Source organism: Nocardia goodfellowii, from assembly GCF_017875645.1.
Lineage (GTDB): Bacteria > Actinomycetota > Actinomycetes > Mycobacteriales > Mycobacteriaceae > Nocardia > Nocardia goodfellowii.
Genome location: NZ_JAGGMR010000001.1, coordinates 685799 through 742930 on the forward strand (window position 1 = coordinate 685799; position 57132 = coordinate 742930).

Sequence of the window (57132 nt, forward strand, 5' to 3'; positions counted from 1 at the left end):
CGACATCAAGGCGATCTTCAGCGCGATCCGCGACGACCGGCCGCTGCCCGGCGAGAAGCCCGTCGCCGCCGCCCCCGCACCGACCACCTCGGCTCCCCCGACACCGCCGAGCTACACCGCCGTCGACCCGAATACCGTCTCGCTGCTGGTCTCCAACGGCTCCGACGTGCAGGGCCGGGCGCTGCAGGTGTCGAACAAACTCGGAAACCAGGGCTTCAACATCTACAACATCGGCACCTTCCAGGGCGGATCGCTGACCACCAAGGTGCGGTTCGCACCCGGCAGCGAAGCCGAAGCCGCCACCGTGGCCACCGCGATACCCGGCGCCAGCCTGGAAGCCGACAGCACCCTGGACGGCATCATCGAGGTGGTGCTCGGCAAGGACTTCACCGGCACCGTCCGCACCCCGATCCCGGTCGGTGACCCGATCACCAACGTGCCGACGATCTCCACCACGAATGCCACCACCGTGGCGCTGCCCTCGGACTTGGAACACATCAACGCCGCCGACGAAACCTGCCAGTGAACACCAGCCATTTACCCACTGTTGGTGACGTGGTCAGCACTGGGAACTAGTGTTCTGTTCCATGCGTGTCATCTACAACGAGCAAATGGCCGATCTTGCCCACCTGCTGGGCGAGATGGCCGGACTGGCCGGCTCGGCGATGGAGCGGGCCACCCAGTCGCTGCTCCAGGCCGATCTCTCCCTGGCCGAACAGGTGATCAGCGAGGGCGACCGGATCGCCGACATGATCATCGACGCGGAGGAGCGCGCCTTCGCGCTGCTGGCGCTACAGGCGCCGGTGGCGGGTGATCTGCGGCAGGTGGTGAGCGCCATCCAGATCGTCAACGACGTCAACCGGATGGGCGCCCTGGCGCTGCACGTCGCCAAGACCACCCGCCGGCGGCATCCCAACCCCGCCTTGCCCGAATCCGTGCACGGTTACTTCGCCGAAATGGGCCGCATCGCGGTGAGCATGGGCGCCGGCGCCAAAGAGGTCCTGGAAACCCGGGACCCCAAGCGCGCCGCCCAGCTCAACCAGGACGACGAAGCGATGGACGACCTGCACAAGCACCTGTTCACGCTGCTCATGGACCGGGACTGGAAGGACGGCGTCGCCGCCGCCGTCGACGTCACCCTGCTGGGCCGCTACTACGAGCGCTTCGCCGACCACGCCGTCGAGATCGGCCGCCGCGTCATCTTCCTGGTCACCGGCGTACTCCCGCCGGACGCCGACCCGGAACCCGCTGTCTGACAACCGAACCCAATGACACGACGAAGGCCCGCGCGGTGCGCGGGCCTTTCCTATCGTGCTTTCGTGTGGTTGCGCAGGCTTAGCCGAAGCGACCGGAGATGTAATCTTCCGTGGCCTTCTTGCCCGGGTTGGAGAAGATCTTCTCGGTGTCGTCGATCTCGACCAGCTTGCCCGGCTTGCCCTGGGCTTCCAGGTTGAAGAAGCCGGTCTGGTCACTCACGCGCGCGGCCTGCTGCATGTTGTGCGTGACGATGACGATGGTGAATTCCTTCTTCAGTTCGGTGATCAGGTCCTCGATCGCCAAGGTGGAGATCGGGTCCAGAGCCGAACAGGGCTCGTCCATGAGCAGCACGTCGGGCGAGACCGCGATGGCGCGGGCGATGCACAGACGCTGCTGCTGACCGCCGGAGAGGCCGCCGCCCGGCTTGTCCAGACGGTCCTTCACCTCGTTCCACAGGTTCGCACCGCGCAGTGAGCGCTCGGCAACCTCGTCGAGCTCCTTCTTGCCGCGCACGCCCTGCAACTTCAGCCCGGCCACCACGTTGTCGCGAATCGACATGGTGGGGAAAGGGTTCGGGCGCTGGAACACCATGCCGATGGTGCGGCGGACGCCGACCGGGTCGATGGCGGAACCGTAGATGTCTTCGCCGTCGAGTGCCACCACGCCCTCGACACGGGCGCTCGGGGTCACCTCGTGCATGCGGTTCAGCGACCGCAGCACGGTGGACTTACCGCAACCCGAGGGACCGATGAAGGCGGTCACGCTACGCGGCAGCACGGTCAGCGAGACATCGGCCACGGCGTGGAACTTGCCGTAGTAGATGTTGAGGTCTTTGACGTCGATCCGCTTGGCCATCAGGGTTTCCTATCGGTTCCGCGTGAGCAGCTTGTTGACGACCGCGGCCGCCGCGTACAGCAGGGCAATCAGCAGGATCAGCGTGAGGGCGGCGCCCCAGACGCGTTCCCGGCCGGCGGCCTCGGGGTTGGCCAGCTCCTGATAGATCAGCAGCGGCAGCGAGGCCATATTGCCGTCGAAGAGATTGGAGTTGATCGACTTCGCGTAGCCGACGAGCACCAGCACCGGCGCGGTCTCACCCATGACCCGGGCCAGGGAGAGCAGGATGCCGGAGATCATGCCGGGCAGCGCGGTCGGCACCACGATCTTGACGATGGTCTTCCACTTCGGGATGCCCAGCGCGTAGGACGCCTCACGCAGTTCGTCGGGAACCAGCTTCAGCATTTCCTCGGTGCTGCGCACCACCACCGGCAGCATCAGCAGCACCATGGCCAGCGACACCGCGAACGCGCTCTGCGGGAAACCCAGCGTGGCGATCCACAGCGCGAAGATGAACAGCGCGGCCACGATGGACGGCACGCCCGCGAGGATGTCGACCATGAAGGTGGTGACCTTGGCCAGCCGCCCCCGGCCGTACTCGACCAGGTAGATCGCGGCCATCACACCGAGCGGCACCGCGATCACGGCGGCCACCGCGGACTGCACGATGGTGCCGTAGATGGCGTGGTAGACGCCGCCGCCGGTCTGATCCGGCAGGATGCCCTTCTGCGAATTGGTCCACCAGGTGCTCGAGACGATCGCCCCGATGCCCTTGCTGACCACCATCCACAGCACCCACACCAGCGGGATCATCGCGACCGCGAAGCAGGCGGCGAACGCGCCGGTGGCGATGTTGTTCTTGATCCGGCGGCCCGTGCTCACATGCCGGAACGGCGGCGCCTTGATCGGCTTCTCGAGCGTGGTCGTCGTCGCCATCACTGGTTGACCTTTCCGCCAGCCGCGAGCCGCGCCAGCGCGTTGACCACGAAGGTCAGCGCGAACAGCACGAAGCCCGCCGCGATGTAGGCGCCCGTGGGCAGCGGGGAGCTGAATTCCGAAGCCGCCGAAGCGATCTTGGAGGCGAAGGTGTAGCCGCCGTCGAACAGCGACCAGGACCCGGCCTGCGCGGCGGTCCGCAGCACGACGAGCACCGCGATGGTCTCACCGAGCGCGCGGCCCAGGCCGAGCATCGAACCGGCGATGACACCGCTGCGGCCGTAGGGCAGCACCGTCATCCGGACGACCTCCCACTTGGTCGCGCCCAGGGCCTGCGCGGCCTCGATGTGGGTGACCGGGGTCAGGTTGAACACCTCGCGCGAGACCGAGGTGATGATCGGCAGGATCATCACCGCGAGCACCACGCCCGCGACGAAGATGGTGCCGCCGCCGCTGATCGAGACGTTGCCGTCGGCGAAGAGCGGGAACCAACCGAGGTTGTCGTTGAGGAAGGTCTGCACCGGGCCGAGTTCCGGCGCCAGCACCAGGAAGCCCCACAGACCGAAGACGATGGACGGCACCGCGGCGAGCAGATCGACCAGCATGGCGGCCGGTTTCGCCACCGCCTTCGGCGCGTAGTGGGTCAGGAACAGTGCGATGCCCACACCGATGGGCACCGCGATCACCAGTGCGAACACCGAGCTGAGCACCGTGACCATGAACAGGTCCTTGATGCCGAAGCGCAGGTTGTTCGCGTCGGTGGTGCTGAATTCGGTGCTGGTGAAGAAGTTTGCCTCGTCCGCCCGAAGCGAGGGGACCGCGCGAATCAGCAGGAACAGCGCGATCAGCGCGATGGAAGCGACGATGATCGCACCGGCGGCCGTGGCGAGAGACCGGAATATGGTCTCGGCGCGCTGGCTGTGGGGCCGACGCTTCTGCACGTCGTCTTTCGGTTCGCTCGGCATATGCGCAGTATCTCCGGCCGCGGCCGGGCTCGTCGAGTTCGACGAGCCCGGTGCGGTCACCTCAGGGTGCACGGTCATGGCTTTCGGATCAGATCAGGAGATGGCGTTGATCGCGGTGGTCAAACGGGTCTTGAACTGGTCGGGGATCGGGATGTACCCGTTCTCCTCCAGGCCGTTCTGACCGTTGGTGGTCGCCGAGGTCAGGAACGCCTTGACCGCCTTGGCGGTTTCGGGGTCGCTGTACTTCGAGCACACGATCTCGTAGGTCGGCATCATGATCGGGTAGGAACCCGCCACGGTCGGCTTGTAGAACGAGGTGGTGTCCAGGATCAGGTCGTTGCCCTCACCCTTGATCTTCACGCCGTCGATGGCCTTGCCCGCGGTCTCGACGGTCAGCTTCACCGGGTCCTTGGACGCCGAGGTGACAATCTGCGCGATCGACAGGTTCTGCGCCTTGGCGAAGGACCACTCGTTGTAGGTGATCGAGTTCTTGGTGCTCTTGATGGCGGCCGAGGTGCCCTCGTTGCCCTTCGCGCCTTCGCCGACGCCACCGTTGAAGATCTTGCCGGAGCCCTTGCCCCACGCGCCGTCGGAGGCGGCGTCGAGGTAGAGCTGGAAGTTGTCGGTGGTGCCCGACTCGTCGGAGCGGGAGATCACGGCGATCTTGTCCGACGGGAGCTTGGCGTTGGGGTTGAGCGCCTTGATCTCGGGCGCGTCCCAGGTGGCGACGGTGCCGTTGAAGATCTTGGCGGCCGTCGGGCCGTCCAGCACGAGGTCGGTGACGCCGTCGACGTTGTAGGTGATGGCGACCGGGCCGAACACGACCGGCAGGTTCCACGCCGGCGCGCCGCAGCGCTGCTCGGCCTTGGCGGGCTCTTCCTTCTTCGCGCTCAGCGCGGAGTCGGAGCCGCCGAAGTCGGTCTGGTTGCCGATGAACTCGTTGACGCCGGCGCCGGAGCCGCTGGAGGTGTAGTTCAGGGTGTAGCCGTCGCAGTTGGCTTCGTAGGCCGCCACGAAACGCTCCATGGCGTTCTTCTGCGAGGAGGCGCCGCTGGCCTTGAGGGCCTTCTTGCCGCCGCACTGCACATTGGAGTTGGTGCCGTTGCCGTTGCCGGCACTGGTGTTGTCGTCGCTGCCGCAGGCGGCGAGCGGCATGGCAACGGCGGCCAGCACACCGACGAGGGCGCTGCTGCGCTTGAAGTTCACTAGTCCTCCGAGGGAGTCTCGCCCGGTCCCTCACCGGCCCGGGCGGGTGTTGCTTACAGGCGGCCGTTGCCACCCACAGCTAACGTAAGGTCGCCCGGTTGACAGTCAGCCCGAGCTGGGTGAACGGAAAGTGAACAGCCCGGCGCGATTGCGCCCGCGCGATGTGACGTTTGCCGCAGTGTTACTGGAAGCCCGCATATTCGCGGGTCAGGAGGCCGCGTAGGCGACGTCGGTGTGCGCGGTGGCGAAACCGAGTTTCGTGTAGGTGCGCACCGCCGCGGCGTTGTCCGCCTCGGTGTAGAGCAAGACCTCGCCGAGGCCGCGCGCCCGCAGGTAGTGCAGACCCGCGAGGGTGAGCAGGCGGCCGAGGCCGCGGCCCTGGGCGGCGGGATCGATGCCGACGACGTAGACCTCGCCGACGGCCGGATCCTCGTCGAGGTGCACCTTGGTCCAGTGGAAGCCGAGGATGCGCGCCGGGTCCGCGGGATCGGCGGCGATGAACAGACCCGCGGGGTCGAACCAGGCGGCGTCGCGGCGGATTTCGATGTCGTGTTCGGTCCAGGCACCCTGTTCGGGATGCCAGTCGAAGGCGGCAGCGTTCACTCGCAGCAACTCCGCGTCGTCGGCGGGGCCGGCGTAGGTGCGCAGCACGACCCCGTCCGGCACGGCCAGTTCCGGTAACTCTGGGGTAGCCAGTGGTCGGCGCATTTGCCAGAGTTCGCGGGCGGTCAGCAAGCCGAGACGGGCCGCGACGGCTTTGGCGGCGGGCAAACCGCCGTGCGCCCAAACCCTGGTGCCCGGACCGCCCTCGGCGAGCGCCGCGGACACGAGCTCGGTGCCGATGCCCTGGCCCCGGAACCGCGGATCGACCGCCACCTCGGCCATCGCGGGATGTTCGCCGTGCGCGGGAACGAGATTCGCGTATCCGGCAAGCGTGTTGTCCCGCACCGCGAAGGTGTGCCGCGCCGGGGAGTCGGTGGTCAAGGACAGCACCGCCTGCTCGGAGACGGGTGCGACGCCGTCGGCCGCGGTCGCGCGCGCCAGGACCTCCGCTATCCGCGGCGCGATCTGCTCGGGCACTCGCTCGGTCCATTTCAGCGCCGTCACGGCCGCTCCCCTTTCGCGTTCGCGCGCCACCCGCGGGCACGCCCGATGTCGTACAGCACCGCGCCCGCCCGCGGCATTCCGGCGGCGAGCTACTGGAAGGAATTGTTGACCGGAGTCAGCGGCACGTCGTCGCCGTCGATGTCCTCGTCGGGCACCACCGGCTCACCCTTGCTGGCCGTGCGCGACGGCCGGACCGCCTTGTAGCCGACGTTGCGCACCGTGCCGATCAACGATTCGTATTCGCTGCCCAGCTTGGCGCGCAGGCGGCGCACGTGCACGTCGACGGTACGGGTGCCGCCGAAGAAGTCGTATCCCCAGACCTCTTGCAGCAGCTGGGCGCGGGTGAAGACCCGGCCCGCGTGCTGCGCGAGGTACTTGAGGAGTTCGAATTCCTTGTAGGTCAGATCGAGCGGGCGACCACGCAGTCGCGCGGTGTAGGTGCCCTCGTCGATGACGAGCTCACCCAGGGTGATCTTGCCGGTGTTCTCCGGGCTCGCCACACCGCCGTTGCGCCCGACCAGCAACCGCAGCCGGGCGTCGAGTTCGGCCGGGCCGGTGCCCGGCAGCAGAATGTCGTCCAGACCCCAGTCGGCGTTCACGGCAACCAGCCCACCTTCGGTGAGCACGGCGACCACCGGCACCGAGGAACCGGTGCTTCCCAGCAAACGGCACAGGCCGCGGGCGGCGGCGAGATCCGTGCGCGCATCGACGAGCGCGACATCGGCCGTGCCCGCCTCCAGTAGTGACGCCACCTCGGTCGGTGCCGGCCGCACATTGTGCGCAAGCAGCGCCAAGGAGGGCAGAACCGACTCGGGGTTGGGGTCGGAGGTCAGCAGGAGCAGCTCCACAAGCCCTCCTCCCATCTCATAGCCAGGGCTACGCAAGTCATCAGCAACACTGCTGTTGGTCACGTCGCTGATCGCGGGGTAATCGGATGCAAGATTAGCGCGTGCACCCCCGATACCGAGTGACGCGGTGACCGTTATGCCAGGAACGACACAGTTCATGCCGCGATTCGCGCGCCGGATAGGGTTTCTGCCATGCGCAAGCTGATCATCGGGTTACTGGTCCTCGCGGGGCTGGTCGTGGTCGTCGACTTCACGGCCGCCGCCTACTCCGAGTACCGCGTGTCCCGCGCGCTGCGCGCCGGCGCCGATCTCACCGCCGACCCGGAGGTGACGATCCACGGCTTCCCGTTCCTCGCCCGAGCGGTCGACGGCGCCTACGAGAACATCGATATCCGGGCGCGTTATATGCGGCCCGACATTCCCGGTGAGATCTCGGTGGAGACCAACCTGCGCGGCGTCCGGCTGCCGTTCCGCGAACTGGCCGACGGGAACGTGCGCAACGTCCCGGTGGACCGGGTCACCGCCCTGATGCGGGTGGAGCCGGTCGAACTCGGCCGCCTCTTCAAAATTCCTGACCTGCAAGTTCATTCGCGGCCCGCGGACAAATCCGACGGCACCGGCGGTTCCGGCGGAACGGGGATGACCACCGCGGGCGCGCTGGTGCTCACCGGCACGCTGCCGACCGGTTTCCATCTCACCGATGTCTACGGGAAGCCGCTGGGCGGACAGAACGTGAAGGTCAAGGCGGACCTGGTGCTCGACGGTGAGCAGGTGAAGATCGTCGCCACCGGTTTCTATGTCGAGAAGAGCTCGGACCCGAACCCGGCCGCGCGCATCCCGGAGGCCGACCAGGCGGTGGTGCTGGAACGCTTCACCCACACCATCGACACCAGGGAACTTCCCTTCGGCATGACGCCGAAGCGGGTATACGCGCTGGGTGGGCAGATCGTCGCCGAAGGCGAAAGCGAGAACGTCATCATCGACCTGGATCGGTTGCAGCGGCCATGATCGAAATCACAATCCTGATCGTCGTGCTCGCGGCCGCGATAGCGGTCGGGGTGGTCTGGCGACGGCGCGAGGGCAAGGTGCGGGAGACCGCCGTTCCCGCCGCCGACGCGCCGACGCGGGCGCAGCTGCTCACCGCGGTGGGCTTCACCGGCTCGGGTCCGCTGGTGCTGCACTTCTCGGCCGACTGGTGTGGACCGTGCGCCGCGGTGCGCCGGGTAGTCGCCACCGTGGCACAGGAATTGAGCGAGACGCCGCGGCCGCCCCAGGACATCGAGGTCGATATCGACGCCGAATCCGCACTGGCGCGGGAGCTGAACGTGTTGTCGCTGCCGACCACATTCCTCTTCGACGCCGAGGGCAAGGAGCGGTTCCGTATCTCCGGCGTACCCAAGGCGACGGACCTGCGCACCGCACTGTCACCGCTGACCGTCTGAAAATTTTTGCGCCACTTCGGCTTTCCCACCGGAAAATCGCGCTTCCCAGCCTGGTCGGACCGGCCGAGGTCCGGCTCTTGCCCCAGTGTGACGAACCCCGGGTCCAATTCTCCGAAAGAACCGGGTAAACTCGCTCTCGTGCAAACCAACCATGAGCTGATGCTCACCCGACGCCGCACGGTAGACCTGTGCCGCCTCGGTGGTTGTTGCTGCCTGTGTGCCTGATCGGTCGGCCGCTCCCCTTTTCCTGACGCCGACCTGTTGTCTCCGCCGCGCGAGTGATCTTTCGATCCCCGGCCAGTTGGCAACGTCCCCGCTAATCAGACATATTCAGCGCAGGAGTTTCGCCTATGTCAATCGACACCCGTAAAGCCATACCCCTCGACAGCGTCGACGTCCGTGGCCCGCGTTTCGCGGCCTGGCTCACCAGCACGGTCCTGGTGCTGGTTCTGGTCCTCGCTGTCGTCTCCCCCGCCGCCGCCGCGGTATTGATCGGCGCGCAGGCGATCTTGTTCGCGCTCGGTGCCCGCAACGGCCCGCAGCGCTCCCCCTACGGCCGGATCTACGCGGCGGTCATCGCCCCCCGCAACGGTCCGGTAACCGAAACCGAACCCGTAGCCCCGCTGCGGTTCGCGCAATTGCTCGGCCTGGTCTTCAGTGCCGTCAGCCTGCTGGGATTCCTGGCCGGCTCCACCGTGGTCGGCGGGGTGTTCGCCGGCTTCGCCCTGTTCGCCGCGTTCTTGAACGCGGCGTTCGGGATCTGCCTGGGTTGCCAGATCTACCCCTTGGTGACCCGTTTCCGCCGGACCACTGGCCATACCCACCCCGGCGGCTCCGCCTCCGACCGTCCCCGTGTGTCCCCGGCACCGAACTGACCATCTCGCAAGTCGAAATTTCTGAAAGGAACAACATGGCTCGCTCCGATGTCCTGGTCTCCGTTGACTGGGCCGAAGAGAACCTCAACACCCCCGGTGTCGTTTTCGTCGAGGTCGACGAGGACACCTCCGCTTACGACGGCGGCCACATCGAGGGCGCCGTGCGCCTCGACTGGAAGAACGACCTGCAGGACCAGGTTCGTCGCGATTTCGTGAACCAGGAGCAGTTCTCCGATCTGCTCTCCACCCGCGGTATCGCCAACGACGACACGGTCGTGCTCTACGGCGGCAACAACAACTGGTTCGCCGCCTACGCCTACTGGTACTTCAAGCTGTACGGCCACAACGACGTCAAGCTGCTCGACGGCGGCCGTAAGAAGTGGGAGCTCGACGGTCGTCCGCTCTCCCGCGACGCGGTGAACCGCCCGGCCACCTCCTACAAGGCTTCGGCTCCCGACCTCTCGATCCGCGCCTTCCGCGACGAGGTCATCGCGGCCATCGGCACCAAGAACCTGGTCGACGTGCGCAGCCCCGACGAGTTCTCCGGCAAGATCCTGGCGCCCGCGCACCTGCCGCAGGAGCAGAGCCAGCGTCCCGGCCACATCCCCAGCGCGATCAACGTGCCGTGGAGCAAGGCCGCGAACGAGGACGGCACCTTCAAGTCCGACGCCGAGCTGGCCGAGATCTACAAGGCCGCCGGCTTGGACGGCGACAAGGAAACCATCGCCTACTGCCGCATCGGCGAGCGTTCCTCGCACACCTGGTTCGTGCTGCAGGAGCTGCTGGGCCACAGCAATGTCAAGAACTACGACGGGAGCTGGACCGAGTACGGCTCCCTCGTCGGTGCACCGATCGAGTTGGGAGCGTAATCAATATGTGTGCAGCACCTACCCAGGGCCAGGCCATTCCCGCGGGCGTCGATGTGGAGAAGGAAACGGTCATCACCGGCCGTGTCCTGAGCACCGACGGCCAGCCGGTGGGCGGCGCGTTCGTGCGCCTGCTCGACGGCAACGGTGACTTCACCGCCGAGGTCGTCGCCTCGGGCACCGGTGACTTCCGGTTCTTCGCGGCTCCGGGCGCGTGGACCGTGCGGGCGCTCTCGTCGGCCGGTAACGGCTCGGCCGAGGTTCGCCCCGAGGGCACCGGCATTCATGAGGTGGAAGTCGCCGTCGCGCGCTGATCCCGCCCTGTTTCCAGCACCCGGCCCCGGAGGTTCCGAACCTCCGGGGCCGTTGCTTTGTCTGGCGCGGCGAGTCGTTAGACTCGCAGTGTGGTCCTCTTCTTCGAAGTCCTGCTGGTCCTCTGCTCGGTGCTGATCACCTGGTTCGCCGGGTACGTGGCCTACCGGTTGTTCACCGAGTCATGAGCGATCTCGCGAGCGAAGGTTCCGAATCGGCCGAGCGAGCGAGTGAACAAATGAACGGCAACGGTCAGCCCGCTGCCGCGGATGACGACGCGGTAGAAACACGCCGCAGCGGCGATCAAGCGGTCGCCCAGGCAGCCGAACGCGCCAAGTCCACGGCGGGCCGCAATATCCCGGTCCTGCCGGATCTGCCGCTGCCCGAGGACACCGCGAACCTGCGCCTCGGTCCCGACCTGAGCTCGTCCATGCTGGCGCTGCTCCCGATGGTCGGTGTGTGGCGGGGTGAGGGTGAGGGCAACTCCCCGGAGCGGGGTGATTACCGCTTCGGGCAGCAGATCGTCGTCTCGCACGACGGCGGCGACTACCTGTCCTGGGAATCCCGTTCCTGGGTGCTCGACGCCGAGGGCGCCTACACCGGCCCGGATCTGCGCGAGAGCGGTTTCTGGCGGGTCGGCATCGACGGCAACGACGAGGTCATCGAACTGTTGTTGACGCATTCGAGCGGCATTGTGGAGCTCTTCTACGGCACGGCGCTGACCCAGTCTTCCTGGGAGCTGGCCACCGATGTCGTCATCCGTTCGCAGTCCGGCATTGTGGTGGGCGGCGCCAAGCGCCTGTACGGCATCGTCGAAGGCGGCGATCTCGCCTATGTCGAGGAACGTGTCGTGGCCGACGGTCCCCTGGAACCGCGCCTGTCGGCCCGCCTCCAGCGCTACATCGGCTGACCGCTACTTCTCCTCAGAAATGGGACGACCCCCGAGCCGTACCGGTACGGATTGCTCCGTACGGGTCCCGGTCGGACAAGACCGGGGGCTCGGGGGCCGGGTGACTGCCTGGAATTCGCTCAGCGCTCGCGCACGGGAATTCCACCGGCAGCGGTGGCGCTAGCGGACAGCCACCTCACGTGTCCGTTGGAAATACATTCTTCGAACCACCTCCTTCCTTGTGTACGGACGAAGGTACTCATCCGCGGCGCGGTGAGCAACGCATTTAATTGGACTTACGTTTCCGCAGCTCAGGAGGATCAGACCCAGGCTGCGGACTGCATCGTCACCTGGCCCGCGGCGTCGATCCGGACGACGGCGTCGGCCTCGTGGCCCGCCGGGAGCTGATGTGTGACGACCACTACTGTGCGCTCCGGTTCGACCAGACCCGAGGCCGGGTCGAGCAGAGCGCGTAGGAGTTGTGCGCCCGCTTCGGCTTCCAGGTGTTCGGTGGGTTCGTCCAGCAGCAGGGTGCGGGCCGGGGAGAGCAGAGCGCGCGCGAGCAGGAGGCGGCGGCGCTGTCCGCCGGAGACCGCGGCCGCGCCGCCGACCAAGTCGGTGTGCAGGCCCTCGGGCAGCGACTCCAGCCAATCGCCCAGACCGACCGCCCGCAGCGCCCGTCCGGCTTCGGCCTCGGTGACATCACCGCGGGCGACGCGCAGATTCTCCAGCACGGTGGTGCCGAAGAGGTGCGCGTCTTCGGCGAAGAAGGTGACGTCCGGTCGAGGAGTATCGAACAGCCCTGCCCAGTGCATCAGCAAGGTGGTTTTGCCCGACCCGCTGGGCCCGACCACGGCGATCCGGCGGCCGGCGGGCAGCTCGGGCAAATCCATTCGAGCAGCGGCGGATTCGCCGCTCTCCAACCGGGTGATCCGGCGCAGCGCCGCCCGGCCGTTGGTGAGGGCCTGCGCCGCGGCCGGCAGCACCGCGACCGCCTCGAAGGCCGACAGCGGCAGCAACACCAGGACGGTCAGCGCCATGGGCGAGATCCCGCCCGGCTCGACCGTCTGGAATCCGAGCGTGCGGACGCCGGTTCCGGAGCCGTACAACATGATTCCGATGAGCAGCGACGCGAGCACGCTGACGCCGATCGACAGCGGAGTAGCGGCGGCGGCCCACGCGCTGCGCGACGCCGCCCTGTCCTCGGCCGCTACCGCTCGCCGTCCCGCGTCGGCGGTGGTGGCCACCGCCGTCTCCAGCCGTCCCGCGACCCGCAGTTCCGGGGCGTGATCGAGCACGGTCAGGGCGGCGGCGGTGAATTCGGTCCGATCGGTGCGCACCGCCACCTCGGCCGCGCGCGCCGCGCGAGCCGAAAGCCACGGCGCGACAACGCCCGCCAGCATCAGCGCCGCCGCCAGGATCAGCGCGGCAGGCACCGAGATCGGCAGCAGCAGACCGATCGCGAAGAGCGCCAGGATCACCGCGACGGCGATGGGCACGAACGCCCGCACCACCACGGCCCCGAGATCGTCGATGTCGCCCATCACCCGGCCGAGCAGTTCGCCACGCCGCAGTTGGGTCGGATCTCCCTGCCGCACAGTGCCTTCCGCATCAGCCGACACCATCTCCGCACCGGCTGTCCGTCGCGGCCGCCAGATATCAGCCGCTGCCAGCACCCGATACGTGGTCGTGCGTGCGGTGCTCATGGCCCGCAACGCCACGTCATGGGTGGCGAGCCGCTCCAGATAACGGCACAGCCCACGCGAGATGCCCAGGGCGCGAACGGTTACCACGGCGATGGTGAGGTCGAGCACCGGCGGCATCTCCCAGGCCCGCGCGATCAACCACGCGGCGAGAGCCGCCAGCCCCAACCCGCTGCCCAGCGCCAGCACACCCCAGCCGATCGAGACCACCATCCGCCACCGCGACAACTCCAGCAATTCCCGAATCCGGCGAAGGTCGGTGAGTAGCGCGTTCATCGAAAAACCCCCTCAGCAGTCGAGCTCCGGTGCTCCGACGACGCGTCGGCGCGTACCTGGACGACGTGATCGGCCACCGCGAGCACGCTGGGCCGGTGGCCGACGATGACCACGGTCGCACCGGCGCGGGCCCGCGCGGTGAGGGCGGCGAGGACGGTTGCCTCGCTGGCGTCGTCGAGGTGGGCGGTGGGCTCGTCGAGCAGCAGTACCGGTCGCGGGGCGGCCAGAGTTCTGGTGAGAGCGAGGCGTTGGCGCTGACCGAGGGAGAGGCCGACGCCGCCGATGCCGACGACGGTGTCCCATCGGTCGGGCAGGGTGTCCAGCACAGTATCGAATCCAGTTGCGTGGCAGGCTTTCTCCACCTGATCGTGGCTGGTGGTCGGGCCGAGCAGTTCGAGGTTGTCACGCAGAGTGCCCGGTACCAGCACCGGCCGCTGCGGCAGCCAGGCCACCTGCGACCACCACCACTCCGAGTCGATGTCGCTGACGTCGATACCGTCAACAGTCACCGACCCGCGATCGGGAGCGATCAAGCCCAGGATCGATTGCACCGCAGTCGATTTACCACTGCCGTTCGGGCCCGCGAGCACAGTGATCGCCCCCGGGCGGAATATGGCCGACAGCCCGGCGGGAGCCAGACCGTCACGAGCCCGCACGCTGACGTCACGCAGTTCGACGAACCGGCCACCTTCGCCTCGGCGCGCTGATGGCAGGAGACCCGCGACGCCTGGAGATTGCGATTCCGCACCGGACAAGCCGACAAGTTTGCGCGAGGACGAGCAGACAGCCTGCCGGGACTCGGAGCTATCCGGCTCGAGAATGGCGAAAGCCTTGTCAGCAGCGGCCATTCCGTCCTGGGCGGCGTGGAAGCGCTCGCCCACCATGCGCAGAGGCAGGTACACCTCGGGGGCCAGGATCAGGGCTACGAGGCCCGCGTACAGGCCCATGTTGCCGAAAACCAGTCGCATGCCGATGGAGACGGCGACGAGCGCTACCGACAGGGTGGCGAGCATTTCCAGCACCATCGAGGACAGGAAGGCGATCCGCAGGGCCGACATGGTTCGTTTGTGCAGGGCGTCGCCTAGGTCCCGGACCCGACCGGCCATGCTGGTGCGAGACGAATCCTGTTGCGCGGCAACCGCACCTTCCCGGCCGAGGGCGCGCAGGGTCGGCATGCCGGCGAACAGGTCGAGGAGCTGGTCGGACAGGCGGGTGGTGGCGGCCAGGGTGTCCTGGGACTTGCCCTGGGTCAGCAGTCCGATGAGCACCATGAAGATCGGGATGAGCGGCAACGTCACCAGGACGATGCCGCCGGAAACGAGGTCGTGAAAGGCGATGACGGTCAAGACGATCGGCGGAACCAGGGCCGAGAGCAGCAGGGCGGGAAGGTATCCGGCGAGGTAGGCGCGCAGTCCGCTCAATCCGGAACCGGCCACGACGGCCAATTCGGTACGCCGCGCCGCCAATTCGCGGGGCGGGAGCTGAGCTCCGGCGGCCACCACGGCCGTTTCCAGTTCCGCCACCACCTGCGCCCCGGCCCGGTGCGCGAGCCGGGACTGCCACCAGGTGACGGTGACACGCACAACGATGGCGACCGCGAAGAGCGCCAGTTCGCCTGTCCAGGAGCCGATATCACGCCGAGCCGGGTCGGTGATCACACCGGCCAGCACCCGCGCCAGGGCCAGCGCCGCGACCACGATGCAGAGCGTGGTCGCCAGCGACAACGCCACACTCAGCACGAGGTATCTGCGTGCCGAGCGGGCGTGCCGCCACAGGCGCGGGTCGATCGGGCGCGCCATGGCTCAGTTCCGTGTCTTCGAGGGGAGCAGGCCGATCGGGTCGGGGATGTGCTCCATGGTGAGCCGGGCCCGGAAGACCCAGTAGGTCCACGCCTGGTAGATGAGCACGAGCGGCACCATGACGCCCGCCACCCAGCTCATGACCACCAGCGTGTAATGCGTGGACGACGCGCTGACCGTGCCGCCGCGCCCGTCGACGGTGAGGCTGAAGGCCGGATCGATGGTGGAGGGCAGCACATCCGGGAACAGCGAACCGAACAGCAGCACGGTGGCCGACAAGATGGTGAGCGCCGTGCCGGTGAAGGCCCAGCCGTCGCGGCCCCGGTTGTACGCCAGTCCGGCGACGACGAGCCCGAGCACGGCCAGCGCCAGCGGAATCCAGGTCCAGCCCTGCCCGTAGGACAGCTGGGTCCAGGCTCCGAACACACCTACCACCAGGGCGGTCGGGACGAAGATCTTCCGCACCACCGCCTGGGCGTCCGCGCGCACCTCGCCACCGGTCTTGAGGCAGAGGAAGATCGCGCCGTGCAGCAGGAACAGCAGCAGCGTGGTGAGGCCGCCGAGCAGTGCGTAGGGGCCGAGCAGATCGATCAGGCTGCCTTGGATCTGCCGCTTCTCGTTGAGTTCGACACCGCGCACCATATTCGCGAACGCCAAACCCCAAGCGAACGCGGGGATCCAGGAGCCGAGCCCGATACCGACGTCGCACCACCGCCGCCACTTGTCGTCGTTGATCTTGCTGCGCCATTCGATGGCGCAGGCGCGAGCGATCAATCCGACGAGGATGAGCAGCAGCGCGAGATAGAACCCGGAGAACAGGCTCGCGTACCACTCCGGGAAGGCCGCGAACATGGCGCCACCGGCGGTGAGCAACCACACTTCGTTGCCGTCCCACACCGGTCCGATGGTGTTGAGCACCACGCGCCGCTTCACTTCCGACTTGCGCCCGATGACGGGCATCAGCATGCCGACGCCGTAGTCGAAACCCTCCAGCACGAAATAGCCGATGAAGAGCACGGCGACCAGTACGAACCAGAACACTTGCAGGGTCATCCCGGGCTCCTAGTAGGCGAAGGAAAGCTTCTCGACGGCGTCCCCGGTGGGTTCCGGGGTCTCGGATGCCACGGGCGCGGGTTCCGGCCCGGCCAGCACGTAGCGCCGCTGCAGGTAGAACCACGCGACCGCGAGAATGCCGTACAGCAGCGTGAAGACGATGAGCGAGGTGAGGATGGTGCCCGCGGACACCCCGGACACGCCCTGCTGCACCGTCATCCGGATGTTCGGGTCCCCGGTCGGATTGGGTGCCACCACCCACGGCTGACGGCCCATCTCGGTGAAGATCCAGCCCGCGCTGTTTCCCAGGAACGGTGTGGCGATGGCCAGCAGCGACAACCATCCGAACCATTTCTGCCCCGGCACCCGGCCGCCGCGGGTCAGCCAGAAACCGGCCAGCGCCAACAGGATCGAGCCCGCCATCCAGGTGATCATGGCGCGGAAGGCCCAGTAGGTGACGAACAGGTTGGGCCGGTAGTCACCGGGCCCGAACTTCTCGTTGTAGGACGCCTGGAGATCTTTGACGCCGTCGAGCGTCACGCCGGAGAACTCCCCCTTGGCCAGCCACGGCAGCACGTAGGGCACTTCGATGAGGTGGTCGACGCTGTCGCAGTTGTTGTGCGTGCCGACGGTGAGGATGGAGAACTGGGGATCGGTCTGGGTGTGGCACAACGATTCCGCCGAGGCCATCTTCATCGGCTGCTGTTCGAACATCAGCTTGCCCTGTACGTCGCCGGTGTAGATGAGGGCGACGCAGGCGACCGGGACGAGCCACAAACCCATGCGCGCGGCCGGCCGCCACATGACGCGAGCCTCCTCGATACCCGCCGGATCCCCCTTGCGCACTGTGCGAACCATCCACCAGCCGGCGATGCCCGCCACGAAGGTGGCCGAGGTGAGCAACGCTCCGGCTATGACGTGCGGGAAGGCCGCGAGCGTCGTCACATTCGTGATGACTGCCCAAATGCTCTGCAGCTCAGCGCGTCCGGTTTCGGGGTTGTAGCGCGCGCCGACCGGGTGCTGCATGAACGAGTTGGCCGCGACGATGAAGTACGCCGAGGCGTTCACCCCGAGCGCCACCAGCCAGATGCACGCCAGGTGCACCTTTTTCGGCAGCCGGTCCCAGCCGAAGATCCACAGGCCGAGGAACGTCGATTCCATGAAGAAGGCGACCAGGGCCTCCATGGCCAAGGGTGCGCCGAAGACATCGCCGACGAAGCGGGAGTATTCGCTCCAGCCCATGCCGAACTGGAATTCCTGCACGATGCCGGTGGCCACGCCGAGGGCGAAGTTGATCAGGAACAGTTTCCCGAAGAACTTGGTGAGGCGCTTCCAGTGCTCCTTGCCGGTGACCACCCAGGCGGTCTGCATACCGGCGACGAGCGGCGCCAAGCCGATCGTGAGCGGCACGAAGAGGAAGTGGTACACGGTGGTGATGCCGAACTGCCAGCGCGCGACGTCGACGACGTTCATCCGATCTCCTGCCGATCTACGACATGTCGTAGTAATCGTACGCCGGAGGGTATCTGGATCAACGTGCGCTGCGACACGACGCCAGCTGTTAACTAGCCCGCGCTCAGATCACCGGCCGCAACCCGATTTCGCGGCCGGCTCGCGCCTGGACCGCCATGCCGAAGGCCCTGCCACCTACCAGTCGCGAACCGACCCCGCCCTCTCGATACCCCGGTCCACCAGCTCGATGATCTCCTCGGCATTGTCCGGCGCGGACATCCGCAGACCGTCCAGCGAGTTCACCCGAGCGGCCAGCGTGATGCTAGACAGCAACCAGACGCTGTCACAGGTGAGCAAATCCGCAGTGAACAACGATTTGTAGCCGCACTCCCAGCCGGCCCGCTCCGCCTCGGCGTACAGCGCGCGCTGAGTCACCCCGGGCAGCACACCGTTCTTCGCGGGCGGCGTCAGCAACTGCTTGTCCCGGGCGATCACCACCGTCGAACGCGGACCCTCGAGCACCCGGTTCTCGTTGCTGGTGAAGATCACATCGTCGGCGCCCATCCGCTGCGCGAACCGCAGCGCGGCCATATTCGTCGCGTAGGACAGCGTCTTCGCGCCGAGCAACTGCCACGGCGCGGCCTGCGCCAGATCGATCGAGATACCCCGGGCCAGCGAGACCACCTTGATGCCCTCGGCGCGGGCCTTGGCCACCCGCGCCCCCACCGGCAGCACCAGCACGTACGCGGTCGGCACCGGCACGGCGGCCGCGAGATCACCGGAGGTGACGCTGTCTTTCACACCGGGCATTTCACTGTCGCGACCCCGGGTCAGCACCATCCGCAGCACGCCTTCGCGCTCGCTGCCCCACTCCTTGGCGGCCGTCTCGACCGCTTCGCGCCAGCGCGCCAGTTCCGGCTCGGGTAGGTCGAGTGCCTGCGCCGAGTGACGCAGCCGACCTAGGTGGTGTTCGATCGCACACGCTTTACCGCTACGCACCAGCACCGTCTCGAAGACACCATCACCGCGCAGCACACCGATGTCGTCGGCAAACAGCAACGGCGCGTCCGCATCTCGGACCGCGCCGTCGAGTGTTACAAGAACTCGATCTACCATGCGTCGAGCGTAGGCGGTGTACCTTGACCACGCCTACGTCACAGCGAAGATCGTGTAAACGAGATCCTTCGCTGCACTCGAGCTGACGCGGGGCCTAGAGTGGTTTACGTGTCCGTGGTCGTTGTGCCCAGTCCTATTCTTTCCGTCTCGGGTGCTGTCGCGGGAGTTCCGGGTTCCCCGGATGCCGCGGTGGCCTGGCATTACGGGGATCCGTTCGGTGAACAGCGCGCCGCCGCGCAACGGGCGGCGATCGTCGATCGGTCGCACCGCTTCGTGCTGACCATCACCGGTAAAGAGCGCCTGACCTGGCTGCACACCATTACCAGCCAGCATGTCGCCGACCTCGCCGACGGTCAGTCCGCCGAGAATCTCGACCTCGACCTGAACGGCCGGGTGCTGAACCATTTCGTGCTGACCGAGCTCGACGGCACCGTGTGGATCGACACCGAGGCCGAACGCGGCGCGGACCTGCTGGCGTTCCTGCAGAAAATGGTCTTCTGGGCCGACGCCAAGCCGGAGGCCGCCGACTACGCGGTGCTGAGCCTGCTCGGTCCCGGCGTCGCGAGCCTGACTTCCGCCCTGGGGATCGATGAACTGCCCGCCGCGCTGCGGGCGGTGCCGCTGCCCGACGGCGGCTTCCTGCGCCGGATGCCGTGGCCGACCGCGGACTCCTTCGATCTGCTCGTCCCCCGCGACCGCCTCGGCGAGTGGTGGGCCCAGCTGACCGAAGCGGGCGCCGTCCCCGCCGGTATGTGGGCCTTCGAAGCACTGCGCGTCGCCGCCGTGCGTCCCCGCCTCGGCCAGGACACCGACGACCGCACCATCCCGCACGAAGCCCGTTGGATCGGCGGCATCGAGGAATACGGTGCGGTGCATCTGAACAAGGGCTGCTATCGCGGGCAGGAAACCGTCGCCCGCGTGCACAATCTCGGCAAACCCCCGCGCAATCTGGTGCTGCTGCACCTGGACGGTTCCGCCGACGAGCGTCCCGTGCCCGGCGACGACGTCACCGCCGGGGGCCGCACGGTCGGCCGAATCGGCACCGTCATCGATCACTTCGAATTCGGTCCGATCGCATTGGCTTTGGTGAAGCGGGCGATCCCCGCGGACACCCCGCTGACCGCCGGGCCGACCGCCGCCGCGATCGACCCCGACTCGGTACCCGTCAACGACGCACCGCAGGCGGGCCGGATCGCCGTCGACCGTTTGCGCGGCCGGTGATGTCGGCGGAAGTACTCGCGGTCTGTGTCGTGCACGCCGAGCTCGAAGTGCCGGGCCGGGTCGGCCGGACCGCGATCGACAAGCGGCCGGTGCCGGGCCGGGTCCGGGTGCGCGAGCACGGTCTGGCCGGTGACCACGTCGCCGACACCAAGTACCACGGCGGCGTCCATCAGGCCGTCTACGCCTACGCCGAGTCCGACGCCCAGCGCTGGGCCCAGGAACTCGGCCGCGACCTGCCCGCCGGCTGGTTCGGCGAGAATCTGCGCATCAACGGTCTAGCGGTCAGTGACGCCGTCCTGGGCGCGCGCTGGGCCATCGGCGACACCCTCCTGGAGGTCAGCGCCCCGCGGGTGCCCTGCGCCGTCTTCCAGCACTGGTCCGGTGAGTCGCACTGGGTCAAACGCTTCGCACTGCGCGGCGACACCGGCGCCTACCTGCGCGTGCTGACCGAGGGCAGCGTCGGCGCGGGCGACGAGGTCCGCGTGGTGCACGTCCCCGAGCACGGCATCACCGCCCGTGACGTGTTCGCCGGCACCGACATGGACCGCCTGAACCTGTTGCTCGAGGTGGAGCCCTCGATTTCCGACGACGTCCGCATGCAGATCGAACGACATGCGCGCCGGCACGCGAATGCCGCCCGCGCGGTAGCCCAGCGAACGGAGGCGATGTCTATGCGTGAGCGCGGCGAACGAACCAGGTCACAGCGCGCGACGGAGCCGAGCGCAAGTGAGGCCCAGGTATGAGCGTCGAATTGGTCGAGGTCGTCCGGTCCGGGTTCCGGGAGTGCGTGCATCGCGGTTCCGTGGTCATCCTGGGCAGCGACGGCGAGCCCACGCTGGAACTCGGCGAGGTGCACCTGCCGATCTTCCCGCGCTCGACCAATAAACCGATGCAGGCGATCACGCTGCTGCGCAACGGTTTCGAGCCGGTCGACGATGCCGAGCTGGCCATCGCCACCGCCTCGCATTTCGGCGAGCCCGATCACGTCGCCCTGGTGCAGCGGCTGCTGGAGCGTTTCGGTTTCGACGAGAAGCAGCTCGAATGCCCGGCCGACTATCCGTTCGAGGACCGCGCCCGCGCCGCCGCCGTCACCGCCGGCCAGCCGCGCAAAATCTATATGAACTGCTCCGGCAAGCACGCCGCGATGCTCGCCACCTGCCAGATCAACGGCTGGCCGACCGAGGGTTATCTGGCCGAGAGCCACCCGCTCCAGCAATCGGTGATCGCGACCATCACCGAGCTCACCGGCGAACCCGAAACCGATCTCGGCATCGACGGCTGTGGCTTGCCGATCATCCCGGTCTCGCTGGTGAATCTGGCGCGCGCGTTCGCGGCGATGGCCACCGCCACGCCCGGCTCGCCGGAGCGCCGTGTCGCCGAGGCGATCCGCGCGCACCCGCGAGTGATTTCCGGCACGAACGCTCCGGACTTGCTGGCGATGCGGACGACACCCGGGCTGGTCTGCAAAATCGGCGCCGACGGCGTGCACGCGGGCGCGCTGCCGGACGGCTCGGCCTTCGCCTACAAGATCGATGACGGCCATGACCGGGCACGAATGCCCTTGACGCTGGCCGTTTTGCAACGCATGGGTGTGGAGTGGAGCGACGCGCATACCGAGCTCGCGGCCCTGCCGATCATGGGTGGCGGCGCCCGGGTGGGTGTCATCCGGGCTATCCCCGGCGCGCTGTAGCCGACCCCGGCAGGCGGCGACAACCGGGCAAACAACCCCACTTCCGGAGTACTTCGCGCACTCCTGGAAGCGCGAGCGCCGGACACACGCTAAAGTGTCTGTCAGGAAGAGTATTAATTCGAACGGGGCCGCCAACACACCCCAGGCCGCCCCGCAGTGACGCGAGGGGGTCAGCCATGGGCCGTGGCCGGGCTAAGGCAAAGCAGACCAAGGTTGCACGCGAGCTGAAATACAGCACGCATAACACCGACTTCGCGAGCCTTCAGCGCGAGCTCGCGGGTAGCCCCAACTCTCAGATGAGTGGTGGAGTGCTGTCCGATGAGCACGACGCAGACGACTCCTCATCCCGATGGGATGAGGACGACGACTGGCGCCGCTGAGATTTCGGATCTTCGCTGAAGGGGGAGGCCGGCGGGCCTCCCCCTTCCAGCGTTGACCCGACCTGCGGATATCGCCGTAAGGCTTGCATAGCTAGCTCAGCGCCCTCATCGCTTCGATGCGGGGCGCTGAGTCGTACCCGGCCATCGCCGAAACCGTTCGACCCCAGCAACTCCCGGACACACGAAAGCCCCGCCGAGTCGGCGGGGCTTTCGTGTAGCTCGGAGCGATCAGAAGCGCGGGTGCTCGCCCACCAGGATGGCACGCAGGGCGTCGGCGTCCTTGGCCTTCTTCACCGTGCCGAGCGTCCAGCACTCGATGTGGCGTGCGGTGAGCACGGCCAGGGCCCGATCCACGTCCTCCGGCGCGACGACGGCGACCATGCCGACGCCCATGTTGAAGGTCTTCTCCATCTCGACACGCTCGACACGCCCGCGCTGCGCGATCATCTTGAATACCGGCGCGGGGCTCCAGGTGCCGCGGTCCAACTCGGCCACCATGCCGGCGGGCAGCACCCGGCCGAGGTTCGCGGCCAAGCCGCCGCCGGTGACGTGCGCGAAGGTACGGACGTCGGTTTCGGCGATCAGCGCCAGGCAGTCCTTGGCGTAGATCCGGGTCGGTTCGAGCAATTCCTCACCGAGGGTCCGGCCGAACTCCTCGACATGCCCGGTCAGCGACATCCGGTCGATGTCGAGCAGCACCTTGCGGGCCAGGCTGTAGCCGTTGGAGTGCAGACCCGAGGAACCCATGGCGATGACCACGTCGCCGGGACGCACCCGATCGGGGCCGAGCACCGAGTCGGCCTCGACGACGCCGACGCCCGTGGCGGACAGGTCGTAATCGTCGGGGTCCATCAGACCCGGGTGTTCGGCGGTCTCACCGCCGAGCAGCGCGCAGCCGGCCTTCACGCAGCCCTCGGCGATGCCCGAGACGAGTTCGGCGACCTTCTCCGGAACGACCTTGCCGATGGCGATGTAGTCCTGCAGGAACAGCGGCTCGGCGCCGCAGACCACCAGGTCGTCGACGACCATCGCGACCAGGTCGAGGCCGACGGTGTCGTGCTTGTCCATCGCCTGCGCGACCGCGATCTTGGTGCCGACGCCGTCGGTGGAGGCGGCGAGCAGCGGTTCGCGGTAGCCACCCTTGAGCGCGAACAAACCGGCGAATCCGCCCAAACCGCCCTGCACCTCGGGACGGCTGGCCTTCTTCGCCAATGGTCCGAACAACTCGACTGCGCGGTCACCGGCTTCGATGTCCACGCCGGCCGCGGCGTACGAAGCTCCAGCGCCGGGAGAGGTCTGTTCAGTCATTTTCGGGGAAAGCTCCAAACCGAATCGGCGGATAGATGCCTGCTCACGCTACCGGAACCGGATAACGGCCCCGCAGCGGAGTTGGCTGCACCTCTTGACAACACTCCGCTACCGGGCCCATCCGGACTCACCCGGCGCTGTCCGTGGCGAACAGCGCCCCCGCTTCGGCGCGCCGCCGGCGCTGCTCCACCGGGTCCGGCACCGGGACGGCGGCAACCAAGCGCTGGGTGTACTCCTGCTGCGGCGCGCGCAGGATGCTGTCCCGGTCGCCCTGCTCGACGACCGCGCCGTCGCGCAACACGACGATGCGGTCCGACAGCTGGTCGACCACGGCAAGGTCGTGGCTGATGAACAGGCAGGCGAAGGCACACTCGCGTTGCAGGTCGGCGAACAGATCGAGCACCGCCGCCTGGACCGAGACGTCGAGTGCGCTGGTCGGTTCGTCGGCCACGAGCAGATCCGGATTGGTCACCAGCGCCCGTGCCAGGCTGGCGCGCTGACGCTGCCCGCCGGACAACTCGTGCGGGTACCGGCGTTCGGCGCCCGCGGGCAACTGGACGTCGTCGAGCATGCGCCGCACCCGGTTCCGGATCTCCGCGGCGCTACCCATCTTGTGCACCAGCAACGGTTCGGCCACACAGTCGCCCACGGTGAGCCGCGGGTTCAGCGAGGTCGCCGGATCCTGGAAGACGAAACCGAAGCGCTTGCGGATCGGCCGCAGCTGACGCTGCGACATGCCGGAGATCTCCTCGCCACGCACCCGCACCACGCCCGAGCTGGGCCGTTGCAGGGCGGCCACGCACCGGCCGATGGTGGACTTTCCGGAACCGGATTCGCCTACCAGACCGACGGTTTCGCTGGCGGCGACGGTGAAGCTCACCTCGTCGACCGCCCGGAATCTCGGCCGGCCGAACGGGCCCGGGAATTCGACCACCAGATCGCACACCTCGAGCACGGGTGTGCTGTCCGGTTCGGCTTTCGCGGTCGCCGGGACCGCGCCGGTCGCCTTACGCGCGCCGAGGTGCGGTACGGCCGCGAGCAGTTTCCGGGTGTACTCCTCCTTCGGATGCGCGAAAAGCTCGTCCACCGGGGCGGTTTCGACGACCTTGCCGTTCCACATCACCACCACGCGATCGGCGAGGTCGGCGACCACGCCCATGTTGTGCGTGATCAGGACGATGGCGCTGCCGATGCGGTCACGCAGATCACGTAGCAGCTCCAGGATTTCGGCCTGCACGGTGACGTCGAGGGCGGTGGTGGGTTCGTCGGCGATGATCACCTTGGGTTCGCAGGCGATGGCGATGGCGATCACCACTCGCTGCTTCTGCCCGCCGGAGAGCTGGTGCGGGTAGTAGTCGACCCGATGTTCCGGGTCGGGCAGGCCGACCAGGCGCAGGAGTTCCACGGCGCGCGCCTTGGCCTGCTTCTTGTTCATATCCGTGTGCGCGCGCAGAGCTTCGGCGATCTGGAAGCCGACCGTGAACAGCGGATCCAGCGCCGATCCCGGTTCCTGGAACACCATCGAGATGGCGCCGCCGCGCAGCGCGGTGAGCTGTTTCTCGTTCATCTTGGTGATGGACTGGGTGCCGAGCGTGACCAGGCCGGTGACCTGGGCCGTGCCCGGCAGCAGCGCCATCGCGGTGCGCGAGCTCACCGATTTGCCCGACCCCGACTCCCCCACGATGGCGAGCACCTCGCCGGGGAACACCTCGTAGGACACATCGCTGACCGCGTGCACGGGTCCGGCGTCGGTGGCGAAGGTGACCGACAGGCCGTGGATCGACAGTGCGGGCCCGCCCTCGGCCGCGACAGTGGTCTGTTTACTCATCGCCATCCTTCTTCGCCGCAGCCGCTTTCGAGGTGGCCGCACCTGGACCGGTCGAGTTGTCCTTGCTGAGTTCGGCTCCGGTGTCCTCGGGCGTGACTTCCATTTCCGGCGTGCCGGATTCGTCCACGATCACGTCACTGCCGACCGCGGTCGGCCGTGCGGTACGCCGAGTCCGCAGCAGCGGGTTGAGCACCTCGTTGAGGCTCTCCCCGACCAGCGTCATCCCGAGCACCACGAGCACGATGGCGGTGCCGGGGAAGATCCCGGTCCACCAGATGCCGTTGGAGACATCGGAAATCGCCTTGTTCAGGTCGTAGCCCCATTCCGCGGCCTGGGTCGGCTCGATACCGAAACCCAGGAAGCCGAGACCGGCCAGGGTCAGGATCGCTTCCGCGCCGTTGAGTGTGACGATGACCGGCAGCGACTGGGTGACGTTGGCGAGGATGTGCCGGAACAGGATTCGCGTGGTGGAGGCGCCGGTCACCCGGGCCGCGTCCACATACGGCTCCTGTTTCACCGCCACGGTGGCGTTGCGCACCACCCGGAAGTATTGCGGCACAAAGATGGCCGTGATCGCGACCGCCGCCGACAACACACCGCCGAAGCTGGTGGAGGCGCCGCCCGCGACCACGATGGACACCACGATCGCCAGCAACAGCGTCGGGAAGGCGTACATCGCGTCCATGAACAGCACCAGCACGCGGTCCAGCCAGCGCCCGATGTAGCCGGACACCAAGCCCAACGGCACACCGATGAGCAGCGACAGCACCAGCGAGGTCAGGATCACATACAGCGCGGTCCGGGCGCCGAACAGCACGCGGGAGAACACGTCCTCGCCGCGCACCGAGGTGCCGAACCAGTGCTCGGCCGAAGGCGGGGCCTGGCGCGCGAATTCGGTGCCGTTCTCGTGGATCTGGGAGAACCCGTAGGGGGCGAGCAACGGCGCGAACACCGCCACGATGACGAACAGCGCGATCAGGGCGAGCCCGAAGATCAAGGTGGCCCGCTGCAATCCCGAGGTCATCGATAACAGCCGCAACCCCGGTATCCCGCGCTTGCCGACCACCGGCGGAACCGGCGCGGTGGCGACCGGTTCGTTGAGCAGTTCCGGTGTGGTCATCAGAACCTCACCCTCGGGTCGATCAACGCGACGATGGCGTCGACGATGAAGCTCATCACCGCGATCGCCACCGCGATGAACGCGACGATGCCTTGCACCGCGATGAAATCGCGGGCCTTCAGGTATTCGGCGAGTTGGAAGCCGAGCCCCTTCCATTCGAAGGTGGTCTCGGTGAGCACCGCACCGCCGATCATCATCGCGATGTACATGCCCATCACGGTGACGATCGGAATCATCGCGTTGCGGAAGGCATGCCGCCCGGTCACCACACGGCTGGACAAGCCGCGCGCTCGCGCCGCATCGACGTAGTCACTGCGCAGGGTCTGGATCAGATTGATCCGCACCAGCCGCAGGAACACCCCCGCGGTCAGCAGGCCGAGCGCGATCGCGGGCAGCACAGCGTGTTTCAGCACATCGATCAAATAATCGTTGTTGCCGTAGAGGATCGCGTCGATCACCATGATGTTGGTCTTCGGCGACACATGCTGCAGCCGCAGTTCGACATTGGTGCTGGCCCGGCCCGCTACGGGCAGCCAGCCCAACTGGATCGCGAACACCAGCTTCAGCAGCAGGCCCACGAAGAACACCGGCGCCGCGTAGGCCAGGATCGCGAAGATCCGCAGGACCGCGTCGGAGGTCGAATCACGGTGTGTCGCAGCCCATCTGCCCAGCGGGACACCGACCGCGAAGGCCACCAGCAGCGACCAGAACACCAACTCCAGGGTCGCGGCGCCATAGGTCGTGATGACCTCGCTGATTTCCCGATTGTCCTGGGAGTGGCCAAAATCCAAACGCAGCAAGTTCGAGAGATACTCCCAGTACTGGGACAGGATCGGCCGGTTCAGCCCGGCCGCCTCCTTGCGTATCTCGATCTGTTCCTGAGTCATGCGTCCACCCATGGCCGCGCTGATCGGGTCACCGATCACCCGCATCAGGAAGAACACCAAGGTCACCAGAATCCACGCCGTCAACGGGATCATCAGCAACCGAACACCCAAATACCGCAAAAGGGCGGCGTGACGAGAGTCGCCCCCGATCTTGGAAGAGACGCGTTGCGGCAGCCCGAACCGCCGGGGCGGGACCGTCTCCGGTCCCGCCCCGGCTTTCTCCACCGAGCTCACTTGCTCAGCGTCGTGTATCGGAACTTGAAGGAACCGTCCAGGGTGACGCCCTGCACGCCGGTGCCGGCCACCGCGATCTGCTTACCGGCGAGCAACGGCAGCGTCGGGATGTGCTTCTCGGCGATGTCCTTCTGGATCTGCTTGATGATCTCGAGCCGCTTGGTCTTGTCCGGCTCGGTGGTCTCCGCCGTCAGCAGCCGGGTGATGTCCGGATTCTCGAAGTGCGATTCGAGGAAGTTGTTCGGCGCGAAGAACGGGGTCAGGTAGTTGTCCGGATCCGGGAAGTCCGGGAACCAGCCCAGCTGGTACATGGGATACGCGTCGCGCGCCCGTTCCCGCTGGTAGGTCACCCATTCGGTGGACTGCAGGTTGACCTTGAACAGCCCGCTGGCTTCCAGCTGCGACTTGACCGCCGCGTATTCCTCCGGGCTGGAGGGCCCGTAGTGATCCGGGTTGTACTGCAGATTGAGCTCGACCGGCGTGGCGACTCCGGCGTCGGCGAGGAACTTCGCCGCCTGCTCCTTGTTCGGCTTGGCGCCGTAGAGGTCCTTGAACGGCTCGATAGCGCCCGGCTGGCCCTGCGGCACCGGCGAGTACGCGGGCACGTAGGTGTCCTTGTAGACACCCGAGGCGAGCGCGTCACGATCGACCGTGGACGACATCGCCTTGCGAATGGCCAGCTTCTGCTCGGGGCTGTTGCCCGGCATGGTGTTCATGTTGAACACGATGTAGCGCAGTTCGCCGCCGGGGCCCTCGTGCACCTTCACCTTGTCCGAGTTCTTCAGCGACTCCACGTCGGTCGGCGTGAACGAGCGGTAGGCCGCGTCCAGTGAGCCGTTCTGCAGATCCAGCTTCATGTTGTCGCTGGTCGCGTAGTACTTCGCGGAAACCTGCTTGGTCTTGGGGGTACCGAGGATGCCCTTGTAGTCCGGGTTCGCTTGATACTCGACCAGTTTGTTCTTGTCGTAGCTGGCGATGACGTACGGGCCGGAGTAGCCCTTGGCCTTCACGACATCCTCGTCCGGCATGACTTTGTCGGCGGGATAGACCTTTTCGTCGACGATCGGCCCGGCTTGGGTCGGCAGGATCGCCGCGAAGGTCTGATCGTTGGCCACCTTCAGGGTGAAGTTGACGGTGAGGTCGTCCGGAGCGTCGGTCTTCTCCAGATTCTGCAGCAGCGAGACCGGACCGTTCGGGTCGTCGATCTTCACCATGCGGTCGAAGGAGAACTTGACGCTCTTGGCGGTCAACGGGTTCCCATTGGCGAACTTCAGGCCTGGCTTGAGCTTGCAGGTGAACACCGTCGGCGCGCTGAACTCGCACTTCTCGGCCGCGTCGGGCTTGGGCGTGGTGTCGCCGGGCTCGAAATTCAGCAGATACGAATAGATCTGCGTCTCGGCGACCAGTGAGCCGTTGTCATAGGCGGCCGCCGGATCGAGCGCGAAGATCTTGTCCGTCGTGCCGACGACCAATCCGGCGCCGTCACCGTTGTCGTCCTGCTTTCCGGAACCACAGCCCGCCACCACCGACGACGCCAGCGCCGCCAGACCGACGGCAGCCACCACTCTCGTTCGGGTGCGCTGCCCAGGCGTCTTTGAAACCAACATCAGGCCCCACTTCTCGTGCGTGACCGCACCTGGTCGTCCTGGATCACAGGGCGGGTGCGGACACGGTGAACTAGCGATATATCCGGGGAACCTACCCAGGAACCATTTCCGGCGAGTTGCGTTTTCGAAGAAAAAATCACCGGGGTGTTAGCAGACGAACTGAGTCCTGCGGCGGTGGAGTCCCCTTGACAGGTCATATGTCCAGGTTGGTTCGGATTTCGCGTTCACGGTGTCTCGAGTAGGTCACGGCACCGGCGCTGACAAGACAGCCGAAACGACGAAGGCGGCCCCGCGGGGCCGCCTTCGGTCATGGGTTCGATATCAGGGGCGGCTCAGCGCGCTCGCGTTCGCGTTCTCGCTCAACAGCATTGCCTCGGACTGGCCGCTGAGCATGCCCTCCAGGACGTTCTTGCCGATGGCCGCCTCGGTCGGCAGCGGGATCGGGTAATCACCGTCGAAGCAGGCCGCGCACAGGCGGGACCGGGGCTGCTCGGTGGCGGCGATCATGCCCTCGGTGGAGATATAGCCGAGGCTGTCCGCACCGATGGAACGGCGCACGGCCTCGATCATGTCGTCGTAGCTGTCGTCGGCGCCGGCGCCATTGGCGATCAGCTCCGCCCGCGAGGCGAAGTCGATGCCGTAGAAACACGGCCACTTCACCGGCGGCGAGGCGATACGGACGTGGATCTCCAAGGCGCCCGCCTCGCGCAGCATGCGAACCAGGGCGCGCTGGGTGTTGCCGCGCACGATGGAATCGTCCACGACGATGAGCCGCTTACCGCGAATCACCTCGCGCAACGGGTTCAGTTTCAACCGGATACCGAGCTGGCGGATGGTCTGGCTGGGCTGGATGAAGGTGCGGCCGACGTAGGCGTTCTTCATCAGGCCCTGGCCGTAGGGCACACCCGAGCCCTGCGCGTAGCCGACCGCCGCGGGCGTACCGGATTCCGGCACCGGGATCACCAGATCCGCGTCGACCGGATGCTCCTTGGCCAGGCGGCGGCCGATCTCCACGCGGGTGGCGTGCACCGAACGGCCGGAGATGGTGGAATCCGGCCGAGCCAGATAGACGTATTCGAAGACGCAGCCCTTGGGCTCCGGATTGGCGAAACGCATGGAGCGCACGCCCTCGGCGTCGATCGCCAGCAGTTCGCCCGGTTCGATTTCGCGGACGAACGCGGCGCCCACGATGTCCAATGCTGCGGTTTCGCTGGCGACCACCCAGCCGCGGTCCAGCCGGCCCAGGCAGAGCGGGCGCACACCGTGCGGGTCACGCGCGGCGTAGAGCGTGTGCTCGTCCATGAAGGTCAGGCAGAACGCGCCTTTGAGCGTGGGCAGTAGTTCCATCGCGGCCTGCTCGATGGAGGAATCGGCGGCGGCGTGCGCGAGCAGCGCCGTCATCACGTCGGAGTCGGAGGTCGCGCCCACCGGTTGCGGCCGGCCACCCTGCACGCCGGCACCGACAAGGCCGAGTTCCCTTGCACGGCTGGCCAGTTCGGCGGTGTTCACGAGATTTCCGTTGTGCCCCAAGGCAAGTCCGGAACCGACCGAGGTGGTGCGGAAGATCGGCTGCGCGTTCTCCCAGGTCACACCGCCGGTGGTGGAGTAGCGGCAGTGGCCGACGGCGATATGCCCCGGCATGGCCGCGAGCGTCTGCTCGTCGAAGACCTGGCTGACCAAGCCCAGGTCCTTGAACACGAGGATCTGCGACCCATCGGAAACCGCGATACCCGCCGCCTCCTGGCCGCGATGCTGTAGCGCGTAGAGCCCGTAGTACGTGAGCTTGGCCACGTCCTCGCTCGGGGCCCAGACACCGAAAACACCACACTCTTCGCGCGGTTCGTTCTCGTCCTGATCGGGATTGACGGCCTGGCTGACGTCGGTCAACGTTTGCTCCCTATTCGGGCGGGCTGGGGGCAACATCATTCTACGGATGAAAATCGAGCACCGAGCACCGCCACCGCATACGGGCGGCAATCCACCGGCAGGAGTGACCGGAGACACCGGGCGCGGGTGCCGAATATCGGCTCCGACTGCTGTTAGCGTCCCCGACGTGACGACATCGGCGGAAGTGGAGAACACCCGGGCCCCTCGATTGCGACCACGCGCCTGGCTCGCACCGATCGTGGTGCTGACGCTGTTCATGGCGCTGCTGGGCACCATGTACCTCGCCTATGTGGTCGACCCGGAGAAGAATCTGCACGACTTCCCGATCGCGCTCGTGAACCAGGATGTGGGTGATGTCACCGGACCCCCGGAGGCCCGACAGCCGGTGAACTTCGGCAGTCAGATCGCCGCGGCGCTGAAGCAGAACATCCCCGCCGACAAGATCGATCTGCGGGAACTCGGCATCAACGAGGCCGAACTGCAAATGCAGAACGGCGAGGTCTACGGCGCCATCCTCATTCCCAGCGATTTCAGCAAGCGACTCGGCATTCTCGGCGTCGGTAGCGTGATCCCCGGCGATATCCAGCGGCCGACGATCACCCTGCAGACCAATCCGCGCACCGGCGCGTTCGTCACCAGCATCGTGCAGAAGGTGGGCAACGAGGCCCTCACACAGGTCGACAAACAGGTCGGTCAGCAACTCACCGAGCAGGTCAATACCCAGCTGACCCCGCCCGACGGGGGCAAGCCGCCCGAGCTCACCGCCGCGACCCGGCTCGCGCTGGCCGACCCGGTCGAGATCATCGTCGAACCGTTCCGGCAGTTGCCCTCGGGCACCGGCGAAGGCCTGACGGCCTTCTTCTACGCGCTGCTGTTGTTGCTGGCCGGTCTGGTCGGCTCGATGACCATCCACACCATGATCGACGCGGCGCTGGGTGTCGTGCCCACCGAATACGGACCGTGGTTCGTGCACTATCCCCGTACCCGGATCTCGCGCTGGACGACGCTGCTGATCAAGTGGGGTGTGATGGTCGTGACATCGGTGGTGGTGTCCGGGGTCTTCGTGCTGGTCGGCAAGGCCCTCGGCATGCCGATGAGCAATTCGTTCGCGCTGTATCTGTATGGGGTGCTCGCGATCGCGGGCGTCGGCATCACCGGGCTGGCCATCCTCGCGGCCATCGGCTCGGCGGGCCTGCTGGTGAACCTGATCCTGTTCATCATCCTGGGCCTGCCCTCCTCCGGCGGCACCGTCCCGATCGAGGCCACTCCCCCCTACTTCAGCTGGCTGGCCCAGTTCGAGCCGATGCATCAGGTGTTCCTCGGCGTCCGGTCGATCCTGTACTTCGACGGGAACTACCAGGCCGGTCTGGCGCGCGGCGTCTGGATGGCGGTGCTGGGCATGGCCATCGGACTGGTACTCGGGCTGCTGGTCACCCGGTTCTACGACCGCAAGGGCCTGCATCGCGGGTCGGAGATCGTGGTCGACAGCTAGCTCAACCGATTGCCGGTTTGGCGATCGGGAGCCAGTGGGCGACTTCGGCAGCGCGACTGCCCGACGCGGTGACGGCGCCCGCGTCGGCGGCCGCGGCGAAATCCAGCAGACCCGTGGCCAGCAGCAGCCAGGTGCGCGGATCGGTTTCCACGACATTGGGCGGGGTGCCGCGAGTGTGGCGGGGACCCTCGATGCACTGGACGGCGACGAAGGGCGGGACGCGGACCTCCACCGAATGGCCCGGGGCGGCGGCGGCCAGAGTGCGGGCGGTGGTGCGGACGGCCGCCGCGAGCGCCGCGCGGGGCGGCGCGGCCTGAGTCTCGTCCACCAGCCAAGGAGTTACCGCCGCCACGGCTGCGCGCAGCTCGGCGGGGTCTACGGTTGCTCGTCCTGCCACGCAGGCGAGATTACTGCGCCGGTCCGACAGGCCGGCGGGCCAGGCGCGGAGCGATGACGCCGTCCGCGTTGAGAGCCCAGTGCAGCAGGAAGGGGGCGGTGGCGCTGCCGCTGCGGCGGCGGAGCCAGCCGAAGGTCAGGCCGCCGAGAGTGGTGAGGGCGATGGTGCCCGGCACACTGTCGCCGGCGGCGCGCGCGGGGTGGATGTGCCAGAGGCCGAAGGTGAGCGCAGCCAGGACGGCGCCCCGGCGCGAGCCGAAAGCGTTGTCCAGAAACGGTTCCAAGGTGCCGCGGAAGACGAGTTCTTCGCTGTAGGCGGTGCCGATGGGGATGTGGATTGCCGCCCATTCAGCGGGTGACACCTCGGGATCGTGGTCGGCGAGTTCGACCAGTTTCGCGCGGAGGGCTGGAATTGCGAGTATCGCAGCATATCCGGCGGTGGTGGCACCGGCACAGATGAGGCCGATTCGCAGGCCGCGCGCCGAAAACCAGTGTGGTGCACCGTGGAACGCCAGGGCGTACGCGCTCGCGAAGGTGGCGTTGGCGGCGGTGCGGCCGCGTAGGTTCAGGCGGAGATTGGGTAGTAGGAGGTTGTTCCAGAGCAGTGGGATACCCACGGCCGCAATGGTTCTCGCGGGGCTGCTGGATCCCGGCGTCCGCCGGGATGACAGTCGCGTCGCGGGGTTGTTCACTTGAGCTCCCGCTCCAGATCTTCGGCGGCTTCCAGCTGCGCGCGGATCTTGTCGGAAAGATCGGCGGTCCAGCCGGGAGGTTCGGCGATGGCGACCCAGCCGTCCAGGACCAGCGAACCGTAGCGGTGGCCGTGGCCGTCGGTGACGCCCTGCGCGTTGGTCAGGTCGGCGGCGACCTGCCAGAAGGTGACGAAGGGCCACCAGCGCATCTGCGAGGAGACATCGGACCCGCGCGGTTCGGCCAGCCAATCCGGTTGGGAGAAAATGAGATCCGTGGACCACCAGACGATGGGGTCGGACGGGTGCTGCAGGTACGCGATCCGGGGCGACCGCCATTCGGTGCTGGGACGGGCGAGGTCGGCGCTGTCGGCGGCGAAACGCACCACCAGCCCGTCGGCGTACAGGGGCTCGACCTCCCGAGAGCCGGGGTCGCGACGCGAAACCAGCTGCTTCCACATCTGATTCGAGTTGGGCGGGCCCACCCAGAGCGCGCCGTCGACCTTCGCGCGGAGATCGGAGAGACCGGCGAAGGCGCCCTCCGAACCCTGGGAGCCGAGGCTTTCGCCGTAGACGAGCAGCTTGGGACGAGACTCCGGTGCGCGGGCCGACCAATGCGAATGGACCGCGTCGAACACCAGCTTGCCCGCGGTGGTGGCCTTGCCGCGGTCGGCGAGGAAGGACAGCACGCTCGGCAGATAGGAATACTGCGAGGCCAGGATCGCGGTGTCGCCGCCGTACATGTACTCGATGGCGCCGGCCGCCATGGAATTCACCCAGCCGGTGCCGGTGGTGGTGACGACCACGATGACCTTGCGATCGAAAGCACCGGTGCGCTCGAGTTCGGCGGCCGCCAGCTGCGCCTGGGCCTCGGGGCCGCCCGCGGCGGATTCGAGGCCGACATAGGCCCGAATCGGTTCGCGGGCGGGCTTTCCGGTGAGCTCGGCGATCTGACTCGCGGACGGGCCGTGCGAGACGAACCAGCGGCCCTCGAAGCCGAGGGTCTCCCATTTGGCCAGCGAGGCCGGGCTGCCGGAGCGTTCCGGCAGCTGCGGTTGGACCGCGTTCGCCGAGGTGTGGTCGTTGCGGACGCTGAAAGCGGAGTTGGCGACGGCGAAGAAGGCACGGGAGGCGACACCGTTGACGACCGTCACCGTGAAGATCGTGAGCAGCAGCAGACCGAGAGCGGGCGCGAACTCCCGGGGCACGCGGATCCAGCGGTTGAGCTGGCGTGCCAGCGCCAGCACGATTTCCCGGATGGTGCGGTAGCCCGCGACCACCGCGGCGCCGACGACCAGGCTCAGCAATCCGGTACGCAGGTAGGCCGGGGTGGTGGTGCCTTCCATACCCATCAGCGCCGTGATCTCGCGCTGCCAGCGCGCGGACTGCACCAGCATCAACCCGGCGCACAGCGCGGCGGTGAGCAGGATCGCCGACTTCACCGCATAGCGCACCCAGGTCGGCGGGACGGCCGCGCGCAGTCGCGGGCCGAGCTTCGGCGAGTGCCGCACCCAGACCCGGAACAACCACTCCAGCACACAGCCCACGCCGTAACCCAGCGCGGCGTTGATGCCACTGATCAGACCCTGGAACAACCAGTCCCGCGGCACCAGTGACGGTGTCACCGACAACGCGAAGAACAGCGTCGCGAAGATCAACCCGACATAGTTCAGATCAATGATGTCCTCGACCCGGCGCACCACTACGACGCCGCGCGTACGCAGCTTCGTCAGGGCACCGGCCTTCTCGAGCACCCGAACAGTATGCGGGGTTCGTCCACCGGGACCGCGCTCCGCTCGGCTTTCGCCGGGCGAAAAGGCGTCCGCGTGGCAGCACGGGTTCCTCGGCATGTCGCTGTTGTCCAGCCACCACGCGAACGGGGCCGGTACCCGAAATGGGTACCGGCCCCGCCTGTTTCGCCGTTTATCAGGCGGTGTGCGCCCCGAACAGCTCTGGCAGCGTGCCCTCGAAAGCCGTGCGCAGTTCCGCCAGCGGAACCGTGAACTGGCCCTGCACCTCGAGCTCGTCGGAACCCTGATCCACCACGCCGATGCGCACCCACGGCAAGCCGCGCGCGTCGCACATCTTGGTGAAGCGGGTCTCCTCGGTGCGCGGCACCGCCACCAGTACCCGGCCGGCGGACTCGGAGAACAGCTGGACGAACGGGTCGGAACCCTCGGGAAGCAGGATGCGGCAGCCGGTTTCCCCGGCCAGCGCGGCCTCCACCACGGTCTGCGCCAGACCGCCCTCGGACAGGTCGTGCGCGGCGCTGATCATGCCGTCGCGGGAGCCCGACTTCAGCACCTCGGCCAGCAGCTGCTCGCGGGCGAAGTCGACCTTCGGCGGCACGCCACCGAGGTGATCGTGGGCGACCTGCGACCAGATGGAGCCGCCGAACTCATCGCGGGTCTCACCGAGCAGGATCAGCGTCTCACCGGGCTCCAGGCCGAGGCCGGTGGGAATCCGGCGGTGCACGTCGTCGATGACACCGAGCACGGCGACCACGGGGGTCGGCAGGATGGCGTCCTGGCCGGTCTGGTTGTAGAAGCTGACGTTGCCGCCGGTGACCGGAATGCCCAGGGCCACACAGCCGTCCGCGAGACCGCGCACGGCCTGCTGGAACTGCCACATCACGCCCGGATCCTCCGGCGAACCGAAGTTCAGGCAGTTGCTGACGGCCTTCGGGGTGGCGCCGGTCGTGGCGACATTGCGGAACGCCTCCGCGAGCGCGAGCTGCGCACCGGCATAGGGGTCCAGCTTGGTGTAGCGGCCGGAGGCGTCGGTGGCCAACGCGATACCGCGGCCGGACTTCTCGTCGATCCGGATGACGCCCGCGTCCGCGTTCTCGGCGAGCACGGTGTTACCGCGCACGTAGCGGTCGTACTGCTCGGTGATCCACTTGCGGCTGCACAGCTGCGGGCTGGCCAGCATCTGCAGCAGCGTGGCGCGCAACTCGTCGCCGGTCTTGGGGCGCGACAGGTTGTCGGTGGTGTCGGCGATCAGCGCGTCCTGGTAATCGGGGCGCCGCACCGGGCGCTCGTACACCGGGCCCTGGTGCGCGACGGTGCGGGGCGGCACGTCCACCACGGTCTCGCCGTGCCAGGTGATCACCAGGCGCTCGCCGTCGGTGACCTCACCGATGACGGTGGCCAGCGTGTCCCACTTCTTGCAGACGGCCATGAACGCGTCCACGTTCTCCGGGGTGACCACCGCGCACATCCGCTCCTGCGATTCGCTGGAGAGGATCTCGGCGGGGGTCATGTTGGCGGCGCGCAGCGGGACCTTGGTCAGGTCGATGTGCATGCCACCGTCACCGGCGGCCGCGAGTTCGGAAGTGGCGCAGGACAGTCCGGCGCCACCGAGGTCCTGGATACCGACGACCAGACCGGCCGCGTACAACTCCAGACAGCACTCGATGAGCACCTTCTCGGTGAACGGGTCGCCGACCTGCACAGCGGGCAGCTTCTTGCGGCCGGTGCCTGACTCGTCGCCGGAGAAGGTGTCCGAGGCGAGCACGGAGACGCCACCGATGCCGTCGAGGCCGGTGCGCGCACCGAACAGGATGATCTTGTTACCGGTGCCGGATGCGAAAGCCAGGTGCAGGTCCTCGACCCGCATGACACCGGCACACAGCGCGTTCACCAGTGGGTTGCCCTGGTACGAGGCGTCGAAGACGGTCTCGCCGCCGACATTGGGCAGGCCGAGCGAGTTGCCGTAGCCACCCACGCCGCGCACCACGCCGTCGACCACGCGCCGGGTGTCCGGGTGGTCGGCCGCGCCGAAGCGCAACTGGTCCATCACCGCGATGGGCCGCGCGCCCATGGCCATGATGTCGCGCACGATGCCGCCGACGCCGGTGGCCGCGCCCTGATAGGGCTCCACATAGGACGGGTGGTTGTGCGATTCCACCTTGAAGGTGACCGCCCAGCCGTCGCCGATGTCGACCACGCCCGCGTTCTCGCCGATGCCCGCGAGCATCGACGCCTTCATCTCGTCGGTGGTGGTCTCACCGAAATAGCGCAGATGCACCTTCGACGACTTGTAGGAGCAGTGCTCGCTCCACATCACCGAGTACATGGCCAGCTCGGCATCGGTGGGCCGGCGGCCGAGAATCTCCTTGATGCGGGCGTACTCGTCGTCCTTGAGGCCGAGTTCTTTGTACGGTTGCGGCGCATCGGGGGTTGCTGCGGCAGCGCTGACGGTATCGACCTGCGGAGTCACGGAGTACCTGGGTCCTTTCGGCCGGGCCTGGGGAACGGCAAGCAGCGACACACATTGTCACTGGGTTGCGGCGAGGTGCCTTGGCCCAGTCTAGAGGGAGCGCCCAGGTCACCCGGTGCCTACCCGGCTAGAGAACCGGGGAGCATTTGCTCACCAATTGCGATTCGCCGAGCCCGAATCCACATCCACCGATGTAACGCCTTGTCAAAAGCCATTATCTGCCCCTGAAAGCCAGGTTGCCGAACACTCTCCCGAAGATGCCCACCCCACTACGCTGTCCGCCGTGAGCGCACGCAGCGAAAGTCACACGATGGCTCACTCAGTCATGATGGACCCAGGGGCAGCGAGGCGGAGTCATGAGCGGGCGTAGCGAGCGATCCATGCGGCAGTGCACACCGCGCATGCCGCAGTCGAGCGGCGGGGTGCGGGGATGAGAGGGCGATCAGGGCTGGAAGTAGACCGGCGGTGGCTGCTGGGGGCGGGGGTGGCGTTCGTCGTGTCTGTGCTCGTGTCGTTGCGGGCGCATTGGTGGCGGGGGTTCATCGACCTGCTGGTCTATCGCCATGGGGCGCAGGCTTGGCTGGACGGCAGCGACCTCTATGGCGAATTGCCGCAGGTGCTGGGTATTCATCTGCCGTTCACCTATCCCCCGCTGGCCGCGCTGTTCTTCACGCCGCTGGCCTTGCTGCCGCTGCCCGCGGCCACGGTGCTGATGATCACGCTGTCGGTGCTCGGTCTGGGGATCACGCTGTGGCTGGTGCTCGCCCGGATCCGGCCCGAGCTCGAGCGACCGCTGGTCCCGGCGCTGGTCGTCGGTGCCGTCGCGGCGGCGCAATTGCTGGAGCCGGTGCGGCAGACCATCGGGTTCGGGCAGATCAATGTGCTGCTGATGGCGGCGGTCACCGCGGATTGCCTGGTCCGCAAACCGTTCTGGCCGCGCGGCATGTTGATCGGAATCGCGATCTCGGTGAAGCTGGTTCCCGCCGCGTTCCTGCTGTATTTCCTGCTGCGTCGCGATTGGAAGTCGGTCAAGACCATCGTCCTGGCGGCGCTCGGCGCGGTGGGCGTCGGTTTCGTGTTGTTTCCCAGGGATTCGGTGCAGTACTGGTTCCACACCATCGTCGACACCGGACGCATCGGGTCGCCGCATTTCGCGGGGAATCAATCGATCAAGGGCCTGCTGTTCCGGCTCGGACTCGACGCTCCGGTGGCGACCGCGCTCTGGCTCACGGTGTCGGCGATCGTCGTCGCACTCGCCGTGGTGTGGATGCGCGGACTGCTCGACACGGGCGCGACGGTGACCGCCTTGCTCGTGAATGCCTTTGCCCTGCTGCTGATTTCGCCGGTGTCCTGGTCACACCACTGGGTCTGGACGGCACCGGCGCTGCTGGTCGCCGCGAACGCCATCCAACGCGGTAACCGCAACCCGTGGTTCCTGGGCTCGGTCGCCGCGTGCGCGGCGCTGCTGCTCATCGGCCCGCAGTGGCACCTGCCCTGGCGGGGCGAGCTGGCGTGGACCTGGTGGCAGCAGCTCGTCGGCGGCAGCTATGTGCTGGCCGCCCTCGCGGTCCTGGTGGCCGGGGCGGCTCAGTCCGCCGCGGTGGGCGTGAGGAAGGCGGCAAGCGCGGCCGCGTAGGCGGGCACGTCCGCGGTGCCCATCATTTCCCGCGCCGAGTGCATGGCCAGCTGCGGTGCGCCGACGTCGACGGTGCGCATACCGGTGCGCGCGGCCGTCATCGGGCCGACGGTGGACCCGCACGGCAGATCCGCGCGATGGACGTAGCGCTGCAACGGAACTCCCGCCTGGGCACAGGCCAGTGCGAAGGCGCCGGCGCCCGCGGCGTCGGTGGCGTAGCGCAGATTCTGGTTCACCTTCAGCACCGGGCCGCCGTTCACCTCGATCCGGTGCGCGGGCTCGTGCCGATCCGGGTAGTTCGGGTGCGTCGCGTGCGCCATATCGCCGGAGGCGACGACGGAACCCGCCAGCGCCGTGAGGAATTCGGATCGGCCACCGCCGCGCGCCAGCACGATCCGTTCCAGCACCGTCGGCAGCAGATCCGATTGCGCGCCCCGGTCGGACTGACTGCCGACCTCCTCGTGATCGAACATGACCAGCACCGGGACGGCAGCGCCGGGCTCGTCGATCGCCGCCAGGAAGGCGTGCAGACCGGCGTAGCAGGTGCCCTGGTTGTCCAGCCGGGGCGCGCTGAGCAGGTCGTGATCACGGCCGATCAACCGGCTCGGGGTCAGGTCGTGGGTCATCAGTTCCCAGCCGAGCACCGCCTCCGGTGCCACGTCCGCCCGTTCGGCGACGTACTCCAGGAACGGCTGGGGCCGCCCGGCCACCGCCCACACCGCGTTCACATGCCGCTGCGGGTCCAACTGGACCGCGCGCCGGTCCTCGGCGAGGTGGATGGCCAGCTGCGGCACCCGCAGGATGGGGTCGTCGATGCGAACCAGCTTGTCCCGCACGGTGTTTCCGGCGCGCACGCTCAGCCGGCCGGAAATGCCGAGCTCGCGATCGAGCCAGGAGTTCAGCCACGCCCCGCCGTAGGGTTCCAGGCCGACCAGCTGCCAGCCCGCGCTGGACAGATCCGGCTGCTGCTTCACCCGCAGGTTCGGACTGTCAGTGTGCGCGCCCAGGACCCGGAACGGCAGCGTGGTGTCCTCGGTGCTCGCCCAGGCGATCAGCGAACCGCCGCGGATCACGTAGTACCGGCCCGGCGCGGCAGGCCACGGGGCCGCCTCCGCCAATTCGGTGAACCCGTGGGCGTCCAACTCCGCCGCGACGGTCCGGCAAACATGGAACGGGCTCGGCGAGGCATCGATGAACTGGCACAACCCCGTGGCCGTGGCAGCGGTGGTAGTCGCGGGCATGATCATGATCGTATGCGCCGCCGGATAAGGGCGATCTCCTCGACCTACTCCCGCGCCTCGATGCCCGTCCGAGGGAAGGCGAGTGAACGGCGCATGACCCCGAACGCGTCCGGGTTCCGAGATGCACGCGGGTAAGGCCACCGACTTGGCTTCGCAAATGCAATTTCATTTGAAAATTCAAGAGCGGTGATCCGCAAGAGACAGAAGTTTCCGAAGTGAACTCTTGAGGCGATCGCACGAAAGCAAAAGCTCAGAGAGTATGTGGTTTATGGCAATTCGGCGCTGGATATGAGCTCGAGCACACGCAGCAATTCGCTGTAGCGGCGCGCACCCAGCCGGGCGCGCAACTCCTGCTCGGCCCGGACCTCCTCGGCCCGCACCGAAGCGACCAGTTCCGCGCCGAGCGTGCTGAGCCCGATCAGGATGCGGCGCCGGTCCTCCTCGGCCGGCAGCCGGAAGATCAGGCCGCGTTCGGCGAGGTAGTCCGCGTGCCGGGTCGCCGAGGAGGGCGCCAGCTGCGAGCGGACCGCCAGTTCGCTCATGGTGATGCCGGAATCACTGGTCAAATTGCACAGCATCGACCATTGATCAGCGGAAAGCCGCCTGGCGCACAATGCCTCGTCCAGGTGGCGCAACCAGCGGTGTTCCGCGGCTCGCAGCGCACCGTGCAGCGTGGAATGTCGGCCTACAATGGTCGTCATTGTTTCCTGCCCGCCATGAATTCTGCTCGAACGAGAAGAAGAGTACCGAATGCCTCCGTTCGGCGAGAGCCCAGACGGCATCATCGAGATCCTCGACATCGTCCCGCGCCAAGGACCGGGCGGGATCGTGGCCCCCTCCTGCGATGCGGCGATTTCCCTCGCGGTACACGAAATCAACAGTGACACCGGAATTCTCGGGCGCGAAATTCGTACCACGCACATCGACGGCGGACGCCCGCCGCACGAGGTGGCCGCGGAGGTCGGCGCGCTGCTGGCCACCGGGATGGTGCACGCGATCACCGGCTGGCACACCTCGGCGGTGCGCCGGGCGGTGGCGCGGGCCAACGACGGCCGGGTGCCCTACCTCTACGCCACGGCGAACGAGGGCCTGACCGACGAACTCCCCGGCGTGCTGCTGCTCGGCGAACATCCCTCCGGCCACACCCTGCCCGCCGTGCACTGGTTACAGCGGGAGCACGGCATCCGGCGCTGGGCGCTCATCGGCAACGACTACATCTGGCCACGGGAAACCGCCCGCGCCATCCGCAACAGCCTCGCCGACCCGAATGCCATTGTCCTGGAACGGTTCGTACCGCTCGGCAACCAGGATTTCGGTGGCTTCCTGGGCGAGCCCGCACTGGACCGGGCCGAGGGCGTCATCATCCTCATGGTCGGCAACGACGTGTCCCGGTTCAACCGGCAGTTCGCCGCGACCGGCCGCTCGGCCGCCCAATTGCGGGTGAGCCCGTCCGCCGATGAGAACGTGCTGCTGTCGGGCGGCATCGGAGCCAACCACAACCTCTATGTCCCGTCGAGCTTCTTCCTCGACGACAAGCTCGTCGACAGCGCCGACCGCAAAGCGCGCTACCGGCGCCGGCACGGGGGTTTCGCACCCGCGCTCACCAGTTTCGGCAATGCCACCTACGAGGCGATGCACACCCTGCGCGGCGTGGCCGAGGCGGTGGGCTCCCTGGATGTGCCCAGCATCCACCGCGCGCTGCTCGACGGCGTGCGGTACCAGATCCCGGGCGGCACGCGCGGTTTCCGCGGCAATCAGGTCATCCAGCCGGGCTACATCGCGCGGGCGAACGGCGTCGGCTTCGACATCATCGACCGTATCTGCTGACGCGAAAACGCCCCGCCACCAGCGGTGACGGGGCGCTCGACGAGCAGATTAAGCCGAGACCAGCGAATCCAGCACCGACAGGAAGATGCCCATGCCGTCGTCGCTCGGGCCGGTCAGCGGTTCGGTCGCGTGCTCCGGGTGCGGCATCAGGCCGACGACCCGGCCGTTGGCCGAGGCGATGCCCGCGATGCCGCGCTGCGAACCGTTCGGGTTGGCGCCCGCGTAGCGGAACACCACGCGACCCTCGCCTTCCAGTTCGTCGAGCACCTGGGCGGAGGCCTGGTAGCGACCCTCACCGGACTTCAGTGGCACCAGGATCTGCGCGCCCGGCTCGTAGCGGGAGGTCCAGGCGGTGTCGACCGACTCGACCTGCAACCACTCGTCCCGGCAGATGAAATGCAGGCCTTCGTTGCGGGTCAGCGCGCCGGGCAGCAAGCCGGCCTCGCACAGCACCTGGAAGCCGTTGCAGATGCCGAGCACCGGCAGACCGGCCTTGGCGCCCTCCACGACCTTGCCCATCACCGGCGCGAACCGGGCGATCGCCCCGCAGCGCAGGTAATCGCCGTAGGAGAAACCGCCGGGCACGACGACCGCGTCGACACCCTTCAGGTCGGCGTCGGCGTGCCACAGGTTGACCGCCTCGGCGCCGGACAGCGTCACCGCGCGGGCCGCGTCGACATCGTCGAGCGTCCCCGGGAAGGTGATCACACCGATACGAGCCGTCACAGCCGAACGACCTTCCACTCTTCGATCACGGTGTTGGCGAGCAGCGCTTCGGCGATCTGCTCGAGCTCGGCGTCGCTGACACTGTCGTCCACGTCGAGTTCGAATCGCTTGCCCTGCCGCACATCCGCGACACCGGCGAATCCCAGACGCGGGAGCGCACCGACGATGGCCTGCCCCTGCGGATCCAGGATCTCGGCTTTCGGCATCACCTCGACCACGACTCGTGCCACGCGTTGCTCCTCAGGTGTGGTGGTGGGGGTACCAGAGAAGCCTAGTTGTTCGCTTCCCCCGCCCAGGCTCCGGGGTCAATACGATGGCGGCATGCGCATAGCCCACTTCGGCCACTCGTGTCTCCTCGTCGAGCTGCACGGCAAGAAGGTGCTGTTCGATCCCGGTACCTTCGCCCACGGCTTCGAAGGCATCACCGGCCTGGACGCGATCGCCGTCACCCACCAGCACCCCGACCACATCGATCCGCTGCGCATCGACGCGCTGATCGACGCCAACCCCGGGGCGCGCCTGTTCTCCGATCCGCAGACCGCCCAGCAGCGCGGCGGCAAGTGGGAGGCGGTGCACGCCGGGAACATCGTCCAGCTCGGCGACCTGCGGATCACCGCGGGCGGCGGGCGGCACGCGGTGATCCACCCGGAGATACCGGTCGTCGACAACACCGTCTTCCAACTCGGCACCGCCGACGACCCGGCCGAACTGGTGCATCCCGGCGATTCGCTGTGGGTGCCGCCGGTGCCGGTCGGCGTGCTGGCGATTCCGGCGGCCGCACCGTGGATGCGGATCAGCGAGGCCGTCGACTATCTGCGCGCGGTCGGTCCGCGCACCGCGTTCCCCATCCACTACGGGATCATCGAGCCGCGGGCGCAGGGCATCTACTTCGGCCGGTTGGCCGAAATGGGCCCCACCGGAACCGAATTCACGGTGATCGAACCCGAAGACCAGCGCGAGTTCTAACGTTCGGCGTAGGCAGTCAGGAACAACGCCTCGGCCAGGGCCATCTTCTCGATCTCGTTCGGATCCACGCTCTCGTTGGGCGCGTGGATCAGGCACTTCGGCTCCTCCACGCCGAGCAGCATGATCTCCGCGTCCGGGTAGGTGTCGGCGAAGACATTGCACAGCGGGATCGAGCCGCCCTGCCCCTGCGTGGTCGCCGCCTTGCCGTAGGCCGCCGCGAGCGCCGCTTCCATGGCGGTGCGGGCCGGTCCGCCGCGACCGGACCGGAAGGGCGCACCGGTGGCTTCGGTCTCGATCGTCAGTTTCGCCTGCCAGGGCACGTTCGCCCGCAGATGCTCGGTGAGGGCGTACAGGGCGGCCTTCGGGGTGGTGCCCGGTGGAATGCGCAGGTTCAGGCGCGCCCGAGCGGACGGCTGGACCGCGGCCGCGGAACCGACCACCGGCGGTGCGTCGATGCCGAGCACGGTCAAAGCCGGTCGGGCCCAAAGCATATCGGCGACGGTGCCCTCACCCAGCAGGTCGACGCCGCCGAGCACGCCCGCGTCGGTGCGGAACTGCTCGGCCGGATACTGCACGCCGGACCAGCGCTGATCATTGGACAGGCCGTCGACCGTGGTGTTCCCGTGCTCGTCGCGCAAGGTGGCGAGCAGCTGGATCAGCGCGGCCAGCGCGTCCGGCGCCGCTCCGCCGAACATGCCCGAATGCATCGGCCCGGCAAGGGTTTCCACGGTGACCACGACATTCACGTTGCCGCGCAGGGTTTCGGTGAGGGTCGGCACGCCGGCCGCGAAGTTGCCGCAGTCGCCGACCACGATCGCGTCGGCGCGCAGCATGTCCGGGTTCGCTTCCACGAAGCGTTCCAGCCCGCCCGTGCCCTGTTCCTCGGAACCCTCGCAGACCAGCGTGATGCCCAGCGGCACATCGGGACCGATCGCGCGCAACGCGGTGAGATGCATGACGATATTGCCCTTGCAGTCGGCGCTGCCCCGGCCGTACCAGCGGCCGTTCTTCTCGGTCAGCTCCCACACCGGCGTGCGCCAGGCGGCATCGTCCAGCGGCGGCTGCACGTCGTAGTGGCAGTACAGCAGCACCGTCGGCGCGCCCGGCGGCGCGGGCCGCGAGGCGATGACCGCCTTACTGCCGTCCGGTGTTTCGTGCAGACCCACCTTCGACAGGCCGACCGAGGCGAAGGCGTCGGCGACCCACTGCGCGGTGCGCTCGCACTCCTCGGGCGGGAACTGGCGCGGGTCGGCCACCGACTTGAACGAAACGAGCTGGGTCAGATCCTTTTTCGCCTGCGGCATCAAAGCGGCTGTGCGCGTTCGCAATTCGGCGGCCTGCGGCCTGTCGGCGGTCATGCCGGTATCTCCTGTGGTTGTCCGGATTTCCAACTCTGCATACGGAATCGGTGGAACAGGTAGGGAATCAGCAGTCCGACAATACTCATGCCCCGACACCGTCTCGCCTACCTCCTACCGATTATCAGCAATAATGCCGCTACCTCACTGTGACACGAGACAGCCAGCACTGCGAGCGCGGACAGCCGATCAAATGGTCCGTGTCGCGAATGATCGGCAATGTGATGCGCGCTGGATATGCGATTCTGGGTTCGCCAAGTTCTGCCGACCATCGCCGCGAGCGCTCCCGGAGGAGTTGCGGATGCCCGAGAATTCCGACGACCTGTTCGACCGTTTGCGCACCCGCGGCTGGACCATCGCGGCCTATCCCCTGCCCGCCGATCGCGGGGACGAGACGGTCATGCGCGCCGTCATCCGGCACGGTTTTCCGTCGACATGGCCGACCTGGCCGACCTGCTGATCGCCGATATCGAACGCTGCCCCGGTCAACTCGGCAAGCGCTCGATGGGGGTCGACCGAAACGAGGCGGGCGGGTTCGCCCATGACGGGCGGCCCGCGGTCCCCTGACTACGCCGCCCGCGCCGCGATGAACGGCTCCCAGCGGTAGACGTCACTGCGCGCGCCGTGGAACAACGCCAGGTCCACCGCGTCCAGCATCGCCTGCCGCGGCCCCGGCCGCTGCAACTGTGCCGCCGAAATCGCGAGGCGCAGAACACCTCCGCGCCGAGCCGTGCGCGCCGCACCCAAAATCAGTGCCCGGCACCACCACGGCTCGGCGCGGAACCCCTCACCGATCCCGTAAACACGGGTCTTCTGCGCGGCATTGCGTTCCAGATCCAGGATCGATGTCAATCCCAGCGCGAGCCGGAACCCGACATCGGGCAATGCCGCGATCGCACCACTGGAGGCATCCCAGCGCGGCGCCGCGAACAACCGCGTCCGTAGCTCCACCTGCTCCATCACCCGATCCGCCGCCGTCAGCCGCAACCGCGCCTCGTGCTTGGGCAGGGTCGCGAATTCCGCGCGCCGTCGCTTCGTCGCCGCCTGGTCGTACCCGTGCAGCACGATAGCGTCACCGCGGGCCCGCCGCCCACGCAACCACGCCTGCGTCGCCGGATCCGCGGCGAGCCGATAGCCGCCCTTCAACCGCGGCGCGACCAGCAGCGACAACCGGATATTCCGCTGATCCATCTCGGCGGCGAATTCGATCGCGGCGTCCCGGGTGGTGTCCCGGATCCCCGACACGGAGACGAGCAGCTCCGCGGAATGGCAGCTGCCGGAAGCGGCGGGGTGGGTGGGCGCTGCGTTCATGAACCTACGGTGCCAGACGCACGTGTACTCGACGTGCAGGGCAAATGACCAGGTAGCGAACTCCGCGTCACGCTCGTGTCTAGGATTGCCGGGGTGAGAGCAGCATTGTTCAGTGCCCTGGTCACTCCGCTACTTCTGGTCGCACCGGGGACGGCACTGGCCGACGAGGGGGATCCGCCGCCGATCTTCACTCAGCAGGAAAAGTGCGCCGCGGCAAAGGGTTTCGCGGACAAAGTACGGGCGCAGCAGCCGGACGCGACCCCGCAGCAGATCGCGGATGTCTATATCGCGGTGCTGGATTCGAAGGGGGCCTACCGGGGGATCGAACACATTCGGGAACAGAATCGGCAGCAGATGGTCGACGACATCGTGAGCTGCGCGGTCTGATCCGCGCGCGAACCTTCGCGCGCTCGGGATGACGGCGGCGACGCGGTCGTCCCGAGCGTCGCGAAGGCGCTCCGCGACAGTGTTATTCGCTCGCCAAGCCGACGGTGTCGAGCAGCCAGGCGAACTCGAAGGCGATTTCCTTCCACTTCTCGTAACGACCGCTGACGCCGCCGTGCCCCGCGCTCATTTCGGTCTTGAGCAGCAGCTGGGAATCCCCGGTCTTGGTGGCGCGGAGTTTGGCGACCCACTTGGCCGGTTCGACGTAGAGGACACGCGTGTCGTTGAGACTGGTGATAGCGAGGATGGCCGGGTAGTCCTTGGCCTCGACGTTCTCGTACGGCGAATAGGACTTGATGTAGTCGTAGACTTCCTTGTCCCGCAACGGATTTCCCCACTCGTCCCATTCGATGACGGTGAGCGGCAGCTCCGGGTCCAGGATGGAGGTGAGCGGGTCGACGAACGGGACGCTGGTCAAGATGCCCTTGAACAGTTCGGGCGCCATATTCGCCACCGCGCCCATCAGCAGGCCGCCCGCGCTACCGCCGTCGGCGACCATGCGGTCCGCCGCCGTCACCCCGGAATCGATGAGATGCTTCGCGCAAGCGATGAAGTCGGTGAAGGTATTCATCTTGGTCAGCGTCTTGCCGTGCTCGTACCAGAGCCGCCCCATCTCACCGCCGCCGCGCACATGCGCCACCGCGAACACCATGCCGCGGTCCATCATGGACAGCCGCGCCACCGAGAAGTACGGGTCGATCGGAGTCTCGTAGGAGCCGTACCCGTAGAGCAGCAACGGCTTCGGGCCGTCGGCGACCGCGTCCTTCTTCCACACCAGTGAGATCGGAACCCGGGTGCCGTCCGCCGCGACCGCCCAATCCCGGTGCTGCACATACTCATCGGCGTTGTAGCCGCCGAGTACCGGTTGCTCCTTGCGCAGCAGCAGATCGCCGGTGGCGGGCACATAGTCGTACACCCGCATCGGTGTGAGGAACGAGGTGAGCCCGATCCGCAGCACCGGCTGCTCCCATTCCGGGTTGGCGCCCGCGCCCGCCGAGAACAACTCCAGATCGAAGTCCAGTTCGCGGCGCTCGCCGTATCCGGTTTCGGTCAGCGGCCACACCGCTACCCGCGGCAGCGCCTCGCGCCGATAACCCAGTACCAGATGGTCGCGGAAAGCGTCCACATCCTCGAGCCGGACATCGTCGCGATGCCCGATCAGCAGCGTCATGTTCGACGGATCGTGCACCGGTGCGTCGCACAGCACGAAGTTCTCCGCCTTCACCCCGTCCACGACATCGTTGTGCAGGATCAGGAAACGATCCTCGCCGCCGATCACCGCGTGCTCGACGGAGTACTCGACGCCTTCGCGGCGCGGCATGATCACCCGGAATTCGCCCTCGGGGTCATCCGATTCGAGCAGCCAGAGTTCGCTGGTGATCTTGGAGTGCAGCCCGATGATCAGGTACTTCTCCGAGCGCGTGGTACCGATGCTGACCCAGAACCGCTCATCGTCCTCATGGAAGACGCGCACGTCCTGCTCGCGGTCGGTGCCCAGACGGTGCCGCCACACGGTGTCGGGCCGCCAGGACTCGTTGACCGTCTGGTAGAAGACATGCGTCCCGTCGTGCGACCAGGTCGCGCCGCCCGCGGTGCCCGCGATCTCGTCGGCCAGCAGCTCACCGGTGCGCAGATCCTTGAAACGCAGGGTGTAGCGCTCGTCGCCGACGGTGTCCAGCGAGTAGGCGAGCAGGTTGCCGTCGCGGCTGACCGAGACCGTGCCGACCGCGATGAAGTCGTGGCCCTCGGCGAGCGCGTTGATGTCGAGCAGCACCTCTTCGCCCGGGATCTCGGTGCCCGCCTCCAGTTGCGGCGGCGTCCACGCGTCGATGCCCTCGGCGTTCGCATCGATCGGGCACCGGCAGCTGGCGCCGTACTGCTTGCCTTCGAAACTGCGGGAGTAGTACCAGTAGTCGCCGATCCTGGTCGGCACGGACAGGTCCGTCTCCAATGTGCGCGACTTGATCTCGTCGAAGATCTTCTCCCGCAACCCGCGCAGATGCGCGGTCTGCGCCTCGGTGTAAGCGTTCTCCGCCGCCAGATAGGCGAGGACTTCCGGGTCGTCCTTCTTGCGCAGCCATTCGTATTCGTCGACGAAGACATCGCCGTGATGCTTGCGCTCCGCCGGCACCTTCTTGGCGACCGGAGCCGCCACCACACTCTCGACAGACATGGGTTCCACCCTACTGTTCGAAGGCCCGCAACCTCGGGCGATGCCCGGAGAACTAGGCGCCGAGGGCCGGGCCCAGGGTGGGCCAGGAGGCGTGCAGAGTGTCCTGCCAATAGGACCAGGAGTGGGTCCCGGTGCCGCTCTGGTCGACCCGGGCCTCGATTCCGACGCTGCGCAGGCGCTGCTCGAAGGACAGCACACAGGCATTGACGCCCGCTTCGATCGGACCGCCGAGGACTACGTTCTCCGGCAACTGCGGTTTGATCTCCAATTCGTGCTCCCCGGGGATACCGGTGCCGGTGGAGAGGTAGATCGCCTTGCCGCGCAAGCGATCCGCCAGTCGCGCGGGATCGTGCGCCGCCCACACCTCGTTGCCGGGCTCACCCCACATGTTCAGCGGGTTGCCGCCGCGGTTGGCCACGGAGAACATGACCGCGGAGTTGGCCATGGCCAGGTCGGGGCAGGCGCTGTATCCGGCGACGGCCTGGTAGAGCTCCGGCTTGCGCACCGCGAGGGTGAACGCGGCCATACCGCCCATGGACAGGCCGCCGACGCCGTTGACGCCGTTGCCGTCGAAGTGCGCGTCGATCAGGGGTGGCAGTTCCGCGGTCAGGAAGGTTTCCCATTTGTAGCGGCCGAAGCGCGGATCGTCCTGCCGCCAGTCCGTGTAGTAGCTGGCCTGGCCACCCACGGGGAGCACCACATTGACCCGTTTGCCCCGGAAGAACGCCTCGGCATCGGTCGCGTTGGTCCAGGTGCTCTGTCCCACACCGGGATCCAGACCGTCGAGCAGATAGTACGAGGGCCGGGCGCCGCCGTCGGCCGGGTGCAGCACGTCCACCTGGATGGTCCGGCCCATCGCCACCGAGTCGACGAAGACCGCTGATCGGGTGGGGCTCTTCGCGTCTATCCGCACGATCTGCGCGGCCGAAGCCGTCGCGGGCCGAGCGAGGACCGGCCCGGCGACGGCGAGGGCGAACATCAGCACAACGACAGCTACTATCGCTCGACGCATATCCCACCTCTGTCAGCGCATCCCGTTGGCCTCCAAGCTAACCCACACCCACCGAGCTCTGGCGGCAAAACGGGAATATAGCATCCATTCAGCAAACTTTCCGGTACGTAAGCCGTCAGGCGGACCGGCCGAGCGCGCCCCGGATCGACCCCGCCAGGTAATCCAGATCCTCCCGCCGCGGACTCGTCGGCCGCCCCCGCAGTCCGAACCCATCCCCCGGCGTCCGCGGAATCACATGCAGATGCACATGAAACACCTCCTGCCCCGCCGTCACCCCGTCCGCGAGAAAGAAATTGACCCCGTCACACCCGACCTCGCTCTCCCGCAACGCCGCCGCCACCTTCTGCCCCACCTGAAACAGCTTCCCCCCGACCGCCGGATCCAACTCCGCCAAACTACGCGCCGCCACCCTCGGCACCACCAGCACATGCCCGGGCGTCATCGGCCGAATATCCATGAACGCGACCACATCATCGTCCTCATAGACCTTGCTCGCCGGCGCCCGCCCAGCCACGATATCGCCGAAAATCGTATACGGATTCACCCCCCGACCCTAACCCGCCGCAGCGGAAGCGCTGCGGGACTACAGGATTGGGGAGGGGGTGTAGTGGGCGGCTTCGGGGTTGTGGGCAACGAGTTTTTCTACTGCGGCGAGGACGTCGGCTACCTGGGCTTCGGCGGCGCCGACGAAGGCGGACTTGTCGGAGAGGGCGGTGTCGAGGGCCGCGCGGTCCAGGGGGAGGCGGGGGTCGGCGGCGAGGCGGTCGAGGAGGTCGGGCTCGCGGCCCTGCTCGCGCATGGCCAGGGCGACGGCTACGGCGTGCTCCTTGATGACCTCGTGCGCGGTTTCGCGGCCGACGCCGGTGCGGACGGCGGCCATCAGGATGCGGGTGGTGGCGAGGAAGGGGAGGTAGCGGTCGAGTTCGCGGGCGACGACGGCCGGATAGGCGCCGAATTCGGCCAGGACGGTGAGGAAGGTTTCCATCATGCCGTCGAGGGCGAAGAACGCGTCCGGCAGCGCGACACGGCGCACCACCGAGCAGAAGACGTCACCTTCGTTCCATTGCGCGCCCGCGAGTTCGGCGGCCATGGAGGCGTACCCGCGCAGCACGACCTGCAGGCCGTTGACGCGCTCGCAGGAACGGGTGTTCATCTTGTGCGGCATGGCGGAACTGCCGACCTGACCGGGCTGGAAGCCCTCGGTGACCAGCTCGTGGCCGGCCATCAGCCGCACGGTGTGCGCGAACGAGGACGGGCCCGCGCCCAGCTGCACCAGCGCGGAGAGCACGTCGTGATCGAGCGAACGCGGATAGACCTGACCGACACTGGTCAGCACGGTGGCGAAACCGAGATGGCGGGCGACCTGCTGCTCCAAGGCGGACAATTTGGCGGCGTCCCCGTCGAGCAGGTCGAGCATGTCCTGGGCGGTGCCCATCGGACCCTTGATGCCGCGCAACGGATAGCGGTCGATGAGCTCGCGGACGCGCCGCAGCGCGATCAGCACCTCGTCGGCGGCGGAGGCGAACCGCTTGCCGAGGGTGGTGGCCTGGGCGGCGACATTGTGCGAGCGCCCCGCCATCACCAGCGACTGGTATTCGGCGGCCCGCTCGGCCAGCCGCGCCGCCACCGCGACGCCGTGCGCGTACACATGCTCCAGCGACAGCCGGATCTGCAGCTGCTCCACGTTCTCGGTGAGATCACGGCTGGTCATGCCCTTGTGCACGTGCTCGTGCCCGGCCAGCGCGTTGAACTCCTCGATGCGCGCCTTCACATCGTGGCGGGTGACCCGCTCGCGTTCGGCGATCGACGCCAGGTCGACCTGGTCGATGACCCGCTCGTAATCCTCGATGACCCCGGCCGGCACGTCGATGCCGAGCTCGGCTTGCGCCCGCAGCACCTCCAGCCACAACCGGCGCTCGAGCACGACTTTGTTCTCGGGCGACCACAGGCGCACGAGTTCCGGGCTGGCGTACCGGGTGGCAAGGACATTGGGCACAAGGGTCACGTTCTACGAGTCTAGTGCCCGGTACCTGTCCGCTTGCTGGGGCGTCGCGGGCGCGACGATATCGATGATCTCCAGGAGCGCGCCGCGCGCCATCCGCCGGGGTTCGGGGTCGAGTTCGGTGAGCGCGGCGACCACCGCACCGTCCACCACCGCGACCAACCGGCGCACCTGTTCGTGCCGGACGAGACGATCCGAACGGCGCAGCACGTCGGCGAGCAGCTCGTCGAGCTGGGCGCGCAGGCGCAACTGCACCTCACGTAACTCCGGGTGCCGCGCCGAGGCCACCGACCGCTCGTAGCGGGCGATCAGCTGACCGAGCCGATCCGGCGATGTTCGCGGCCCGCCATGGTTACGCTGCGCTGCCTCCGGGCCGCCGCGGCCACCCTCGTCGTGGCCGTCGGCGCCCACTAATAGATCCAACAGCAGATCGACCGTCGCCTCGGCGCCACGGCGCCGATGCGAGACCTCGCCCACCCGGCGGCGCATCGCGTCCAACTCCGCGTTGCCGCTGAACTCGACCGCGCGTGCGATCAGATCTTCCAGCGACTCGAAGTAGTACGTCGTCGACGCCAACGGCAGATCGGCGCGTGTGGCCACCGATCGATGCCGCACCGCGTCGAATCCGCCTTCGAGTAACAACTCGGCGGCAGCCGCTACCAAAGCCTGGCGACGCCGTTCACCTTTGGGGGTCGTCGCGGTTATCACCGTGCCATCGTGCCAGTCGTCATCGGTTCACCCGTACGAAATCGTTAGAGGGAATCCCAGCCATCGATGTTTTACCGCATTCACCTCGCCGAGGTGCAAGTCTCGGCAAACTTGTTGCCCGGCACAGAAGTTCAGCCGCGCAGGTAATGTTTCAAGCGAATGAGCGCTTCCTCGATGTCCGCGGTGGCGCCGGCGAAGGAGAAACGAATCGTCCGGTGCCCGTTGGCGGTATCGAAGTCGATACCGGGCGCCAAGGCTACCCCCGTCGCCGCGAGCACCTCCGCGCACCACCGGCGAGAATCATCGGTCAGGTGACCGATATCGGCGTAGGCGTAGAACGCGCCGTCCGCGGGCGCGAGGTCGGTGATGCCGAGCGCGGTCAAACCGTCCAGCAACAATCGGCGATTGATCGCGTATCGCGAGACGTGCCCGTCCAGTTCGGCTTTGGCCTCCGGCCCGAACGCGTGCAGCGCGGCGTACTGCGAGATGGCGGGCGGGCACACGGTCATATTGGACGCGAGTCGTTGCAGGGCGGGCCGCAGCTCGGCCGGTGCCAGCATCCAGCCCAACCGCCAGCCGGTCATCGAGAAGTACTTCGAGACCGATCCGATGACGACGGAGTTCCGGGAGGTCTCCCACGCGGACGACGTCCCTTCGTCCCCGTAGGTGATGCCGTGGTAGATCTCGTCGGAGATCAGCAAGGTGCCGTGCTCATCGCACCACCGGGCGATGGCCGCCAGTTCGCCGGGTTCGATCATGGTGCCGGTGGGATTGGCCGGGCTGGCGATGATCAGGCCCCTGGGCGGTTCGGGCAGCGCCTCGAGCATGGCGACGGTCGGCTGGAACCGGGTGTCGGCGCGGCAATCCAGCTCGATCACCCGGCAACCCAGCGCGTTGAGCGTGTTGCGGTAGGCCGGATACCCCGGACGGGCCACCACGACGGTGTCGCCCGCGTCGAAGGCGGCCAGGAAGATCAGCGTGAACGCGCCCGAGGAGCCGGTGGTGACGACCACGTCGTCGGCGTGCGCCGGGTAGCCGTAGGTCCGGCGATGGTGTTCGGCGATCACCTCGCGTAACGGCAGGATGCCGAAAGTCTCGGTGTAGCCCAGCAATTCCGCGTCGATCGCCGATCGGGTAGCGCGCAGCACCGGCAGCGGCGCCGGGGTCGAGGGCTGCCCGGCCGCGAGAACGAGCACGTCACCGTGGGTACGGGCGCGTTCGGCGGCGGCTTTCCAGACATCCATCACATAGAACGTGGGAATGATCGACCGGCGAGATTCTCTGGGCACCCGAGAGACCGTAATCGCTTCGGCCGGACGACACCACGGGCCCGCGCAACCTTTGTCGTCCGGGCGATCGCGGCTAGGGTCGGCGTAATGCTTGACAGCGCCCACCCGCCCCGCCGGCCTCGCCGCCTGCCGTCCCCCAGCGCTCGCCGCGCGGGGTTGGACCGGGTACGCGGAGTGGGTGGCGTCGGCGTCATTCCGCCTGATTGGCGTACCCGCTCCGAGCAGCGACCCGAGCCCCTGCCGATCCGGGCCTGGATCGAGCGAGTCCGGCGGCAACTCGGCGAGCTACGTCAGAGACCACGCCCGGACCTCCGGCAACTCTGGGAACAGCACAGACAGCGCGATTACCGCGCACTCCTCCACCGCCACCGCGTACAGCTGGCCGTCTTCCTGGTCGTCGCGCTCTGCGCCGCCGGCGACTCGTCGTTCGCCCGCGGCCTCGCCGACCGGCCGCTCGGCCCGCACGAAGCACAGCGCGTCGCGTTCGCCCACGAACAACTCATCCAATCCACCGTGCCCTCGGTGAAGCGCTACCTGACCGCCATCGCCAACGGTGAGCGCCGTCGTGAGCAGGCCGTGGTGGCCGCCGCCGCGCGCGCCACGCTGGAGCGCGCCAAAGCCGAAGCCGCCGCGGCGGCCGCGGGCGAATACCAGCCCTGGATGTCGGCGGGCACTCCCCTGCCGCCCGGCGCGATCCTGCCCGGCATCGGCGGCATGGTGCTGCCCACCCGCGGCACCTTCACCTCCGGATTCGGTTCCCGCTGGGGCACTTTCCACAACGGCATCGATATCGCGGGGCCGATCGGCACCCCCATCTACGCCGTCGCCAACGGCACCGTCATCGACGCGGGCCCCGCCCAGGGCTTCGGCCTGTGGGTCCGTATCCGCCACGACGACGGCACCATCACCGTCTACGGGCACATGTACGACTTCTTCGTCTCCGTCGGTGAACGCGTGCCGGCGGGCATGCAGATCGCCCGCATGGGCAACCGCGGCGACTCCTCCGGCCCGCACCTGCACTTCGAGGTCATCGCGGGCGGACGGCACGTCGATCCGCAGGCCTGGCTGGCCGTGCACGGCCTCGGCTTCTAGACGGTGATGCGGTCTTCGACGGCGGCCAGGCCGATGTCGGTGCGGAAGTGGCTGCCGGGCAGCTTGATTCCGGTGATCCGGGCGTAGGCGTTCGCTCGGGCCTCGGCCAGGTCGGCGCCGGTGCCCACCACGTTCAGGACGCGACCGCCCGCGGAGACCAGGGCGCCGTCGGCGCGCAGTGCGGTACCGGCGTGCATGACCGACGTGGTCGCGTCGGCGGCGCTTTCGCCGGCCCCGAGAATGACATCGCCCAAACGCGGACGCCCCGGATAGTTTTCGGCGGCGATGACCACGGTGATGGCGGAGCCGTCGCGCCAGCGCGGCGGCGCGACCTCGGCGAGGGTGCCGGTCGCGGTGGCGTGCAGCAGTTCGCCGAGCGGGCTGTCCAGCAGCGCGAGCACGGCCTGGGTTTCGGGGTCACCGAAGCGGCAATTGAATTCGACCACCGCGGGACCGGCCGCGCCGATCGCGAGCCCGGCGTAGAGCAGGCCGGAGAACGGGCAGCCGCGGCGCACCATCTCGGCGGCGACCGGCTTGACCACGTCGTCGACGATCGCGGTGACGGTTTCCGGGGGCAGCCAGGGCAGCGGGGTGTAGGCGCCCATACCGCCGGTGTTCGGACCGGTATCACCGTCGCCCACGCGCTTGTGGTCCTGCGCGGGCAGCAGCGGCACCACGGTCTCGCCGTCGACCAGACAGAACAGCGAGACCTCGGGTCCGTCCAGGAAGGATTCCAGCAACACCGGGTGCCCCTGTTCGAGGAGCTCGGCGCCGTGGTCGCGCGCCGCGAGCCGATCGGCGGTCACCACCACGCCCTTGCCCGCGGCCAAACCGTCGTCCTTGACGACCCAGGTGGGGCCGAAACGATCCAGCGCGTCGTCGAGTTCGGCGGGGGTGTCCACGATTTCGCTGTGCGCGGTCCGCACACCGGCCGCGGTCATCACGTCCTTCGCGAACGCCTTCGAGCCCTCGATCCGCGCGGCCGCGGCGGACGGGCCGAAGCAGGCGATGCCCGCCGCGCGCACCGCGTCCGCGACCCCGAGCACCAGCGGCACCTCGGGGCCGACCACGACCAGGTCGGCGGACAGCTCGGCGGCGAGCGCCGCGACGCTGTCTCCCGAGGACGGATCGACCGGATGGTTCTGCGCGTGCAACGCGGTCCCCGGATTCCCCGGCGCCGCGAACAACGCGGTCACCGCTGGGTCCTTGCGCAGGGCGAGGACGAGAGCATGTTCACGGGCTCCGGAGCCGATCACGAGTACGCGCACGGCCAACAGCTTAAGTGGGCACGTCGGCGGCGCACCAAGAGGATGATGGTTGGGGACGGGTGTGGAGCGATTCACACTGAACCCCAACACATCTGAAGGATGTGGTCGACCATGGGTCTGATCGACGGAATCATGGGCAATGCCGGACGGCTCGATCCGGCGAAGGCACAACACGAATACGCG

At 67.6% G+C, this 57132-nt stretch carries 55 protein-coding genes (2 of these 55 only partly in view); 21 read left to right on the plus strand and 34 right to left on the minus strand.

What is annotated here, in order from left to right:
* Both BJ987_RS02635 and phoU read left to right on the plus strand, forming a co-directional pair.
* On the plus strand, positions 1-526 hold the final stretch of the coding sequence (locus tag BJ987_RS02635; protein WP_209884312.1) for an LCP family glycopolymer transferase. 1739 nt of this gene lie to the left of the window's left edge; only the last 526 of its 2265 coding nucleotides appear in the window; the start codon falls outside the window, past its left edge; it ends in the stop codon at positions 524-526.
* A 61-nt stretch (positions 527-587) separates the two neighbouring features.
* Positions 588-1256, plus strand: a complete 669-nt coding sequence (phoU, locus tag BJ987_RS02640) for a phosphate signaling complex protein PhoU (RefSeq protein WP_209884314.1) — start codon at positions 588-590, stop codon at positions 1254-1256.
* Between the two features lie 79 nt (positions 1257-1335).
* Here phoU and pstB read toward each other — a convergent pair whose 3' ends face one another.
* From pstB to BJ987_RS02670, 6 genes are all read right to left on the minus strand, one after another.
* Positions 1336-2112 (minus strand): phosphate ABC transporter ATP-binding protein PstB, encoded by a 777-nt coding sequence (gene pstB / locus BJ987_RS02645; RefSeq protein ID WP_209884317.1) that lies wholly within the window; start codon positions 2110-2112, stop codon positions 1336-1338.
* A gap of 9 nt (positions 2113-2121) precedes the next feature.
* The gene (pstA, locus tag BJ987_RS02650) at positions 2122-3027 is read right to left on the minus strand and encodes a phosphate ABC transporter permease PstA (RefSeq protein ID WP_209884319.1); all 906 of its coding nucleotides are present in this window, start codon (positions 3025-3027) and stop codon (positions 2122-2124) included.
* Positions 3027-3992 (minus strand): phosphate ABC transporter permease subunit PstC, encoded by a 966-nt coding sequence (gene pstC / locus BJ987_RS02655; protein ID WP_209884321.1) that lies wholly within the window; start codon positions 3990-3992, stop codon positions 3027-3029. The genes pstA and pstC overlap by 1 nt, the downstream gene beginning before the upstream one ends.
* Positions 3993-4085: 93 nt before the next feature.
* On the minus strand, positions 4086-5198 hold the full coding sequence (pstS, locus tag BJ987_RS02660; protein ID WP_209884323.1) for a phosphate ABC transporter substrate-binding protein PstS: 1113 nt from the start codon (positions 5196-5198) through the stop codon (positions 4086-4088).
* 207 nt (positions 5199-5405) lie between these two features.
* Positions 5406-6296: a mycothiol synthase gene (gene mshD, locus BJ987_RS02665; protein ID WP_209897761.1), complete on the minus strand. Its 891-nt coding sequence runs from the start codon at positions 6294-6296 to the stop codon at positions 5406-5408.
* A gap of 98 nt (positions 6297-6394) precedes the next feature.
* Positions 6395-7153, minus strand: coding sequence for a winged helix-turn-helix transcriptional regulator (locus BJ987_RS02670; protein ID WP_209884325.1), 759 nt, complete (start codon positions 7151-7153; stop codon positions 6395-6397).
* Positions 7154-7345: 192 nt separating this feature from the next.
* Here BJ987_RS02670 and BJ987_RS02675 point away from each other — a divergent pair, with 192 nt between their 5' ends.
* From BJ987_RS02675 to BJ987_RS02700, 6 genes are all read left to right on the plus strand, one after another.
* The gene (locus BJ987_RS02675; protein WP_209884327.1) at positions 7346-8161 is read left to right on the plus strand and encodes an LmeA family phospholipid-binding protein; all 816 of its coding nucleotides are present in this window, start codon (positions 7346-7348) and stop codon (positions 8159-8161) included.
* A complete protein-coding gene (locus BJ987_RS02680; RefSeq protein WP_209884329.1) occupies positions 8158-8595 on the plus strand; it encodes a thioredoxin family protein in 438 nt (145 codons plus the stop codon). Before BJ987_RS02675 ends, BJ987_RS02680 begins: the two co-directional genes overlap by 4 nt.
* A 350-nt stretch (positions 8596-8945) precedes the next feature.
* Positions 8946-9470, plus strand: a complete 525-nt coding sequence (locus BJ987_RS02685; protein WP_209884331.1) for a DUF4395 domain-containing protein — start codon at positions 8946-8948, stop codon at positions 9468-9470.
* A gap of 35 nt (positions 9471-9505) precedes the next feature.
* The gene (locus tag BJ987_RS02690; protein WP_209884333.1) at positions 9506-10339 is read left to right on the plus strand and encodes a sulfurtransferase; all 834 of its coding nucleotides are present in this window, start codon (positions 9506-9508) and stop codon (positions 10337-10339) included.
* Positions 10340-10344: 5 nt separating this feature from the next.
* Positions 10345-10650 carry a DUF1416 domain-containing protein gene (locus tag BJ987_RS02695; protein WP_194817162.1) on the plus strand — a complete coding sequence of 102 codons (306 nt, stop codon included), beginning with the start codon at positions 10345-10347 and terminating at the stop codon, positions 10648-10650.
* A gap of 182 nt (positions 10651-10832) precedes the next feature.
* Positions 10833-11558, plus strand: coding sequence for a heme-binding beta-barrel domain-containing protein (locus BJ987_RS02700; RefSeq protein ID WP_209884335.1), 726 nt, complete (start codon positions 10833-10835; stop codon positions 11556-11558).
* A 299-nt stretch (positions 11559-11857) separates the two neighbouring features.
* Here the strand turns inward: BJ987_RS02700 and BJ987_RS02705 are convergent, their stop codons facing one another.
* From BJ987_RS02705 to BJ987_RS02725, 5 genes are all read right to left on the minus strand, one after another.
* A complete protein-coding gene (locus BJ987_RS02705) occupies positions 11858-13516 on the minus strand; it encodes an ATP-binding cassette domain-containing protein (RefSeq protein ID WP_209884337.1) in 1659 nt (552 codons plus the stop codon).
* Positions 13513-15315: a thiol reductant ABC exporter subunit CydD gene (cydD, locus tag BJ987_RS02710; protein ID WP_209884339.1), complete on the minus strand. Its 1803-nt coding sequence runs from the start codon at positions 15313-15315 to the stop codon at positions 13513-13515. Before cydD ends, BJ987_RS02705 begins: the two co-directional genes overlap by 4 nt.
* A 3-nt stretch (positions 15316-15318) precedes the next feature.
* Positions 15319-16368 (minus strand): cytochrome d ubiquinol oxidase subunit II, encoded by a 1050-nt coding sequence (gene cydB / locus BJ987_RS02715; RefSeq protein WP_209884341.1) that lies wholly within the window; start codon positions 16366-16368, stop codon positions 15319-15321.
* 9 nt (positions 16369-16377) lie between these two features.
* Positions 16378-17841 (minus strand): cytochrome ubiquinol oxidase subunit I, encoded by a 1464-nt coding sequence (locus tag BJ987_RS02720; protein WP_209884343.1) that lies wholly within the window; start codon positions 17839-17841, stop codon positions 16378-16380.
* A 174-nt stretch (positions 17842-18015) separates the two neighbouring features.
* Complete coding sequence (locus BJ987_RS02725; protein ID WP_209884345.1) at positions 18016-18936, minus strand: aminodeoxychorismate lyase; 921 nt, start codon at positions 18934-18936, stop codon at positions 18016-18018.
* A 108-nt stretch (positions 18937-19044) separates the two neighbouring features.
* On the opposite strand from BJ987_RS02725, the gene ygfZ reads away from it, so the two are divergent.
* From ygfZ to BJ987_RS02745, 4 genes are all read left to right on the plus strand, one after another.
* Positions 19045-20157, plus strand: a complete 1113-nt coding sequence (ygfZ, locus tag BJ987_RS02730) for a CAF17-like 4Fe-4S cluster assembly/insertion protein YgfZ (protein ID WP_209884347.1) — start codon at positions 19045-19047, stop codon at positions 20155-20157.
* Positions 20157-20900 (plus strand): MOSC domain-containing protein, encoded by a 744-nt coding sequence (locus tag BJ987_RS02735; RefSeq protein ID WP_209884349.1) that lies wholly within the window; start codon positions 20157-20159, stop codon positions 20898-20900. Before ygfZ ends, BJ987_RS02735 begins: the two co-directional genes overlap by 1 nt.
* Complete coding sequence (locus tag BJ987_RS02740) at positions 20897-21847, plus strand: asparaginase (RefSeq protein WP_209884351.1); 951 nt, start codon at positions 20897-20899, stop codon at positions 21845-21847. The genes BJ987_RS02735 and BJ987_RS02740 overlap by 4 nt, the downstream gene beginning before the upstream one ends.
* 176 nt (positions 21848-22023) lie before the next feature.
* A complete protein-coding gene (locus tag BJ987_RS02745; protein WP_209884353.1) occupies positions 22024-22227 on the plus strand; it encodes a DUF3073 domain-containing protein in 204 nt (67 codons plus the stop codon).
* A gap of 228 nt (positions 22228-22455) precedes the next feature.
* On the opposite strand, the gene purM is transcribed toward BJ987_RS02745, so the two are convergent.
* The 6 genes from purM to purF form a co-directional block, all read right to left on the minus strand.
* Positions 22456-23535: a phosphoribosylformylglycinamidine cyclo-ligase gene (gene purM, locus BJ987_RS02750; RefSeq protein WP_209884355.1), complete on the minus strand. Its 1080-nt coding sequence runs from the start codon at positions 23533-23535 to the stop codon at positions 22456-22458.
* A 127-nt stretch (positions 23536-23662) separates the two neighbouring features.
* Positions 23663-25363, minus strand: coding sequence for an ABC transporter ATP-binding protein (locus BJ987_RS02755; RefSeq protein ID WP_209884357.1), 1701 nt, complete (start codon positions 25361-25363; stop codon positions 23663-23665).
* Positions 25356-26387: an ABC transporter permease gene (locus tag BJ987_RS02760; protein WP_245366434.1), complete on the minus strand. Its 1032-nt coding sequence runs from the start codon at positions 26385-26387 to the stop codon at positions 25356-25358. Before BJ987_RS02760 ends, BJ987_RS02755 begins: the two co-directional genes overlap by 8 nt.
* 95 nt (positions 26388-26482) lie before the next feature.
* The gene (locus BJ987_RS02765) at positions 26483-27520 is read right to left on the minus strand and encodes an ABC transporter permease (protein WP_307869877.1); all 1038 of its coding nucleotides are present in this window, start codon (positions 27518-27520) and stop codon (positions 26483-26485) included.
* Between the two features lie 80 nt (positions 27521-27600).
* Positions 27601-29169 carry an ABC transporter substrate-binding protein gene (locus BJ987_RS02770; RefSeq protein ID WP_372446925.1) on the minus strand — a complete coding sequence of 523 codons (1569 nt, stop codon included), beginning with the start codon at positions 29167-29169 and terminating at the stop codon, positions 27601-27603.
* Between the two features lie 363 nt (positions 29170-29532).
* Positions 29533-31098: an amidophosphoribosyltransferase gene (purF, locus tag BJ987_RS02775; RefSeq protein WP_209884363.1), complete on the minus strand. Its 1566-nt coding sequence runs from the start codon at positions 31096-31098 to the stop codon at positions 29533-29535.
* Between the two features lie 166 nt (positions 31099-31264).
* Between purF and BJ987_RS02780 the strand changes: the two genes are divergently transcribed.
* Entirely contained in the window at positions 31265-32590 is a 1326-nt protein-coding gene (locus BJ987_RS02780) for a YhgE/Pip domain-containing protein (protein WP_307869432.1), read from the plus strand.
* 1 nt (position 32591) lies between these two features.
* On the opposite strand, the gene BJ987_RS02785 is transcribed toward BJ987_RS02780, so the two are convergent.
* The 4 genes from BJ987_RS02785 to purL all read right to left on the minus strand — a co-directional run bounded on the left by BJ987_RS02785 (position 32592) and on the right by purL (position 37896).
* A complete protein-coding gene (locus BJ987_RS02785; protein ID WP_209884367.1) occupies positions 32592-32987 on the minus strand; it encodes a sterol carrier family protein in 396 nt (131 codons plus the stop codon).
* Positions 32988-32997: 10 nt separating this feature from the next.
* On the minus strand, positions 32998-33603 hold the full coding sequence (locus BJ987_RS02790; protein ID WP_307869434.1) for a CPBP family intramembrane glutamic endopeptidase: 606 nt from the start codon (positions 33601-33603) through the stop codon (positions 32998-33000).
* A 71-nt stretch (positions 33604-33674) separates the two neighbouring features.
* Positions 33675-35429: an alpha/beta hydrolase gene (locus BJ987_RS02795; protein ID WP_307869435.1), complete on the minus strand. Its 1755-nt coding sequence runs from the start codon at positions 35427-35429 to the stop codon at positions 33675-33677.
* Positions 35430-35601: 172 nt separating this feature from the next.
* Positions 35602-37896: a phosphoribosylformylglycinamidine synthase subunit PurL gene (gene purL, locus BJ987_RS02800; RefSeq protein WP_209884371.1), complete on the minus strand. Its 2295-nt coding sequence runs from the start codon at positions 37894-37896 to the stop codon at positions 35602-35604.
* A gap of 430 nt (positions 37897-38326) precedes the next feature.
* Here purL and BJ987_RS02805 point away from each other — a divergent pair, with 430 nt between their 5' ends.
* Positions 38327-39532: a glycosyltransferase 87 family protein gene (locus BJ987_RS02805; RefSeq protein WP_209884373.1), complete on the plus strand. Its 1206-nt coding sequence runs from the start codon at positions 38327-38329 to the stop codon at positions 39530-39532.
* On the opposite strand, the gene BJ987_RS02810 is transcribed toward BJ987_RS02805, so the two are convergent.
* Complete coding sequence (locus BJ987_RS02810) at positions 39484-40773, minus strand: M18 family aminopeptidase (protein WP_209884376.1); 1290 nt, start codon at positions 40771-40773, stop codon at positions 39484-39486. The genes BJ987_RS02805 and BJ987_RS02810 overlap by 49 nt on opposite strands.
* Positions 40774-41039: 266 nt before the next feature.
* On the minus strand, positions 41040-41474 hold the full coding sequence (locus tag BJ987_RS02815; RefSeq protein ID WP_209884378.1) for a MarR family winged helix-turn-helix transcriptional regulator: 435 nt from the start codon (positions 41472-41474) through the stop codon (positions 41040-41042).
* Between the two features lie 49 nt (positions 41475-41523).
* On the opposite strand from BJ987_RS02815, the gene BJ987_RS02820 reads away from it, so the two are divergent.
* On the plus strand, positions 41524-42600 hold the full coding sequence (locus BJ987_RS02820) for a substrate-binding domain-containing protein (protein ID WP_209884380.1): 1077 nt from the start codon (positions 41524-41526) through the stop codon (positions 42598-42600).
* A 48-nt stretch (positions 42601-42648) separates the two neighbouring features.
* Here BJ987_RS02820 and purQ read toward each other — a convergent pair whose 3' ends face one another.
* Together purQ and purS are read right to left on the minus strand one after the other, a co-directional pair.
* Entirely contained in the window at positions 42649-43326 is a 678-nt protein-coding gene (gene purQ, locus BJ987_RS02825) for a phosphoribosylformylglycinamidine synthase subunit PurQ (RefSeq protein ID WP_209884382.1), read from the minus strand.
* On the minus strand, positions 43323-43556 hold the full coding sequence (gene purS / locus BJ987_RS02830; protein ID WP_209884384.1) for a phosphoribosylformylglycinamidine synthase subunit PurS: 234 nt from the start codon (positions 43554-43556) through the stop codon (positions 43323-43325). The genes purQ and purS overlap by 4 nt, the downstream gene beginning before the upstream one ends.
* 91 nt (positions 43557-43647) lie before the next feature.
* On the opposite strand from purS, the gene BJ987_RS02835 reads away from it, so the two are divergent.
* Entirely contained in the window at positions 43648-44292 is a 645-nt protein-coding gene (locus BJ987_RS02835; protein ID WP_209884385.1) for an MBL fold metallo-hydrolase, read from the plus strand.
* On the opposite strand, the gene BJ987_RS02840 is transcribed toward BJ987_RS02835, so the two are convergent.
* Positions 44289-45650: a dipeptidase gene (locus tag BJ987_RS02840; RefSeq protein ID WP_209884388.1), complete on the minus strand. Its 1362-nt coding sequence runs from the start codon at positions 45648-45650 to the stop codon at positions 44289-44291. The genes BJ987_RS02835 and BJ987_RS02840 overlap by 4 nt on opposite strands.
* 301 nt (positions 45651-45951) lie before the next feature.
* Here BJ987_RS02840 and BJ987_RS02845 point away from each other — a divergent pair, with 301 nt between their 5' ends.
* Together BJ987_RS02845 and BJ987_RS37670 are read left to right on the plus strand one after the other, a co-directional pair.
* Positions 45952-46110 (plus strand): hypothetical protein, encoded by a 159-nt coding sequence (locus tag BJ987_RS02845; RefSeq protein ID WP_209884390.1) that lies wholly within the window; start codon positions 45952-45954, stop codon positions 46108-46110.
* Entirely contained in the window at positions 46086-46217 is a 132-nt protein-coding gene (locus BJ987_RS37670) for a hypothetical protein (protein WP_281070352.1), read from the plus strand. Before BJ987_RS02845 ends, BJ987_RS37670 begins: the two co-directional genes overlap by 25 nt.
* On the opposite strand, the gene BJ987_RS02850 is transcribed toward BJ987_RS37670, so the two are convergent.
* Positions 46218-46961 carry a DUF2334 domain-containing protein gene (locus BJ987_RS02850; RefSeq protein WP_209884392.1) on the minus strand — a complete coding sequence of 248 codons (744 nt, stop codon included), beginning with the start codon at positions 46959-46961 and terminating at the stop codon, positions 46218-46220.
* Between the two features lie 93 nt (positions 46962-47054).
* Between BJ987_RS02850 and BJ987_RS02855 the strand changes: the two genes are divergently transcribed.
* On the plus strand, positions 47055-47348 hold the full coding sequence (locus BJ987_RS02855; protein WP_209884394.1) for a hypothetical protein: 294 nt from the start codon (positions 47055-47057) through the stop codon (positions 47346-47348).
* 82 nt (positions 47349-47430) lie between these two features.
* Here the strand turns inward: BJ987_RS02855 and BJ987_RS02860 are convergent, their stop codons facing one another.
* From BJ987_RS02860 to BJ987_RS02885, 6 genes are all read right to left on the minus strand, one after another.
* Positions 47431-49578: a S9 family peptidase gene (locus BJ987_RS02860; RefSeq protein WP_209884396.1), complete on the minus strand. Its 2148-nt coding sequence runs from the start codon at positions 49576-49578 to the stop codon at positions 47431-47433.
* A gap of 52 nt (positions 49579-49630) precedes the next feature.
* A complete protein-coding gene (locus BJ987_RS02865) occupies positions 49631-50590 on the minus strand; it encodes an alpha/beta hydrolase (RefSeq protein WP_209884398.1) in 960 nt (319 codons plus the stop codon).
* A gap of 115 nt (positions 50591-50705) precedes the next feature.
* A complete protein-coding gene (locus tag BJ987_RS02870; protein ID WP_209884400.1) occupies positions 50706-51134 on the minus strand; it encodes an HIT family protein in 429 nt (142 codons plus the stop codon).
* A 39-nt stretch (positions 51135-51173) separates the two neighbouring features.
* Positions 51174-52595 (minus strand): adenylosuccinate lyase, encoded by a 1422-nt coding sequence (gene purB / locus BJ987_RS02875; protein WP_209884402.1) that lies wholly within the window; start codon positions 52593-52595, stop codon positions 51174-51176.
* 3 nt (positions 52596-52598) lie between these two features.
* The gene (locus BJ987_RS02880; protein ID WP_209884404.1) at positions 52599-53300 is read right to left on the minus strand and encodes a TetR/AcrR family transcriptional regulator; all 702 of its coding nucleotides are present in this window, start codon (positions 53298-53300) and stop codon (positions 52599-52601) included.
* Between the two features lie 131 nt (positions 53301-53431).
* Entirely contained in the window at positions 53432-54589 is a 1158-nt protein-coding gene (locus BJ987_RS02885) for a pyridoxal phosphate-dependent aminotransferase (RefSeq protein ID WP_209884406.1), read from the minus strand.
* A gap of 87 nt (positions 54590-54676) precedes the next feature.
* Between BJ987_RS02885 and BJ987_RS02890 the strand changes: the two genes are divergently transcribed.
* Positions 54677-55681 carry a M23 family metallopeptidase gene (locus BJ987_RS02890; protein WP_209884408.1) on the plus strand — a complete coding sequence of 335 codons (1005 nt, stop codon included), beginning with the start codon at positions 54677-54679 and terminating at the stop codon, positions 55679-55681.
* Here BJ987_RS02890 and purD read toward each other — a convergent pair.
* Entirely contained in the window at positions 55678-56949 is a 1272-nt protein-coding gene (purD, locus tag BJ987_RS02895) for a phosphoribosylamine--glycine ligase (RefSeq protein WP_209884410.1), read from the minus strand. The genes BJ987_RS02890 and purD overlap by 4 nt on opposite strands.
* A gap of 111 nt (positions 56950-57060) precedes the next feature.
* On the opposite strand from purD, the gene BJ987_RS02900 reads away from it, so the two are divergent.
* Positions 57061-57132: the beginning of a PH domain-containing protein gene (locus tag BJ987_RS02900; protein ID WP_209884412.1), read on the plus strand. Its footprint extends 306 nt past the window's final position; 72 of the gene's 378 nt are visible here — the first part of the coding sequence; its start codon is at positions 57061-57063; its stop codon lies beyond the right edge, outside the window.

Excerpts from the sequence above, each read along its gene's own strand:
- phoU (WP_209884314.1), top strand. The coding sequence starts at position 588 with ATGCGTGTCATCTACAACGAGCAAATGGCCGATCTTGCCCACCTGCTG.
- pstB (WP_209884317.1), bottom strand. The coding sequence starts at position 2,112 with ATGGCCAAGCGGATCGACGTCAAAGACCTCAACATCTACTACGGCAAG.
- pstA (WP_209884319.1), bottom strand. The coding sequence starts at position 3,027 with ATGGCGACGACGACCACGCTCGAGAAGCCGATCAAGGCGCCGCCGTTC.
- pstC (WP_209884321.1), bottom strand. The coding sequence starts at position 3,992 with ATGCCGAGCGAACCGAAAGACGACGTGCAGAAGCGTCGGCCCCACAGC.
- BJ987_RS02675 (WP_209884327.1), top strand. The coding sequence starts at position 7,346 with ATGCGCAAGCTGATCATCGGGTTACTGGTCCTCGCGGGGCTGGTCGTG.
- BJ987_RS02680 (WP_209884329.1), top strand. The coding sequence starts at position 8,158 with ATGATCGAAATCACAATCCTGATCGTCGTGCTCGCGGCCGCGATAGCG.
- BJ987_RS02685 (WP_209884331.1), top strand. The coding sequence starts at position 8,946 with ATGTCAATCGACACCCGTAAAGCCATACCCCTCGACAGCGTCGACGTC.
- BJ987_RS02690 (WP_209884333.1), top strand. The coding sequence starts at position 9,506 with ATGGCTCGCTCCGATGTCCTGGTCTCCGTTGACTGGGCCGAAGAGAAC.
- BJ987_RS02695 (WP_194817162.1), top strand. The coding sequence starts at position 10,345 with ATGTGTGCAGCACCTACCCAGGGCCAGGCCATTCCCGCGGGCGTCGAT.
- BJ987_RS02700 (WP_209884335.1), top strand. The coding sequence starts at position 10,833 with ATGAGCGATCTCGCGAGCGAAGGTTCCGAATCGGCCGAGCGAGCGAGT.
- BJ987_RS02705 (WP_209884337.1), bottom strand. The coding sequence starts at position 13,516 with ATGAACGCGCTACTCACCGACCTTCGCCGGATTCGGGAATTGCTGGAG.
- cydD (WP_209884339.1), bottom strand. The coding sequence starts at position 15,315 with ATGGCGCGCCCGATCGACCCGCGCCTGTGGCGGCACGCCCGCTCGGCA.
- cydB (WP_209884341.1), bottom strand. The coding sequence starts at position 16,368 with ATGACCCTGCAAGTGTTCTGGTTCGTACTGGTCGCCGTGCTCTTCATC.
- BJ987_RS02720 (WP_209884343.1), bottom strand. The coding sequence starts at position 17,841 with ATGAACGTCGTCGACGTCGCGCGCTGGCAGTTCGGCATCACCACCGTG.
- BJ987_RS02725 (WP_209884345.1), bottom strand. The coding sequence starts at position 18,936 with ATGGTAGATCGAGTTCTTGTAACACTCGACGGCGCGGTCCGAGATGCG.
- BJ987_RS02735 (WP_209884349.1), top strand. The coding sequence starts at position 20,157 with ATGTCGGCGGAAGTACTCGCGGTCTGTGTCGTGCACGCCGAGCTCGAA.
- BJ987_RS02740 (WP_209884351.1), top strand. The coding sequence starts at position 20,897 with ATGAGCGTCGAATTGGTCGAGGTCGTCCGGTCCGGGTTCCGGGAGTGC.
- BJ987_RS02745 (WP_209884353.1), top strand. The coding sequence starts at position 22,024 with ATGGGCCGTGGCCGGGCTAAGGCAAAGCAGACCAAGGTTGCACGCGAG.
- purM (WP_209884355.1), bottom strand. The coding sequence starts at position 23,535 with ATGACTGAACAGACCTCTCCCGGCGCTGGAGCTTCGTACGCCGCGGCC.
- BJ987_RS02755 (WP_209884357.1), bottom strand. The coding sequence starts at position 25,363 with ATGAGTAAACAGACCACTGTCGCGGCCGAGGGCGGGCCCGCACTGTCG.
- BJ987_RS02760 (WP_245366434.1), bottom strand. The coding sequence starts at position 26,387 with ATGACCTCGGGATTGCAGCGGGCCACCTTGATCTTCGGGCTCGCCCTG.
- BJ987_RS02805 (WP_209884373.1), top strand. The coding sequence starts at position 38,327 with ATGAGAGGGCGATCAGGGCTGGAAGTAGACCGGCGGTGGCTGCTGGGG.
- BJ987_RS02810 (WP_209884376.1), bottom strand. The coding sequence starts at position 40,773 with ATGCCCGCGACTACCACCGCTGCCACGGCCACGGGGTTGTGCCAGTTC.
- BJ987_RS02815 (WP_209884378.1), bottom strand. The coding sequence starts at position 41,474 with ATGACGACCATTGTAGGCCGACATTCCACGCTGCACGGTGCGCTGCGA.
- BJ987_RS02820 (WP_209884380.1), top strand. The coding sequence starts at position 41,524 with ATGCCTCCGTTCGGCGAGAGCCCAGACGGCATCATCGAGATCCTCGAC.
- BJ987_RS02835 (WP_209884385.1), top strand. The coding sequence starts at position 43,648 with ATGCGCATAGCCCACTTCGGCCACTCGTGTCTCCTCGTCGAGCTGCAC.
- BJ987_RS02840 (WP_209884388.1), bottom strand. The coding sequence starts at position 45,650 with ATGACCGCCGACAGGCCGCAGGCCGCCGAATTGCGAACGCGCACAGCC.
- BJ987_RS02845 (WP_209884390.1), top strand. The coding sequence starts at position 45,952 with ATGCCCGAGAATTCCGACGACCTGTTCGACCGTTTGCGCACCCGCGGC.
- BJ987_RS37670 (WP_281070352.1), top strand. The coding sequence starts at position 46,086 with ATGGCCGACCTGGCCGACCTGCTGATCGCCGATATCGAACGCTGCCCC.
- BJ987_RS02850 (WP_209884392.1), bottom strand. The coding sequence starts at position 46,961 with ATGAACGCAGCGCCCACCCACCCCGCCGCTTCCGGCAGCTGCCATTCC.
- BJ987_RS02860 (WP_209884396.1), bottom strand. The coding sequence starts at position 49,578 with ATGTCTGTCGAGAGTGTGGTGGCGGCTCCGGTCGCCAAGAAGGTGCCG.
- BJ987_RS02865 (WP_209884398.1), bottom strand. The coding sequence starts at position 50,590 with ATGCGTCGAGCGATAGTAGCTGTCGTTGTGCTGATGTTCGCCCTCGCC.
- BJ987_RS02890 (WP_209884408.1), top strand. The coding sequence starts at position 54,677 with ATGCTTGACAGCGCCCACCCGCCCCGCCGGCCTCGCCGCCTGCCGTCC.